Raw genomic sequence first — 57,671 nt, 5'->3', positions numbered from 1 at the left:
GCGCGATGGCGCTGGCTGGTTGCGCTCCAAATTTATTCCGCGCCCGCGGTGCTCGATGTTCAGTCTATCACAGCGATCCGGACGGGCCGCGGCGAAGCGAGTGGTGGGGCGGTGGACGGTCTCTGGGATTCGTCTCCGGCGGAGCGCCTGCCGCCTGCTAGTCTCGCGTTTCCGCTCCTATCGACTGACTCACGATGCGCTCGCGGAGCGCCGAGGGGGCGGACTCGTTGCAAGCGCGGCGAACCAATCGGCGTAGATTTTCCTCGAAGTGAAACAGGCGCAGACAGGGCGGACACGCGCCGAGGTGCCGCTGGACCTCCGTGATCTCCTCGCTCGTCAACTCTCGGTCGACAAATTGCTCGAGGAGCTGCAGCGCTTCGTCGCAGTTCATTGGGGGGAACCCTCCGTCGGGGGCGATACCCGGCGCGCGTAGTCGGCAAGCCACTTCCGCAAGATTCGCCTGCCGCGGAATAGCCGCGACATGACGGTGCCCTGCGGTACTTCGAGCATATCCGCAATTTCCTTGTATGAGAAGCCGGCGACATCCGAGAGGACGACGGCGAGGCGGAATGGCTCGGGGAGGGACTCGAGCGCGCGCCGAACGTCCACGTCCAGAATTCCGCTGAGGGCCTCGTCCTCCGCGCTCTCCGTTAGTGCGCTCACACCGTCCGTGAGCTGCGGATACAGCTCGGCCTCGACCATCTCGTCGAGGGACGCGTTTCCGCGCTCGTGACTGGTGTGTCGGAAGCGGCTGATGGCCGTGTTGCTGAGGATCTTGAAGAGCCACGCGCGGAGGTTCGATCCCCGGATGAACTGGTTGCGAAAGCGAAAGGCGCGGAGGTACGTCTCCTGGACGAGGTCTTCCGCGTCGGCCGTGTTGCGCATGAGGCGCAGCGCCGCCCGATAGAGGGCGTCGATGTACTCGAGCGCCTCATCGTCGGTGAAGCCGTGCTCGTCAGCGCCGGTGAAACGCGGCGGCTGGTGCGATTGAGAGATGGCGATGGTGAACCGTCCCCCCGCCTGGCGATCTGTGCCGGACCGCGCAGGCCGGCGAGCGGTTTGCGCAGGTGCCGGTCGGCATCGTGCCAGAAAATAGTAGCGTATTCGCCGATGTGAACGAGTAGAATGCGAGGCAGCGCACACGGAGGCGATGGGGTGGCAGAGGAGATTCCCCTCTTTCCGCTCAATACCGTGCTCTTTCCCGGCATGCCACTGCCGCTCCACATTTTCGAGCAGCGGTACCGAGAGATGATCGGCATGTGCTCTGAGCAGAACCGCCCCTTCGGCGTCGTCCTCATCAAGGAAGGCCTGGAGGTTGGGGAGCCGGCCGTGCCCTTCGACGTGGGCACGCTGGCCAAAATCATCGGCGTCGACCGGATGCAGGATGGGCGCATGAACATCGTGACCGTGGGCACGCGGCGATTTCGCATCCAGAGCTATTCGGCGCAGAAGCGGTCGTACATGGTGGGCGAAGTCGAGGTGCTGGAAGACGCGCAGAGCGATGCGACACCGAGCGAGTCGGTCGTGAGCGACGTTGGGGCGTTGGTGCAGCGGTACGTCGCGATGCTCCAGGCGGCTTCGGAGCAAGAGATCACCCCGCTCCAGCTCCCACCGACGGCTGAGGAGCTGTCATACCTGGTGGGGGCGGTGCTTCGAGTGGGCAACGAGGAGCGCCAGCGGCTGCTGGAGATGGACACGACGGTGAGTCGGCTCGAGCTGGAGCGCGAGCTTCTGCGCCGGGAGAGCCGAATCCTCGAGGAGCACCTCCAGCGGCGTGGGGGCAGCCTCGGCCCCTTCTCGCGAAACTGAAACGCCCCTGCGCCCGGCGCTGATCAGCGGAACAGCCTCCGCGGCTCCAGCGGTTCCGCCCTTACCCCACGCGCGTATGGGGATCGGGAAGGCTCTCTCCACCGAAGCACGTGGCCCGGGCCCGCTCGGCTGCATGCGCACAGTACTTCCGCTCCACGTCGAACCCGATCCCGAAACGGCCGAGCGACCGCGCGACTGCCGTCGTGGTGCCGGATCCATTGAAGGGGTCGAGCACGGTGTCGCCCTTGAATGAGTAGAGCTTGATGAGCCGCCGAGGCAGCTCGGGCGGAAACGCGGCGGGATGGCCGCCGGCGCGGCTGGGGGATTCGCCCGCAAAACGCCACGTGCCCAGCGACCACTCGAGAAACTCGTCGCGCCAGACGTCGCTCTCCTTTCCGCGCGCGTCCGGTCGCTTGCGTGTTTGCCAGGAGTAGACGAGGATCGCCTCCGTGGGGGTCGTGATCCAGGGGTCGCTGGCGCTCTTCCACGAGCCCCAGGCCGTTCGGCGGCTCACATTGCCCTCGTCCCAGAGGATCGTCGTGTTGTAGATGTAGCCCAGCGACGCGAAGATCTGGTGGTAGTCTGCAAGGAGGAAGCGTTTCTCCGTCGTAAGCTTGCGGCTTCCCTTGCCGCGACCGGTCCGCTCCCCGTTGGTGTCGACAGGGATGTTGATGGCGATTCGCGCCCCCGGCGCGAGGACCTGCCGCCACGCTTCGCCCCACCGGCGCACGTCCTCGAGATAATGCGAGTAGCTGAGCTGGTCGCTCCGCGCGCCGTAATCCTTGCCGAGATTGTAGGGTGGACTGGTCACGATGAGGTGCGCGGGTCGATGGATCAAGCTGGGGAGCGCCAGGCAGTCGGAGAGAAAAATCTCCGTGTGTTCATCGTGAAAGAAGCAAGCATCTGCCATCGCAGCAGGGATTGTAAGCCCGACAGTTCCGTAATGCGCGGGTGAACTCAGGCGCATCACCGACCGGAGAGGACCCGTGGCGCGCTCGATGCGTTGCACATCCGCCGATCTCGACGCATTTTTGGACGATGGAAAGCGCTACGAGATCATCGACGGAGCGCTGTTTGTGTCACAACAGCCCGGTTGGGATCATCAGCTCGTCTGCGTCGCGCTGGCGGTAGCGCTCGATACGTGATGCACGGACACGGGCCTCGGCGCGGTCAACGTTGCCCCCGGCCTGATCTTCGCCGAGGACGATGACGTCGCCCCAGACCTCGTCTACGTGACCGCCGAGCGGCTCCCGACGCTCCTTGACCGGACCGCAAGCTTCACGGCGCGCCCGACCTCGTGATCGAAGTCCTCTCCCCCGGAGCTGCGAACGAGCGCCGCGACCGCGAGGCCACGCCCGTGCTCTACGGGCGCAGCGGTGTGCGCGAGTACTGGATCATGGACTGGCGGCGGCGCCAGGTCCAGTGCTGCCGACGCGCGCAGGAGGGCCTGCACCCCGCCACCACCATGATCGAGGACGAGCTGCTCCAATCGCCGCTGTTGCCCGGGTTCCCCTGCCCTGTGCGCGTCCTGTTCGCGCGCGTTTCTCGCTGATTGTCGGCCGCCACCAGCGAAGAATGGGCCCGTCGCCCGGCTGGTGCCTTCAGGCAAACAGCCGGGCGAGCGCACCGGGCAGGTCCGCGAGTCGCTGGATTCTCGCGTCCGGCCGGAAGCTGTTCGGGTCGATGTCCTGATAGTCCGGCGTCCCTTCGACGAATACCGATCGGAGACCGGCCCGCTGCGCGCCCTGCACGTCCTCCAGCAATCGGTCACCGACGAAGACGGTCCCCGCTGGCCGCGCGCCCATCAGGCCGAGGGTGTGCGCGAACACCTGGGGGTCCGGTTTCCAGAGCCCGCATTCCGACGAGAACACGGTGGCGTCGAAGTGCCGCAGCAGGCCGAACCGCTCGAGGTCGCGGCGGTGGGCGTCGCCAGGCCAGACCGAGTTGGAGATCAGGCCGATCCGGACGCCGCGCGCCGCTAGCCAACGCAGCAGCTCCGCGGCGCCATCCTTCAGGGTCGCGCGCTCGGCGATCGGCTGGCAGTAGCTCATCACGGCCGCCTCGCGCGCATCGAGATCGAGCGCGAGCCCCATCGCCTCGCACATCTCGTCGATAAGCGCCACGAGGGTGGGCGGATCGAGCAGGGAATCGGTCGCCGAACGCCAGCGCCGGTCCATGGCCGCGATGAAGCGGGCGCGAAAACGATCGACGTTGACGCCAAGCCCGGCGGCGGTGAGGTGCGCATGGAGGGCGTGGACGCCCGGGAACTCCATCTCTGGCCACTTGGGCGCGCCGCCCAGATAGTCGATCAGCGTCCCGCCGAGATCGAAGACCACCGCCTCGAGCGCCTCGGGGACCGCCGGAGCGCGCCGCGCCGTGGATGCGATGGCATCGGATGCGAGGGCCAAACCAGGTTCGTCAGCCGGACACATGCCAAAAGCTTACCGAATCGCGAGCGGATGGAGGGGCGGCGCTGGCCAGCGGTGGCATCATTTCAGGAGGCGTTGCGGGGTGTCGGAAGCGGCCGTTAGACTGAGCGTGCGGAGGAGGCCTTGGCGGATCTCTTTGGCTTACGTCGCGGACGAACCGTTCGGGGCGTTGCGCCCACAGGGGCCCCGTACCTGGCGAAAGCGCTCGCGAGTCTTTCCTGCGCGCAGCTGGAGCTGGACCGCGGCTACCACGACAGCGCGGTCAATCGCGCGTACTACGCGTGCTACCAGGCAGCCGTCGCGGCGCTGGTCGCGGAGGACGTCGCGCCGGTCGTCGAGCGCTACTGGCCGCACGATGTCGTCCAGGTGAAGTTCCCCTCCGTCCTGGTCGATCAGCTCCATCGCTACCCGAATGGAATGCGGGGGACCCTGAAGGCGATCTTCGACGAGCGGCTGAAGGCCGATTACGAGCCGGACGCGGTCAGCGAGACGACGGCTCGGGAGGCGGTGCGGCGTGCGCAGTCCTTCGTCGGTCTCGTCTCGGCGCGGGTGGGAAGCCAGTGAGGGCCCGGAGAACCCGCGCCGAACGAGTCGCAGACACGATTCTCGCCGAGCTGATGGATGCGATCCTGGAGCGGTTCGCCGATGCGACGTTCGAGGTCCGCGTGAGCGAGGACGGGCGCATCTACCTCAGCGTGTACAGCTACGTCGACGACGACTTCGTGATTCAGGACCTGGTCGCCGAGCGCACCGTCGACGCAATGCTGCAGCATGATGTGCGGGTGCACGTGCTGCCGCGCCACTCATCCCAGCAGTTTCGGGACTAGCCCCCGCGCCCGAATCCACTCCGCTGTCCGTCCGGTGATGACGTGGTCGCGCATCTGGAGGTCACGCACCGTGGGCGAGCCGGTGAGGAACAGGACGGCGCGAAGCGTGTCCAGCAGCCCACGCACGTACTGGCGCAGCGCCTCGTATCCTTCGAGGGCGGCTGACAGCATGGGGCGGGCGATGGACGCGGCGTCGGCCCCCAGCGCCAGCGCCTTGGCGGCATCAAGGCCGGAGCGGATCCCGCCGGTCGCGATGATCGGGAGTCCGAGCCCAACGCATTCCAGAACCGAGGCGGCCGTCGGCGTGCCCCAGTCCGCCAGGGTCTTGCCCAAGTCCTCCGCCGATGACAGGCCGCGATCGGCGGCGCGCAGCGCCTCCACGAGGGCGAATGAGGTTCCGCCGGCTCCCCCCACATCGATCGCCGCGACACCTGCATCGCGGAGCGCCCGGGCCTGCGATCGCGTCACGCCCGCGCCGGTCTCCTTCGCGATCACCGGGACGCCGATCGTTCGCGCTACGCGTCGGACCGCGTCCAAACACCCGCGTGCGTCCGTGTCCCCCTCCGGTTGGACGACCTCCTGCAGATAGTTCAGATGGATCGCCAGGGCGTCCGCCTGAATCACGGCGACCAGACGCGCGATCTCGGAATCGGTCAGGGCCGGCTCGTCCCTTTGGGCGATGAGCTGCGGAGCGCCCACGTTCGCGATGAGGAATGCATCCGGCGCCGCCGCGCGCGCCACGGCGTAGGTCGGGATCAGCTCTGGCCTCCGGATCCCGGCGCGCTGGCTGCCAACGCCCATCGCGAGGCCAAATTCTTGCGCCGCCCGTGCCAGCGTGCGGTTGATCTCCTCGGCCCGCGGGTGCCCCCCGGTCATGGAGGCGATGACGATCGGGGCCTGTAGGTGGCGGCCGAACAGGTCGACGCCCAGATCCACGTCGGAGAGGTTGATCTCGGGCAGCGACTGATGGAGGAGCGTAACGTCGTCCCAACCGGGGGATATTGAGGCGGCCACCGGCCGATTTGCCGCGACGTCGATGTGATCCGCCTTGCGGGCCGGGATATCATCCACGGAGGATCACTCCTCTTTCAGAGGCACATTCTAGCTCAGCGGTCGCGCGTATCATTCGCGTCGATCCGCAACGGTGGTGCAGATGGGATCGCTGCGTTTTCTGACGGCCGGGGAGTCCCACGGGCCCGGCCTTTCCATCATCGTCGAAGGAATGCCGGCTGCCGTGCCGCTCACGGAGGAGCAGCTCGAGGTCGACCTGCGCCGTCGCCAGGGCGGATACGGGCGGGGCGGCCGCATGCTCATCGAGCAGGACTACGCGTACATCACGGCCGGTGTCACGAACGGGCTCACGACCGGCGCTCCCATCGCCCTGAGCATCGAGAACAAGGACTACGCCAACTGGAAGGGCAAGACGCTGCCGCCCATCACGGTCCCGCGGCCGGGGCACGCCGATCTGTCGGGCGCGCTGAAGTACCAGCACGACGATATGCGCCTCGTCCTGGAGCGCTCGAGCGCCCGGGAGACGACCGCCCGCGTGGCCGCGGCCGGAGTGGCGAAGGCGCTCTTGCGCGAGCTGGGCGTGCGCGTCGGGGGGCACGTCGTCTCCATCGGAGAGGTCGAGGCGCCGGTCCCCGACCTGCCATGGGACGAGTTGTTCCGCCGGGCGGAGGATTCCGAGGTGCGGTGCTACGATGCCGAGGCCACCGCGCGCATGGTCGAGCGCATCGACCGAGCGAAGGCGGACCGCGACACGCTGGGCGGGGTCGTGGAGGTCGTGGCGTGGGGGCTCGCACCCGGCGTCGGAAGCTTCGTGCACTGGGACCGCAAGCTGGACGGCCGCCTCGCGGGCGCCGTTATGAGCATCAACGCCATCAAGGGCGTCGAGATCGGCGACGGCTTCGCGTCCGCCCACCGACCCGGCACGCAGGTGCAGGACGCGATTCGGTGGGGGGAGGGGCGCCCCATTCGCGCCACCAACCGCGCCGGCGGGACCGAGGGCGGCGTGACGAACGGCGAGCCCATCGTCATTCGGGCCGCCATGAAGCCCATCTCGACGACGCTCACGCCGCAGCCATCCGTCGACGTCCGAACCGGCACCGAGACCGTGATGGAATACCAGCGGTCCGACATCTGCGCCGTCCCCGCGGCGGCGGTCGTCGTGGAGGCGATGGTGTCCCTCGTCCTCGCCGACGCGTACCTCGAGAAGTTCGGGGGGGACAACATCAAGGAGACGCGCTCGAATATGGAGCGGTTCCTCTCCTCGATCGGGTGGACCGCCCTCGTCTAGCCTGCGGCCCGCACGGCGGCGAGCGCGGGCATGACGCGGGTCGCGAAGAGCTCGAGCGACCGGATGACCTGATCGTGCGCGAGCGCCCCGAAGCTGAACATGCCCACCAGGCAATCGGGCTGGGCGCGCTCGATCATCGCGCGCGCCTGCCGTGTCACGGTCTCGGGGCTGCCGATGAGCGAGGTCCCCCAATCCACCATGCGCTCGCGGGTGAGCCCACCCGGAAAGTAGGCGAAGCGCGAGGTGAAGCGCGGAAGGTCGTCCAGGGGCACGGAATCGCCGATCCATCGGTTGTCCGCCGCGAGTTGCCAGAATCGCGCGATCTGCGGTCCTGCTTCGGCCCAGGCCTGCTCGTCCGTTTCCGCCACGTAGATATCGCGCACGAGGATCACGTCGCCGCCGCCGGGCGCGGCGCCCGGCTCCGCGCGCGCTGCTCGATACGTTTCGATGGCGCGAACGACGTTGTCCATCGGCTGGCGGGAGAGCGCCATGTTCCACCCCCGACGCGCCAGGATCCTCGGCGTTTCGGGCGAGGTGGCGCCGTAGTAGATGGGCGGGTGTGGCTCCTGTATCGGCCGGGGCCGACACGAGATGTCGGTGTATCGCCACGCGGTGCCTTCGTGGGAGAAGGTTTCCTCAGTCCACGCGCGCTGGAGAATCGCGATTCCCTCTTCGAATCGCGCCTGCGCCGTGTCGCGATCGAGGCCGTGCTTGATGTCGTCCCGGGGGACGCCTCGGCCGAGCCCCACGTTCAATCGCCCACCGGTCAGGATGTCGAGAATGGCGCATTCCTCCGCGAGCCGAATGGGATCGTGGAGTGGCAGGACGTTCACCAAGTTGCCGAGCCGGAGGCGCCGCGTGCGCGCGGCGAGCGTGGCGACGATCAGATTCGGAGAGGAGAGGAGCCCGTAGTCGGAGTGGTGGTGCTCCGCGAACCACGCGTCGTCGAAGCCCAGCTCTTCGGTGAGGACGATCTGGTCGAGCAGCTCGTGGAAGCTTCGGGGCTCGGTCGTATTGGGACGCGCGCTGTTGTAGCTGAAGGTGCCGAAGCGCATGGCTTCCCTCCGGGCGCGGTCACCAACTCACCCCGATGAGCGGGGCGGGCAGCGAGCGAGTACGGGCGCGCCCGATTCTAGCACGCCATCTCGACGATTCAGATCGGGGCGCGAGCCCGCTCGGGCATGCCCGCGCCGCTGGCGGCAAGGAGCTTTGGACCCAGCACGAGGATGATCACGCTCCCCAGAAGCACCGGAAGGAACGCGAAAGAGGGAACGTGCGTGGCATCCCAGAGCGCGCCGGCTGCCAGGTTCGTGACGAAGGCGGTCGAGTAGCCGATGGTGAATCCGCCCGCCGAGAGGCGCGCGATGTCCATCGCGGGGGCGAGGACGGCCGGGAGCGCGAAGCAGACGACGAGGACCGCAGCGGACAGGAAGCCGAGGACGGCGGCCGCGCCGACGAGCAACACTGGCTGGCCCGACACGAGGGCCGGAAGGCACGCGGTGGCAGCGACACCGGTGAGGATGGCAGTCCATCGGTGCGAGAGGACGTGCCACGGGACCAGGCCGACGGTCAATGAGGCGGGAACCTGCGCCATGTTGATGGCGGTGAGGGCGGGAACCAGCAGATCCGCCTGACCGCCTCCGTGGAGGTAGTCCGGCAGGAACGTATTCGCGCCGAAATAGATCAGGCTTGCCGACGACTGGAGCAGGCCGAGCTGCCACACCCGCCCGTTTCGCCAATCGGGCCAGCCGCCACCACGGGTGACGACAGCTTCGCCCTCTGCGTGTCGGGTTGTCGCGACGATGAGCGCCAGCGTGGCAAAGACCGGCGTCGACCAGAGGGCGAGCGCCACCTCCCAGCTTCCGCCGGCCAAGGGCAGGATAAGGGGTACGGTGAGCGATGCGCCGAGCAGCTCTCCCACCAGGAGGCCGCTCGACCACACGCCCGTCATTCGCATGACCTGGCGCGGGAACCACAGGCGGACGAGGACGGCCATGCTGGGCTGGCTGATGGCGACGCCCGCGCCCATGCAGAACGTCATGGCAAAGAGGAATGGAGTGGAGGGGCCAGCGCCGCGCAACGCGGCGCCCAGCGCGATCGTCGCGAGGCCGCCGATTAGCGCGCGGCGCGCTCCGATCCGGGCGACGAGGTAGGCGCCCGGCGCGGCGGCGATGCCCAGCAGGAGCACCGGCACGCTCGAGAGCGCCGCGACGGCTTTCTCGTCGAGGGCGAACTGGGCATGGATCAGGGGAAGCAATGGCGGGACGGCCAGCAGCGTGACGCGCAGGTCCATCCCCGACAGCCAGAGAAGGACGAGGCGCCACCACGGCCGCGCGATCGTCGATTCCACCCGTTACGGCGACGGGGGCGTCGGCGGGCTCAGCACAAACGGCTGGACCCGAGGATCCGGCATTCGGGCTCGGTCGAACGCTTTCAGGCGCCGAAGCCAGGCCCCGGGCGCTCGATCCGCTCGACCGTCTTGTTCTCGACGGAGTCGCCCGGGATGTCTCTGCCCTCTGGCGTGAGCCGACCGCGAGCCGCCCCCGGAATCGACGCTCCGACGCGCACCATGACCAGATTCCCCTCGCCCGTGCTCTTGAACCAGTAGTTGGCGCCCTTGGGCAGCATCACGCCCTCGTACCGCCGCACGACCCGTGGGTTGTCATCCGATTCGAGGAAGAAGGTGGCCTCCCCTTCGAGGACGATGAAGGAGTGGTCCTCGGTGGGGTGGTTGTGCATCGCGTTCTCGCCGCCCTCGGCGTAGACCTTCACCGTCACGGTCATCAGATCGGTCCGGGCCCGCACGTCTGTCGTGCGCCCCTGCTCGAGGTACGGAGTCCGCAGGTCGTACACCTCGGCCGCTTGCTTCGTCTCGATCGCCATCCTCTTCCTCCTTCCCGACGACACCCGATGGCGTCACAGGTCAATCGTCGATGGCCGGCCTGTCCGCATGGCTGGGAACGAGATTATAGGGCTGCGCGGGCGCGGCTCGACCCGCCCGTCACCTCCCCAGCATCGGCCCCGTCAGCGCTGAGGCCGGCGTAACGGTTTCCAGCCCATTCGGGTCCACGGCGCGGACCTGGACGAAGTAGGTTGCGCCCGGCGTGAGCCCGGTGAGGATCGCGTTGGTCACCAGCTGGCCCATGCTCTGGGACACCGTGCGCGCGACGCTGAAGTTCAGCGGCTGCGTCGACAGCGTATCGTAGATCCGATACGACTGGGCGGCTGGGGTGGCGACCCAAGTTAGCGAAACGATGCCGTTGGGGGGCGCGACAATGGTGAGGGTCTGCGAGTACCCGCTGGGGATGTATGGCGCCGAGTAGATCGGAGCCGTGCCCAGCGGCCTGCCTTGTTGGATCGATGGACCGCTGTAGCTCGCATTGGGCGCATAGGGATTGTAGAAGGGGCTGGGTGGCGACGCCTGCGGCGGGGCCTGCTGCGGGGGCGCGGCTTGCTGCGTGCTGGGCGGGGGGAGGTAGGGCGGGGGCGCCATCGAGGCAGGTGCGCCGCCGTATGGCGCGATGCCGTAGGAAGCCGGCGGGGCCGATGCGGTACTGAGGGCGACCACGTGCCAGCCGGCGCCGAATCCCACGATCCCGTTTCCGTTCACGTCGCCAGGCTGAGCATCGCCGGAGAAGTAGTAGAGGGGCCATCCTTCCATGGTGACCTGCCAGCTCCCATCGCCACGATCAATGACACCTACGGTCCCGGGCACGTCGCCGGGCACGACGAGGTCGCCCTCCACAACGTACGGGGGCCATGCGTCCGCGCAGGCGTCGAAGCAGTTGCTGACGCCGGGGGCGTCGCCTGCCCAGGCGTAGAGCGTCCAGCCGCTCCCGTCCGTGAGGAGGGTCCCGCCCATGCCGTCGGGCGCCGCCATGACGGTCGGTCCTCCTTGCGCCCTCGCTCCTTCCGCAACGAAGCTCGCTGTGAGCAGAAGCCCCCCGAGCGCCGCGATGGAGGCGCAATGCCAAAAGCCTCGCCTGAGGTTGACGGGTAGCATGCCCTTCTCCTTTCTTCCCGTCCGCGCTCTCGTAGACGCCGCTAGCGGGCCGGATGGACACGGTCATTCTGAGCCGGCGGGCGAAGCATGCCCGGACGAATGCCTGCCACAATGGATCCTTCGCTTGGCTCAGGATGACGGGCCATGCCGCTAGGGCGACATCGCGCGGACGGTGTTCACGAGGGTAGCTTCTCTCATCATATCCCGCGCTTGTGAATGGGCGATATCAGCGCTCCAGGTGGTAGGGCACGTCCATGACCGCGGTGTTCGGGCGGAAGAAGAGCGCGGTCTTGAGACGGAGCGCCGATTGGTTGTGCAGGGGGTACTCCCAAAAGTGCCGAGGAACGTACTCCGACAGCACGACGAGAACGGTGCCGGTGCCGGGCCGCTGGCGAACGGCGTCGACGAAGGCGAGGAGGGGAGTGACGAGCGATCGATACGGGGAGTCGAGGACGAGGAGCGGGACATCTTTAATGGTCTCCTCCCAGCGACGCTGCAGCTCCTGGCCCTCCTCGGGATCATCCGTGACGTGCACCGCCGTGATGGTGGGCGAAAGGGAGCGCGCCACGGCGATCGTGTGGGCGGTGGCGCGGTCGAGGCCTGCAACGGGGACGATGACCGCGGGCTTGGTGGGCTCGGCGATGGCCGCCAGCTCCTCCTCACCCCCGTCTTCGATGGCGAGCTGCTCGGCGACCGCCGAGTAATGACGATTGACCGCGCGCATGATCATGACGAGGATCGGCACCAGCACGAGGACGATCCACGCCCCGTGCGCGAATTTGGCGCTGGCGATCACGATCGCCACGATCCCCGTCGCCGTCGCCCCGATCCCATTGATGATCATGCTCCGATGCCATCCGGGCTCGCGGCGCGTCCACCATCGTCGAACCATGCTCGCCTGGGACAGGGTAAACGCCGTGAACACGCCCACCGCGTAGAGCGGGATCAGGGCGTGCGTCTCGGCGCCGAAGTGGACCACGACTGCGATGGAGACGAGGCCGAGGGCCAGGATACCGGTGCTGAAGGCGAGCCGGTCGCCGCGGAACTGGAACTGGTGCGGCAGGAAGTGGTCCCGCGCCAGGAAATACGAGAGCCGCGGGAAGTCGGAGAAGCTCGTGTTGGCAGCCAGCACCAGGATGGCCATCGTGGCAGCCTGCGTCACATAGTAGAGCGGGGTATCCCCGAACACCGCGCGGGCGATCTGCGACACGACGGTCTCGTCCTCGAGCGGAACGATCTGGAGCGCGCGGGCCAGAGCGGAGATACCGAGAAACAGGACCCCGAGGATGATGGCCATCCACGAAAGCGTGGTCCGCGCGTTGACCCACTCCGGCGGCTTGAACGCGGGCACGCCGTCGGAGATCGCCTCCGTTCCCGTGAGGGCTGCGCACCCGGAGGCGAAGGCGCGGAGCACCAGGAACACGGTGAGCGGCTCGCTGGCCACGACTTCCCGGGCCGGGACAGGTGGCAAGTCGCCGATCGCCAGGCGCGCGATGCCGGCGACCAGCATCAGGACAATGGAGCCGATGAAGAGGTACGTCGGAGCCGCGAAGATCGTGCCCGACTCGCGAACGCCCCGCAGGTTGATGAGCGTGATGAGGATAACGAAGCCGACGGCGAGTTCGACCGTGTAGGGGAGCAAAGGGGGGATAGCCGATGTCACCGCCGCCACGCCGGCGGAGATGCTGACGGCGACGGTGAGCACGTAGTCGATCAAGAGCGCCGACGCCGCCACCAGGGAGGGCCACGTCCCCAGATTGTCCTTGGTGACGATGTAGCTCCCGCCCCCCTGGGGATACGCGCGAATGGTCTGGCGATAAGAGAAGGCCACGATGGCCAGCAGCGTCGCGATGGCGATGGAGATGGGGATCGTGAGGCTGAGCGCGCCGGTGCCCGCGAGGACGAGCACGAGAAGGATCTCCTCCGTCGCGTATGCCGACGAGGACAGCGCGTCGGAGGAGAAGACCGCGAGCGCTTTGACTTTGGTGAGACGTTCGTGGGCGAGCTGGGCTGTGGCGAGCGGCTCGCCGAGGAGAATCTGCTTGGTGTAGGCGAGGAACCGCCCGATCGGGTGTCGCGGGCGAAAGACCTCGCGCGTCGCTTCCAGGTGCCCTCGACCGCGCCGCCGAATGCCGGTCGAGGTTCGGACGATGCGTACGTATTGCTCGCCAGATCGTCTCCCGCGCACGAACTGGCGGTACTCGATGTCCGCTTCCGGTTGGTGGGTCGCGTCCGCCCGGCCGGTGCCGTCAGCACGAACCCGGCCGTTTGTTTCCCGCCGCGCGTCCGTGCGTTCCTGGTCCTGCAATTGCTCCTCGGCTTCCGCTTCGCTCCCCGGTCCGGATTGTACAGGAGCCTACCAGCGCACCTGGACCTGGCGCTTTCCTCGATGGGCGTAGCCAACGGTGACGATGCCCCCATCGAACGCGTAGGTTCCGGCGGTGGCCATGGCGGCAGCCGGGTCGGCGACACGCGTCGCGGGGGCGCCGTCGATGAACACGGTGGAGGGCTCAGGCGCCGCGATCTGCGCGAAGCCGGGCACGTCACTCGGCCCCTGCACGGCGATGGAGATGATGCCGGCGGATTGGTCCGAAACCTCGATGGTCGCCGAGCTATCGGTTCGCAGGAGCCCGGCATCTGGGCGAAGGACGAAGTAGCGGAAACTTCGTCCGGGCATGTCAACCGCGAAGCTTCCCTGGACACTCTGCCCCTGCCCGGTGGACGCGTCGAGCGCCGTGTACTGACCATTGACGAGCCCAAGCTGGTCCAGTGAAAGCGAGATGGATTGATCTGTCATCGCGCGGTTGACGACCCCCAAATACGTCACGCCGTCGCGGGTCGTGGCGAACGCGGGCGGGAAGACGCCCTGCATGTATCGCGTCACTCCGGACGACGGATCGACCTCTCGGAGGTCGGCACGAAAGGCGGCAACGGTGGCTGGATCGAGGCGGTCCAGGTTGAGATCCACAATCGCGGGAACACCGAGCGCGGCAGAAGCCTGAATCCACCAGTGGGCGTCGGGCCGCGTCGGCTCGCCCATCGCCGCGCCGACGTACGTCCGCTGGTTCAGGGCGACCATGTTGAAGAGGGCATAGTCGAGCTTCTGAAGAAATCCCGGGAACGGGTACGGCGCGTCGATCTGATCGCTCTCATCGGCATAGAAGAAGATCTGGGCGTCGGGGTCGGCGGCGAGGGGATTCAGCCAGCCGCCCGAGATAAAGGCGTTCGGATTCACCGTATCGGCGGCGGTGCGCACGAGTCGGTAAATGTCGAGGGTCGGGAGCAGGGGATGCGGAGGTCCGGTGGGCGAATCGCGCTCAGTGCGGGGGATGAGCTGGCCCTCCGCGTCCGCAAGGCCGTCGACGAGGATGCCATCCGCGCGGTGGACGGCCAGGATGTCCCGAACGACGCCCCCGACGTAGTCCTGCACCGCGGGGTTTTTGTAGTCCAGCAGGTACCGATGCACGGGGCTCGGCACGGTCTGAAACGGAATCATCCAGTCGGGATGCTGGTGGATCAGGCCGGTGAGCGCGAGCCACTCGCCGCCGTTCGCCGTGCTGTCGTGGACGAATCCGGTGCCGAGATAGAGGATGAGGTCCATGCCCAGGGAGTGCACGGCGTCCGCGACTGCGCCGATGCCGTTCGGGAACTTGGCTGTGTCAACGTTGCCCAGCTCGGCGTCCTCTCGGCCGTACTGGACGTACCAGCCGGCGTCGAGGAGCATTTGCCAGCGTCCGAGGTCGCCGAATCGGTTCGCCAGGAGGCGAGCCTGCCGGACGAAGCCGTCGGCGTCCACGCCCGGGCCGTAGGCGTACCAGCTTCCCCACTGGAACCGCGCGCCGGGCGGGAGCGGCTCCTGGGGATAACGCGCTGCGGCGATCGATCGGAGGAGCTGGAAGGTGCCAGCGCCGAGGGGCCCGCTGGTCAGCTCGATGGTGAGGGGCGGCGGAGACGCCGCATCAGGACCGAAGTCATCGAGCTGCGCCGTTAATTGAAGTCCAACGGAGGCCGCGCGGCGACCCTGCGCCCGTTCCATCGAGAGCCACAGGGGCGACGGCACGTAGTCCATGAGGGCGAAGAGTACGCCTCGCTGGTCCCCATCGCTCCAGAGGAGCGCTGGCTCCGTTGCCTCGACGGGTGCGCGCCGAACGCGACCATCCGGGAAGATCGAGCCCTGATAGAGATGGGACCGATCCGTGAGATACCGGGCGTCGTCGCCGAGGACGACCGAACCGGTCGTCGGATCCAGATACTGCACCGCGCGCAGGCGAACGCCCTCTGAGGACAAGCCGAGGCGCAGGGCCCGGCCCGTGTCGAACACGGTGAGCGCCACGTCGAGAGCGCCCCCGGTCCCGACCCGGAATCGCGCCCGAACCTGCGCGCCCCCTCCTTGGTATGGGTCGTCGATGCGGATGGTGGTCGGCTGCCCGACGGAGTCGGGCTGGAGGGTCGTCAATGCGAACGTCGAGCCGTCCTCCAGCACGATGCGCGGGGATACGTCGAGCAAGACTGGGAGGGAAGCGTCTCGATCGAGCACGGTAAGTCGGCCGTTTTGCTGGCCGCCGTAACCCAGAGCGACGCCGATCTGCTGGTTCGCCAGGAGCGCGGACGAGGAGCCGCCGTCGATCGCGGCCTGGGCGCCCGAGCCGGCCGGGAGTCGCTGGCTCAAGAGGGAGCGAACGGCTGCCGTGCGATCGCGGAGGCGCGCTTCCTCATCGGCCTCGGACCTGGCGTCGCGCCCCCGCTGCTCCTGGATCGCGCGCGCGACGTCCGACGGGGTCGATGTGTCGAGCTGGGCATCGATCACGCCGAGCTGGGGATCGGCCCAGAGGGCGTAGTCGCCGAGGGACCCGTCGCCGGCATCGTCCACGACGAGGCGCAGCTGGCGCACCCCCTCGATGTCGACGTCGATGCTCTCGGCCTCCGTGCCGGCCCGCACCACGGCGCTGGCGTAGAGCAGGAGGTCGTCTCCGTACACCGAGAAGCGAACGCTGCCCTCGCCGGCTGAATCGTCCGTCACCCCGATGCTCGACCTGAACCGTACGGTGTGGGGATCGAGCTCATAGACGATGTCCGACAACGGGTAGGTGGCGATGCCGCGATCGAACGTCTGCCCGGCGACGGACATCGCGTCGTAGGTGAAAGACGAGTCAAGGATCGGGCCGTCGCGGTCGGCCAGCACCTGCCAACCGGTCGTGGCGGAGCGCCAGGGGATGTCGCCGAGGGGCACGTATCGGTCGGGTGGGATCGACCGATGAGGCGGGAGCGGGAGGGCCGGCGGAGCGGGTTGGGGTCGCGGAGACACATCGATAACCCGACTCGCCGCGACGATGAGGGCGAGCCCGATGACGAGGGGAGGGATCAAGAAGACCAGCGGCTGTCGAACGACGGAGAACGACGACTCACGGCGTGTTTGTCTGCTCCCGTTGTTCAGCATCAGGGACGGTGGCGGAGTCGCCTCACGTCTCACGGAGGTCGTGGGGCGAGCCGGCGCGGAAGATCGATTGGGAGGCTGGGTCGCTCGGCAAGGACAGCGCATAGCCCGGAGCCGGCTGGCGGACGGCTCGTGGCTTGAGCGAACGGATGGCCGAGCCCGCGCGTCGGCGGAGGCGCTCGATGTCAGGAACCACAAACAAAGCCAGGACGCAAATTCCGGTGAGGAGTGTACCGGCAAACCCGAACGCGACGGAGATCGGACGGTAGGTGAAGGTCACCACGTGCGAGCCAGAGGGGACGAGAACGCCGCGAAACATGTAGTCCGCCCGAAGAATCGCCGTGGGCTTGCCGTCGATCTCCGCGACCCATCCGGGGAAGTATGGATCGGTGAGGAGGAGGATCGACGAGTGCGTCGCGTCCGCATTGACGACCACCCGATCGCTGGCGTAGGAGACGATGCGCGCGTGACCGGGGGGCGTCTCGCTGGCGCCCGGCGGCCGGTGGGGGATCGCGGACCCGCCTGCGCCGCAGGCGGCCTCACCGCCGCATTCGAGGATCGCGCTTCGCGCAAGCTCAACTGTGCCATCGCGCATCCAGGCGAGCACGTCGCGGCCGGGCGGCGCGATCAAGCCGTCGTCCACGAGGAATGCGCGGTCCATCACCTGGCTGTTCTCGAAGACCTGGATCTGTTGGTCCCGATAGACGAGGTGGTATTTGCGCTTGTCTCTGGCCTGCGTGACGTCACCGGTTTTTGGATCAACGAGCCCCACGCCGTACACCTCGAGCGCCCCCACGCCGTCGAGATGGTCCACGGTGACGCTTGTCACGGCCATAGGCGGGTTGATCGGAATGCGAGTGAAGTAGAGCTGCTCGCCGAAGGCATCGCCGTCCGGGTTGAAACGCTGGTACTGAAACGCGACGGTCGCGCGCGCGTGGGCAAAGGTCCGCGTATTACCGGGCACGTCCATGGCGCCGTCGGAAACGTCGCGCCCCGCGACGAAGGGAAACTCGCGGACGTCGCCTTCGGCGTTCCGGACCCTGATCTTGGCGATGGTCTTGCCATTCGGAACGTCCGCGGCGTCCCACATGGCCGAAACGACATCGAGCTCGCGCGCGGAGGCCGCGCCGCCATCCGGGACGAGGGAGCCGTCCGCCCCCTCGTCTTTCCCGCTCAGGAGCGGCCGCTGAGGATGGAAGCTGACGCCGGCGTAGCTGGGGAAGAGCTGTTGGCGAACGCGCTTCACGACGTAGCGAACGTTCCAGAGGTCGAGGAGCTGATTGTCGGTGTACTGCACCGCCGCCACGTAGGCCGCGTGGCGGTCCGGCTCGAGCGACGAGTAGCCGTTCGCCTCCTGGAGGCCCGCCGCGAGGAGCCGATTGGGCTCCACCTGGGTGCGCTTGTCCTCGGTGGTCGGCGGCGTATAGACGCGGTACTGCTCGCCCACCGGCTGGTACAGCACGGCGGGGAGGCGCGGGCGAAGACTGGCGATCGGCGCGAATGGGTGAGCTGTGAGCCCGAGGGCGCAAAGGTCGACGAACGTCAGGCAGGTGGCAAGGGCGGCGCAGGCGATGCGCAAGCGCCGCGCCCGTTCCGTTCCCGAGAGCAGCCAGAGCCCGACGATCGCCACCGCTGCGCTCGCCAGCAAGAGCTGGCTAGCCGTCGTCACCGTCCCGGGGAAGAGCGCGTGCGCCGCGAGGTCGCGCACGCGCTGGGCGGTGAGCTCGGCGTCATCGACGTTAGCGGGGATGCCAGGGAGGTGCAGGTACTGGTCGATGGGGGAGGGGGCGTTAAGGTTGATGTCGGCAATCCGCTCGCTGGCGATGGCGAGCCCTTTTGCGATGCCCAGCACGACCGCGAGGCCGGCAGCCGCGCCAACGGCGGCGCGGGTGTATCGAAAGCGCCGAGGACCAGCGGTGTCGCACTCGGCGAGCCAATCTGCCCCGTAGCCGGCCAACACGGCGACGGCCAGACAGAAGAGCAGCGTAAATCGGCCCGGCGATTGGAGCGACTCGAAGCCCGGAAGATCGTGCAACGCGTCCCAGAGGCGCACGGGCGCGTAGGCGCCGAGCGCCAGGGCCAGCGACACCGCGGCCACGGCGGCGAAGAACCATCGGTGCCGCCCGGATCGCGCGGTCACGCCGATGACTGCCAGGATCATCGGCATCATCCCAACGTAGACGGTGGTCTCCCACTTTACCCAGGGCCCCCAGAAGCCGCCTTTCGCCGTGTCGAAGAGGCCCGGAAGGAGAAGCGTGAGGAGGCCGCCGGGCCAGATGCTGTTGACCGAAGCGCGCGACTCGCTGAGCCCGCTGCCGCGGTACGTCTGCTGGGCCAGCTCGTCGAGGGGGAGAAGCTGGATCGCTCCGAGCCCGATCCCGATAGTCCCGACGATGGCCAGGATCGTGGCCGCGGCGATGAGCCCGCGAAGAAGGCCGCGCCGGCGATCGCTCCCCTGCCAGCCGACGACGAGCCCGCGGTAGCCGAGGTACACCCCGATGGCGACGGCGCTCATCATCGTCACATGGATGTGGAGGGCGAGGGCCTGAATGCCGACGACGGCGCCGACCAGCACGGCATATCGATAGCGCGCGGCCCCGCCAGTCTGGAGCGCGCGCTCGAGTAACGCCAGCTCGAGGGGAAGCCAGACCATCCCCTCGAACATATTGGTGTGGATGATCTGCTCGGCCGCAAAGCTGCTGTAGGCGTAGGTAATGCCGGTGATCACCGCGCCGACGGGGCGCGCGCCCAGAGCGCGCGCGAAAAGATATGCGAAGCCGCTGGCCATGAAGCTGTGGACGATTCGCAAAACGACGATGCTGGTCTCCGGAGCGAGCAGCCGATAGGCGATCAGGTGGAGCGGGTACAGCATGCCTGCCTCGCCGTCGGCGAAGAGCGGGTAGCCTCCGAATACGGAGGGCGTCCAGAGCGCGAGCGTGCCGTGGGCCAGCGCCTGGGTGGTGGCGACGACCAGCGGGAAGTAGAAGACTTTGACGTCGTCTTCCATTGGAATCAGGCCATACCGCCAGGCGGGGAGATGAAAGAGGAGCGCGGCGCCGAGGAAGATGAGCGCCGCGACAACACCGGAGCTTGACGCGCGCAGCCAGCGGACGATGAGGCGGCCTCCGAAGCGACGAGGTGCAGCACCAACGGCGAAGGCGAGCGCCGTCCTCCTTACTATGCGCGAATCGTGAGCTGTGCGCGAATCGCGCAGAGACGGCGGACCAGCGCGCGGCGAATGTAAGAATAACCTAAGAGGCGCGTTCGCCGCCGCTGGCGCGGAGCGCCGCTCCGCGCCTTTGCGGTATCATGTTGTGGCTCAGTCCACAGGTGGTTCTTCCACGTCCGTCCGCGGTTGACTGCGCCGGCTGGACGAGGCCCCTGCACCGACGCAGGGAGCGATCGTGTTTCGGAGCGCCGATGGAAAGCATCACGCACGACATTCTCGTGATTGGGGGCGGACTGGCGGGGCTTCGGGCGGCGATCACCGCCGCCAGCGAGGGCCTGAGCGTCGGACTTGTCTCCAAGGTGTACCCGATGCGCAGCCACACGGTTTCGGCGGAGGGCGGAGCCGCCGCGGTGGTCCGCGACGATACGGGCGATAGCCTGCAGCTCCACTTCGAGGACACCGTCAAGGGAAGCGACTTCATCGCCGACCAGAACGTCGTCGAGTACTTCGTTCACGAGGCGCCCAACGAGCTGATCCAAATGGAGCACTGGGGATGCCCCTGGAGCCGCGAACCGGACGGGTCGGTGAGCGTGCGCGCTTTCGGCGGGATGAGCGTCAACCGCACCCTCTTCGCAGCCGATAAGTCTGGGTTCCATCTCCTCCACGCGATCTTCCAGACGACGCTCCGGTTCGACCGGATCCATCGCTACGACGAGCACTTCGTCACGAAGCTGCTGGTGGACGACGGCGTGTGTCGCGGCGTCGTGGCGTTCGACATGCGGACGGGAGAATTTCGGCACTTCTCGGCGAAGGCCACGATTCTGGCGACCGGCGGCTGCGGTCGGCTCTGGGCCTTTACCACGAACGCCTTCATCAACACCGGCGACGGACTCGGGCTAGCCTACCGCGCGGGTGCGCCGCTCTCAGACATGGAATTTCCCCAGTACCACCCGACGGGGCTCCCGGGCACCGGGATTCTGATCACCGAGGCGGCGCGCGGCGAGGGCGGCTACTTGATCAACAAGGATGGCGACCGCTTCCTCCGGAACTCGGCGGTGGCCAGCCGAATGGAGCTGGGGCCGCGCGACATGATCTCCCGCGCCATGATGGATGAGTTCGCTGCTGGAAGGGGGATTCACGGACATTTCGGCGAGTACCTCCTTCTCGATCTGCGGCACCTTGGCGAGGCGAAAATCAACCAGAAGCTGCCCTTCGTCCGGGAGCTAGCGGAGAACTACGTGGGCATCGACCCGGTCCGCGAGCCCATCCCGGTCCGTCCCGTCGTGCACTACATGATGGGCGGGGTGCGAACCAACCTCGACGGCGAGACGTCGATCCCTGGGCTGTACGCGTGCGGCGAGTGCGCGCAGGAGGGATTGAACGGCGCCAATCGGCTCGGGTCGAACTCCCTCACGGAGTGCCTCGTCTTCGGCCACCGGACCGCGCGGGCCGCGACGCAGTACGCGAAGGCGCTCACGACCCCGCCCAGCCCCGCCCTCGACGCCCAGGCCGATGACGCCGAGCGCGACGTGATCGCGCGGTTCATCGACCGTTCGGACGGCAACGAGCGCGTCGGGCTCATTCGATCGGACCTCCAGCAAGCGATGGAGCGCAACGTGGGCGTGTACAGAACGAAGGAGGGTCTGATGCAGGCTGCCGAAGACGTTCGCGCGCTCCAGGAGCGATTCCGTCACGTGCGACTCGACGACACGAGCAAGGTATTCAACACGGAGTTGACCGCGGCCTTGGAGCTGGAGAACCTGCTGGACATCGCGGAGACGGTTGTCGCGCCGGCGATCCTCCGGGAGGAGTCGCGCGGCTCCCAGGCGCGGCGGGACTTCCCCAAGCGAGACGACGAAAGGTTCCTCGCCCACAGCATGGTCTTCCGTACGCCCGATGGGCCGCGTGTCGAGTGGCAGGAGGCCGTGTTGGAATGGCCGGGAGCGGTCCTGCACGAGCTGGCGCCGAAAGAGCGCGTCTACTGAGCCGTCGGCGCAGGGGTCTCTGGTCACCGAAGGCGGTGAGCGACGCGATGCCACGCGTCCACGACGGAGGTTGAATGGCTACGCAAACACGCACAGTGAAGTTGACCGTCACGCGCTATCGCCCCGGTCAGGATCGGGACCCGATCACACAGTCGTACGACGTTCCGTACAACGAGGACTGGGTGGTGCTGGACGCCCTTCAGTACATCAAGGACCAAGAGGACGGGACCCTTTCGTTCCGCTGGTCGTGCCACATGGGCATCTGCGGGAGCTGTGGGATGATGATCAATGGGACCCCCCGGCTGACCTGCGCCGCGTTCCTGCGGGAGTACTACCCGGGTGAGATCCGCGTCGAACCGTTGGCGAACTTCCCCATCATTCGCGATCTCGTTGTGGACATCGACGATTTCATGCACAAGCTCGAAGAGATCAAGCCGTACATCATTCGGCCGGACGTTGACTCCGCGCCGGTCGGCAAGGGGAACGAGTTCCGCCAGGCGCCCGAGCAGATCGACGACTACCGGCAGTTCGGCATGTGCATCAACTGCATGTTGTGCTATGCGGCCTGTCCGGTGTACGGCATGGAGCCGCGCTTTCTCGGGCCGGCCGCCATCGCCCTGGCGCACCGATACAACATGGACTCGCGCGACCAGGGGCGCGATCAACGAATGGGGTACGTCGGCAGCTCCGAGGGGATCTGGGAGTGCACCTTCGTGGGTGAGTGCACGGTGGTGTGTCCGAAGCACGTGGACCCGGCGGCGGCCATCCAGCGGACCAAGCTCGCGACCACGAACGACTTCTTCAGGTCGATCTTGATGCCGTGGGGGAACCGCTGATGCACGGGGAGTCATCGGTTCGGCGCCCGGCCGGCTATCCGTGGCACATGCCGGCGGGGTGGTGGCTCAAGAATGGCGACTATATCAGGTACATGATCCGCGAGGTGACCGCCGTATTCGCCGCGCTGTGGGTCGTGGCTTTTCTCGTTCAGCTCGCCGGGAACGGCCGGAACCCGGCCGCGTGGGCGGCCACCTTCCGCTCTCCGGGATGGCTGGTCTTCAGCATCATCGCGCTCGCGTTTGTCCTCTACCATGCCTGGACGGCCTTCACGGCCACGGGAACGCTCGTACACCTGCGCATGGGAAAGCAGGTCGTCCCGTCTGGTCAGCTCAACGGCGTGATGTTCGTAGGGTGGGCGGTCGCGACCATCGTGATCGGCGCCATCCTCTTGATGGGGTAGGCGGATGCGATACAAGATCGACACGATCGAGCCCTTCTGGTGGGGACTCTTCATGGCGGGCGCCGGCGTCATCGGCATGCTCCTCCCGATCCACATCCTGATCCAGGGGATCGCCGCGCCGCTGGGACTCGTGAACCCGGAGGTGCTCGCGCGCCACGTCGTCGCCCTCCTCGGAAACCCCATCGTGAAGCTGTATCTCTTTGTGCTGATCTCGCTGCCGCTCTATCATTGGGCCCATCGGTTCCGCTACTTCGTCTTCGATCTCGGGCTGCGTGGCGGTCGCATGGGGATCGCGGTCCTCTGCTACGGCGCCGCTGTCGTCGGCACGATCCTGGCCGCGCTGACGCTCATCAAGCTCTGACGCGCATCCGCGCGCTATGATGGCCGGGACTGCAGCGGAGATGACGCGGTGAGCCAGCCATCACATTACACGGCCCGGGACCCGGAGATCCTTGGCGGGATGCTTGTCCTTGTCGGTGCACGGGTTCCCGTCCAGACTCTTCTGAACTACCCGAAATCCGGGCAGTCCCTCGACGAGTTCCTGATTGATTTCCCAACCGTCCCCCGAGAGCAGGCCATGGGTGGGTTGTCGGAAGCGGAGGAAGCTCTGCTTTCCCGTGCGCATTCTGCCTAATGAGTGCCTGCCACAAGGGCTGAGCGAAACCGGAAGAGACACTTCGCGTTTCGGCGTCCCAGGGCGAGTACTGACGACCAAATCCGTTGACAATGCTCCGGGGCTCTCCGCGTGGAGCGACAGGATGAACGACTTGGACATTCTCGAGCGGAACAAGGCGATCGTGCGGGAGTACTTCGCGCGGCTCGATGTGCGGGACCCGCGGCTCATCGACGACCTCTTTATCGCCGATTGCGTGGTGCATCGGCCGGAGCTTGCCCAACCGATCCGGGGCCGGGAGGCGCTGCGCGCAGGCTTCCTCCGGAACGCTGGCGTCTACGCCGAGTTCCACTCGGCCATCGAGGACCTCATTGCTGAGGCGGATCGGGTCGTGGCGCGTATCATGCACCGCGTCGTGCACCGCGCGGACTGGGACACGCGCATCGGGCGGGTCGCGGCGGCTGGAAAGTCAGTGAGCTGGAGCGCCATCGCGATTTTCCGCTTCGAGGACGGGCGGATCGCGGAGGAGTGGGTCAGCCGCGATGAGCTGGGCATGCTCCTTCAGATCGGTCCGGTCCAGCCTCTTCGATCCTCCGTCTAGCGCTTGCCGAAGAGGCGCGCACCGTGTCCGTCCTATAATGGGCGCGAATTTCGGTCCGGTTGGCTGGGAGGCGATCGTGTATCCATACGAAGGGATGATTGCGGAAACGGTCTGCTATCCGGGGTACGACGGCGACGTGATCGAGTCGTACGTCGCGCGCCCGCTGGGCCCGAGCCCAGTCGGCGGAGTCGTCGTCATTCACCACGCGCCCGGTTGGGACTCCTGGACCAAGGAGGTGGCGCGTAAGTTGGCGCACAACGGCTTCGCGGCGGTCGCGCCCCATTTGTATTGTCGATTCGGCCCGGGGAGCTGGGACGACGTCACGGCCGCGGCGCGGGCGGCTGGCGGCGTATCGGACGACCAGGTGATCGGGGACGTCAAGGGCTCGATGGAGTACCTGCGAACCCTCGTCAACCATAACGGCCGGATCGGCGTCATCGGCTTCTGCTCGGGTGGGCGCCACAGCTACCTGGTGGCATGCACGGTACCGGGCATCGACGCGGCGGTCGACTGCTGGGGCGGCCGCGTGGTCGCGGACCGACCCGGCGACATCAACCCAAAGCAGCCGGTCCAGGTGCTCGACCTCACGAAAAATCTGAGCTGTCCGCTGCTCGGGATCTTTGGGAACGACGATCCGAACCCATCTCCCGCGCACGTGAACCGCACCGAAGACGAGTTGATGAAGTACAACAAAAACTACGAGTTTCACCGGTATGATGGCGCGGGACACGGGTTTTTCGCCGCGGACCGCTCGGGCTACCGGCCGGAACAGGCGGTTGATGGGTGGAGCAAGGTGTTGGCCTTCTACCGTCGGTATCTGACTGCTGAATCAGAAGCGCCGGCGGCGGTCGGCGCCGCCGCACGCTGAGGAGAGGAACCGATGTGCACCTATATCGTCGAGCATGCCGATCTCGCCGGGAGCGCCAAGGGCCAGCTTGGCTGGTTTCCGCTCAATCGCGCCCACGTGGCCTTCGATCATCCCGTCTCGGCGCCGTTGGACCACGCGCTGCTCATCGACTTCGTCAACGAGGCGCAGGGCCCAGGTGCGCGCGTCGCGGTTGAGCTGAGCGCGGAATCGGCCCGCGATCTGGCCTTCGCGATCTTGACCGCGCTCAAGGCCGCCGAGGCCGAGAACGTCGTCGAGCCGGGCCTGGTGGGGGCGGTCCCGCAACCCTGAAGATCAGCTTTCATCACGCCGGCCTGCTGCGAAACACACCAGCGACGCCGAGCAGGACCAGGCCCGCGCCGGCGGCCGTCCAGCCTGACACCGCTTCCCCGAGCAGGAGCGCACCCAGGACGACGGCGCCCACGGGGTTGACGTAGCTGTACGTCATCACGACGCTCGTGGGGAGGAGCCTGAGGGCGCGCAGATACGACGTGAACGTCACCAAGGAGCCGAACACGACGAGGTACCCCCACCCAAGCCACGCCTCCATCGTCGGATTGGGCATCGGCTCCCGTGCCACGAGGGCGAGCCCGACGAAGAGGACCCCGCCGATCAGATGCTGGTGCGCGGCGGTCGCGATGGACGACATCGGCACGCTCCGCCGCGCCTGGAGCACGGACCCCGAGGCCCACGTCGCCGGAGCCAGCAAGAGGGCGAGGAGCGCGTAGACGTCGGCTGAGGAGCCGCCGGAGAGGACCGGGGCGGCCAGGGTCGCCACGCCGGCGAAGCCGACCACGAGCGCGGCGGCGAGCAGGGGCGTCGGAGGTCGCCGATTCAGGAGGGCCGTGATCAGCGATGCCCAGATCGGGGTCGTGGCGATCAACAGGGCCGCGTACCCCGCGCCGGCGCGCTGCTCGGCCCACACCACGAGGCCGTTTCCGCCGCCCCAGAGCAGCACGCCCGACACGGTGAGGGCGGCAAGTTCCCGCCCGGTCGGCCGGATGCGGTCCCGCTGCGCCGCGGCCCACCCGAGGAGGACGACGCCGGCAACGAGAAGCCGCGCGGCGATCAGGCTGAAGGGCGGGAATCCTGACCCCTCGCGCACCGCGAAGCGAATCGCCACGTACGTGCCGCTCCATCCGAGATACACGACGGCGAGGTTGACGAGCCCGGCGAGGTCGAGCCCGTGCGAGCCAATCTGCGCCGCCGAGCGTGCCGTCACGTCGTTCGCCGCCGGCCCCACCGGCGCGGGTTGTTGCGCGCCGTCGGCGCCGTGCACCGCGCGCTCAGTCGGGGTCCTTCCAGTTAAGGAATGCCTGCAGCGCCTTCAGGGCAAGCGCCAGCGTAATGACTGCGAGGATGAGGATCATTCCGGCAAATCTCCAGCGCGTTCCGGGGAGGTGCGGCTGGGAGAACGGCAGGAGGGCGACGATCACCAGGAGCGCGGTGGTGAACGACGCCGCGACGCCCCACACGATCGTCGGCGCGATGCTCCCGCGCGCCGGCGGCGCGGGATGCCCGCGCTCGACGGCGCGGGGAAGCGGAGGGATTGGTCGTGGTGACGAGCGTCGTCTGCGACGTGCCACGGGTTCGCGTCCTTCGCATCGAGCTACTCCAAGATGGTACACGGACGTCCCGCTAGCCAAGGAGCGGCGTGCGCTACACTACCGGCACCGCTACCCGTCGGGACCCGAACCGCCAAGGAGGAAAGGGCAGATGCTGTCGAAGGAAGAAAACGAGCTGATCACTCGGGCCGGGCCTGGCACTCCGATGGGAAATCTCATGCGACGGTATTGGATCCCGGCCCTGCTCACCGAGGAGATCCCAACGCCGGACTCGCCGCCGGTCCAAGTCCGGATCCTGGGCGAGGAGCTGGTGGCGTTTCGCGACACGAACGGCCGCATCGGTCTGCTGGACGAGCATTGTCACCACCGCGGCACGTCGCTGTTTTACGGCCGGAATGAAGAGTGCGGGCTCCGCTGCGTCTACCACGGGTGGAAGTACGATGTCGAGGGCCACGTCGTCGATACGCCCGCCGAGCCGGCCGGCAGCCGCTTCAAGGAGAAGCTCCGCCACCCCGCCTACCCGACTCACGAGGTGGCCGGGATCATCTTTGCATATCTGGGCCCGCGCGAGCGGATGCCGCTGTTCCCCAACTACGATTGGACCCAGGTTCCGACTGACCACACGTACGTGACCAAGGCGTACCAGTCGTGCAACTATCTGCAGGGGCTCGAGGGGGAGTGCGATTCCTCGCACCTCTCGTTCCTCCACCGGACCTTTAGCCGCGATGGCGACCAAAGCCTGTACCAGAGTGACTCGGCGCCGGCCTATGAGACCGAGGAAGCCGATTTCGGCATGCGACTCATCGCGACGCGAAAGGCGGGTCCCGGCAAGCGCTACGTCCGCGTTTCGGCTCAGATCATGCCGGTCGGGGTGGCGGTCCCGGTTGGCACCCGGGACGCGTCGGGAAACCTCGACGGGTACGAAGTGCACTTCTACACGCCGATCGACGACACGCACAGTTGGCGGTTCGACTTTGGCTTTCGTCGAAGTCGCGTTGTCACCGACGCCGACGTCCATCGTCGCCTGGTGATCGGTCCGGACTATCGACGGATTCCCAACGCGGACAACCACTACCTTCAGGACCGCGAGATGCAGCGCGCCGTCAATTTCACCGGGATGACCGACTTCCTCACGCACGACTCCTGCGCGACCGAGTCGATGGGGCCTCTCTTCGATCGAAGCCGGGAGCACCTAGGGGCGAGCGACAAAGGAGTGATCGCCGTGCGCCGGTACCTCCTGGATGCCATCAAGGCGTTGCAGGACGGAAGAGAGCCGCCGCACCTCGTCCGGGACTTCGAGCGGAACGACTTCCGCCACGCCAACGCGACCTACGGTGTCATCGAGGACGATGGGTCGGATTGGCACGGGCACTTCCCGCACATGGCCTTGACCGCCGAAGATCTGACGGCGGAGCGTGGGCTCGCGGAGCAGCGGGCCGGATAGACGGCCTGCCCGCGGGCCTTCCGCCGGTCCGTCATCGCGGCCGGGTCAGTCGGACTGGCGGGCGCGGGCGTCCGCTCGATCAGCGGTGAGCCGCGCGATCGATTGCCGGAGCACAGCGATTCGCACGGGCTTGCTCACGATCTCGTCGACCGATGAGGGCCGATCACCACTCGCCCGCATGAGGTCGCCGAACCCCGTGAGCAGAATAATCGGGATGTTGGGGTGGGTCTGTTTCATCGCCCCGGCCATCTGATCGCCGGTCATCTCCGGCATCCCTCGGTCGGTGATGACCAGGTCGAACGCGGATTCGCTGAAGAGCTGCATCGCGTCCGCCGCGTTGGACGCCGTCTCAACCGTGTGACCGTCGCTGGCCAGGTACTGGGCGACAACCTCGCGAACCATCTGCTCGTCGTCCACGACAAGCACGCGGAGCTGGTTCTGTTGCAGGCCGGGGGCGGTGTCATCATCCGCGGCTCCCGCGCCACGAGGCACGGGAAACTCGAGGCTGAATCGCGTGCCGACACCCTCCTCGCTTTCGATTTCGACATTTCCTTCGTGTCGCTGCACGATGCCATAGACCATTGGCAGACCAAGACCTGTGCCCTGCTCGCCCTTGGTCGAGAAGAATGGCTCGAGACAGCGTTGCCGCACCTCCTCGCTCATCCCCACTCCGGTGTCCGCGACATCGAGGAACACCGAGCCGCCATCATGGCGCGTGCGCAGCGTGATCGTCCCGCTCTCCGATATGGCGTCGACGGCGTTGAAGATGAGATTCGCCACTGCTTCGCGCAGCTCCGCTCCGCTGGCCAGGATGGGAGGCACGTTCGCGAGGTCCGTGACGACGCGAATGGTGACGCCCTTCGCCTGCGCCTGGTCCTTCCAGCGCGGCTGGGTCAGCGATACCGCCTGTTCGACAATCACGTTGAGACTGACGGGGGCGAAGACCTCATCGTCTTTCCGCTCCCGGTAAAACTCGCGCAACCTGCCGACGATCTTGGCGGCATCCTGGGCGCCGGTCTGCACGAGCTTGAGATACTCGCGGACCTTGTCGTGATCGTCGAGGCCGTCGGGGCGATCGAGGAGCAGCTCGGTGAACCCCAGGGCCGGCACCAGCGCGTTGTTGAGGTCGTGGGCGATGCCGCTGGCCATCTGACCGAGCGCGCTCAACCGCTCTTGCTGGACCACGCGCCGCTGCGTTTCGTGCAGCTCGTCGTACGCGTCCTGGAGCTGGCTGTACAGCTCCGCGTTCTTGATGGCTACGGCCAGGTGGGACGCGATGGCGCCGAGGAATTCCACCCGGTCCGGCGTTGCCGCGTTGACTTCTTCGAATCCCACGCTGAGGATTCCCCAGAGCCGTCCATTGATCTCCACCGGGACAGAGACCAGCGACAGCACCGATTGCTCGGCAAATCGCCGCACGCGATCTTGATCCGACTGGCGCGTATCCTCGATGACGATAGGGCTTCGGCCTCGGATCTCACCCACCTCCGAGGGCGCCTGGACCACGACCCGCTCCTCCGCGCCGTCGGGCTCACCGACAACGGCGCCGCCGTCGCGCTCCCAGAACGCGACCACGTGGAACGATTCCGAGAAGGGGTCATGCTGGGCAATGCTGCACGAGCGGCACTCGGTCAGCGCGGAGACGTGGTGCAGGATGATGCCGAAGAGGCTCTTCAGATCGAGCGTGCTTCCCACGGCCCGGGAGAACTCGTTGATGGCTGCGAGGCGGCTCGCGATCGAACGGTAGCGCGCTTCAGCCTCGCGCGCCTCCAGATACAGGCCGGTGTGCTCCAGCGCGGCGGCGCCGGTCGTCGTGAGGATGCTCAGGGCTTTGACTTGACCCAGGGTGAACGCGCGGCGCTGCAGCGCGTTCACGTTGAGAATGCCCACGAGCTTGCCGCCCACCATCATCGGCATCGAGATGGCCCACCGAATCTCCGGTCGCGGGTGTGCGGAGGTGAAGCGCGGATCCTTCACTTCCCCGGTCAATGTCAGCGGCTCCAGGTGCTGGGCGACCCACCCGGCGATGCCGCGATCGAAGGGCACGCGTTGGCCAAGGATGTGGTCGCGCTGGGCGCCGCGGACGGCCGCAACGTAGAGCTCGCGGCCATCGCGCGTCGGCAGCATGATGGACACCTCGTCTGCCTCGCACTGCTGCACCGCGGCGTCCGCGACTTTGTTGAGGATCGAGTTCAGGTCGAGCGTCATGGCGACGGCCTTGCTGAGCTCGTGAATGGCGAGGGTTTCGCGGAGCTGGACGTTTTCGAGGCGAAGCCGACGCACGTCCATGCATCGGCTGAGCAGCGGAAGGAGTGAGCTGATTTTGAAAGGCTTCAGCAGATAGTCGAAGGCGCCGCTCTTCATCGCCTCGACCGCGGTCTGGACTGATCCCTGGCCGGTCATGATGACCGGCACGATGAGCGGGTCCAGCTCGAGGGCCCGTCGAAGCAGCTCGATGCCGTCCATCTCCGGCATGCTGAGATCGGACAACAGGAGGTCGAAGTCTTGCTCCGTCAGCGCGTCCAAGGCCTCCTTGGGTGACGTGTAGCCCACCGCCTCGTAGTTCTGGGCGGAGAGCATCTCGCACAGGGTCGACATCAGCTCAGTTTCGTCGTCGACGACCAGGACGCGCCCCAATGCTGGCTGTCCTACCACTCGGCCCACCTCACAATCCGCGTAGCGGACGCGATCGAATCCGTCCGCCGCCCGCGCAGCGTCGGCGGAGATGTCGGTCTGCTCCGTTATGCTGGTCCATAGTTGCCGCGACCGCCTCCATTCGGGCCCGTCTCCGGGGCGGGAAGTTTTACGCGAATCGTCGTGCCGACGCCGACTTCGCTGGCGATCTCGAGCTTCCCGGCATGCTCCTGCACGATCCGCCGACAGATGGCGAGCCCGAGGCCGGTGCCCTTCCCTTCGGGCTTGGTCGTGAAGAACGGCTCCGTCACCCGTGCCAGATCGGCCGGCGAGATCCCAGACCCTGTGTCCGCGATCTCGATGACGACGGTCGGACGGCCTTCCTGACCGCCGTTGTCGGTGCGGCGGTCAGGAGCGAGCTGGACGGCGGCTGAATCTTCGCGATAGACGCGAATGGTCAGCGTTCCTCCGGACTCCATCGCATCGCACGCATTCGTGATGAGGTTCAAGAGCACCTGACGGAGCTGTTGACGATCGGCGAGGATCGTGAGGGGGCCCGACGCATACTCCGTAACCGGCGTTACGCGGCGGTTACGGACGTACCCTTGGACCAGCTCGAGGGAGTTCGCGATCTCCGATGGGAGATCGATGGTGCTGATCTGCCGCTCGGTATGCCGGCTGAATTCCAGGAGCCGCGCGACGAGCCGAGCCATGCGTTCGACTTCGGCGTCGACGATCTCGAGGGAGCGCCGCCGCTGGTCATCCTCGGCGGTCGAAGCCAGCATGGATTCGATGCGCAGGCTCACGGTCGCGAGCGGGTTGTTCAGCTCGTGGGCCACGCTCGCCGCGAGCTCTCCCATCGTCGCCAATTTGGCCGTTTGCCAGAGCTGCTGCGAGGTCGCTTTCAGCTCCTCCGTCTTGGACTCGAGCTCGGCGGTCCGAGCCGCCACGCGATCTTCCAGCTCGACGGTGAGCTGGACCAGCTCGGCGTTCGTCTTGGCCAGCTCCTCGGCCTGGCGCGCGATCTCGTCGCCGCGCTGGGTGAGCTGGTCGTGCAACGCCTTCAGACGGAGGAGCGATCGGGCGCGGGCCAGCAGCTCCGCACGATCGATCGGCTTGGTGAGGAAATCGTCGGCGCCGGCCTCGAGGGCCAAGATGCGATCTCCCCGCTCCTGGAGGGAGGTCAGCATGATCACGGGGATGCGCCGCGTCGCATCGGCAGCCTTCAGCGCCCGGCAGAAGGCGACGCCATCCATCTCGGGCATGATCACGTCGGTGAGGACGAGGTCCGGCGGGGCGGCGCGGGCGCGGGCGAGGGCGCTGCGGCCATCGGTGACCAGCTCGATCTCGTACCCAGCCTCTTCGAGGAGTGCGCGAAGGTTCTCCGCTTCGGTGCGGCTGTCCTCCGCTACGAGCACACGCTGGGTCTCGCGCTGGTCATGTTGGAGGAGCTTGTCGTACACGGCTTTGAGGCGAAGGAGCGACCGAACGCGCGCCACCAGCTCGTCGGGGTCCACCGGCTTGCTCAGAAAATCGTCGGCGCCGTTCTCGAGGGCTCGAATCCGATCGTGCTGGGCCTGAAGCGAGGTCAGCATCACGACCGGGATGACCCGCGTGCCCTCGTCGGCCTTCATCGCCTGGCACAGCTCGTGGCCATCCATCTCAGGCATCATGATGTCGGAGAGCACCAAATCTGGCGGCGATTCTTTGATTCGCTCCAACGCCACCCGGCCATTTTCGGCGACGACAACCTGGTAGCCCTCGTCCTCGAGGACGAGGCGAACCAGCTCCGCCTGGGTCTGGCTGTCTTCGACGACGAGGATGCGCTCGGTCATGGGCGGCTGCCCGGACGCTCGAGGGCGTCGGACGGTGGGACGGGCGCGTCGTAGCCGGGCCTCTGTCTGGCGACACGTCCCAGGAGGACGCTGATGTCCTCGGGCGACAGCACGTATTGGGCAGCGCCGAGCCGAACGGCCTCCGCGGGCATTCCGTAGACGACGCAGCTCTCTCGGTCCTGGGTAATCGTCAGTGCGCCGACTCGACGCATGGCCAGGAGGCCAGCCGCGCCGTCGCGGCCCATGCCGGTGAGGAGCACGCCGACGGCCGAAGGTCCGTACGCCAGGGCGGCGGAACGAAACAGCTCAGTCGCCGATGGATAGAACCCGTCGTCCGACGGCCCATTGCTCAGTCGAATGCGGCCCGGGCCGGCGCCCACGTGGCAATCGGCCGGCGCGAGGTACACGGTGCCGCCTCGGAGCGGCTCTCCCGACTCCGCGATCTTCACCCTCATCGGCGTGCATTGGCCCAGCCAGTCGGCCAGCCCATCGACAAAGCCCGGCGTAATGTGCTGCGCGACGATGATCGGGATGTCAAAGGCCGATGGGAGTGCGCCCAGGATGCGCGACAGGGCATTGGGGCCGCCCGTCGATGCGCCGATCGCGATGAGGCGGGTGCGCCGGCTCGGGAGCAGGATCGCGTGCGCCTGTTCCGACCGACCATCGACGGCTGTTGGGTCGTTGCCGCTCGTCAGAGCGGGGCCGGTTGCGCCGCCGGTTGAGCCGTTTCGCCGCGGCCAGCGATGGACGACGCGCACCTCGGCCATGAGTCGGAGAGTCTGGAGCAGCTTCTGCGCCGACTCGTCCGCCAACGGGTCCCCTGGGCCGGCCGGTTTCTCGACGACGGTGAGGGCGCCGGCTTCCAACGCCTGGAAGGTCATCGCCACCTCGGCCGCGTTGAAGCTCGCACTGATGAGCACGATGGGCGTTGCCGCGCGCTCCATGATCTGGCGCGTGGCCTCGTAGCCGCCCATGCGCGGCATGTGGACGTCCATGAGCACGACGTCTGGCCTCAGGCTGAGGACCTGCTGGACTCCCTCAGAGCCATCGCGCGCCGTGCCGACCAGGCGAAGCTCGGGATCGCCATCCAGGATCGATGTCAGATACTCTCTGGTCGTCGGCGAGTCTTCCACGAGGACGACGCGGATCATCGGCGAGCCACCCCCCCGGACCCGCCGACGCTCGGGGAATCAACGAGCCGACGGATGATCTCCAAAAGGTTCGACTGCTCCATGTCTGATTTCACGACGTAGGCGTTGGCGCCGGCTTCGATTCCTCGCTCCTTGTCCTCGCGCGAATCGAGGGCCGTGACGAGAACGACCGGGAGCGACTCGAGGGCGGGATCGCGCCGCACCCGGGCCGTCAGCTCGAAGCCGTTCATGCGCGGCATGTCCACGTCGGAGACGAGGAGATCGCATCGTTCGCTCTTCAGCGTCGTCCACGCATCCATGCCGTCCACCGCGACCCGCACCCGGTAGCCGGCGGCTTCGAGAATGTTCCGCATCAAGGACCGCGTCGTGATGGAGTCGTCCGCGGCCAGGATCAACGGCGGCGGCGATTCGTCTTCCGATGCTCGCCGAGGTTCCATCGACGGCTTCGAGCGAACGGACCGAATCAGATCGCCTGGTCGGAGGTTCAAGACCAGCTCGCCACTTCCAAGCAGCCCCGCGCTTTGGACGTGTCGCACCCGCGCCATCGGCGGCCGCATCTCCTTGACGAGAACGTCTCGGTCGCCCTCGATCGCATCGACGAGCACGACGGCCGATTGATCGGCGACCTTCAAGAGAACGGCGAGCTGGGCCGTCGTCTCAAACTCGTCGCGAAACGAAGGGGTGGCTTGGCCGTTGGCGCGCCCCGAGCGGCCGTTCGCCGTGCCGCCCGGCAGGCTCAGGAGCTGCGCGAGCGCGGCCACAGGAACGACGTCCCGATTGCTCAAGACCATCACGTCGCGGCCCTCGGCGCGCTGGATGGTCTGCTCATCGGCACGGATTATCCGCTGCACGGCGTCCAGGGGGATGAGGAACGAGGACCCGCCGGCCCGAACGAGGAGTCCGCGTAAGGTCGCCACGTTCGCCGGCAGCGCCAGCCGAATGCTGGTCCCCACGCCGACCTGGCTCTCGACGCGGACGGAGCCGCCCAGGGCTTCGACGCGCTCGCGGACGATGGCCAGTCCGAGCCCATGGCCGGAGATCTGGGTGATGACGCTGCTCGTGCTGAGGCCCGACAGGAACAGGAGGTCGACCGCAGCGTCGTCGGCGAGCGCCTCCGCGGACTCCGCCTTCAGGAAGCCTCCGCGAACCGCCGCGGCGCGGACTTTGGCCGGATCGATCCCCGCCCCATCGTCGCGGACAGAGAACTCGACGCGACCATCGGATCCGATGCCCACGCTCAAGTCGATACGGCCCCGATCGCTCTTCCCCGCGCGCTGACGCGCCGGTGGCGCTTCGATGCCGTGGTCGACGGCATTTCGGACGAGGTGGATGAGGGGGTCCTTCACCGCCTCGAGGATCTGCAGGTCAACTTCGATCTCGGATCCCTGGATCGCAAGATCCACGACCTTGCCCTGCTCCGCGCAGAGGTCGACCACCATCCCGGGAAAGACGTTCAGAATCACCGATGCCGGCGCTAGACGGAGCTGGCGCGTTTCACGATGCAGCGCATCGACGGCGTGCACCACGTCCCGTTCGTCGGCGCGCAAGTCGCTCACGAGCTGCTGCACGAGGGAGACGGCCGCCGCGATATCCGCCGCGTTGCCATCGCGCTGGCATTGGGTGAGCACCTCGGCCAACACCTCCGCGCTCCTCCGGCGCTCCGCGGCCCGCAGCTTGTGGAGGAGAAATTCCTCGCTCTGGAAAAAGAGGGCGTCGAGCTTGGACCGGGCGACGCGCAGCGTGTCCGGAGTGATGGCCGGGCGCGCGGCCGATGCCTCAGCCTGCGCCTCCGGCATCGGTGGGACGGCCGACGAGGCGTCGGCGCCATCGGGGCCGGGCTGACCTCCGCGCGGGACAGCGTCGAGTCTGGCCACGAGGGGTTCCAGGAAGGCGGCGTCGTCTCCGGCGAGGAGGTGGCTGACGCCGCGCACGCCTTCGGTGAGAAGCGAGATAAGGCTGGGTGAAAGCTGCACCTCGTCGCGGGTGAGGCCCCGAAGGATCGTCTCTATCGACTGGCAGAGCGACTCGATCTGGCGCATACCCACCGAGCGGGCCGCGCCCTTGAGGGTGTGCGCCGACCGAAAAGTCGACTCGACGAGCTGGCGCCCCGCCTCGCCCGACGCTCCTTGCGCCATCGAATTGAGGTTCGCCATCAGAACGTGGCTCAGTTCCTCTGCTTCGGCCTTGAACGTGGCCATCAGGCGCTCTCGGAGCTGCGCATCTCTCCCCGTCATGGTTCTAGCCTCGTGCTCCCCCTCGTTTCCCGATCAACCGGAGCGTCCCGCCGCGACCGTCCCGTCGCCGCCCGCGTCGGCGGCATCGGTGCGGGCCGCGACCCTGGATCGGGCGCCACCGATGCCACGGGCCGCCGCGTACGCGCGGCCGTTGGTGGACGGCTCCCGCGCGACGAGATCGCGGAGCCCGCGGGCAAGCTCATTTAGGTCGGCCGCGGCCCGCTCCACCTGTCGCGTCGAGGCCATGTTCTGGGAGGACGCCTGCTGGATGTTCTGCATGGCAAGGGACACCTGGTCGATGCCGACGACGCCCTGCTGGACCGACGCGACAATTTGCTGGGCGGCCTGGGCAGACTCGTTCAGGCCGTCGGCGAGCACGCGAATGGCATCGCCGGCGCGGTTGGCCACGGCCTCGGCGTCCTCGGAGGCCTTCACGCCCTGTTCCGCGGCCAGGACGGCCGCCTGGGTGGCCCGCTGAATCTCATTCAAGATCCCGCGGACCTGGGCGGCGGCTTGCTTCGATTGCTCGGCAAGCGCTTTTACTTCGGAGGCGACGACGCCAAAGCCCGCCCCGGCCTCGCCGGCCTTGGCGGCTTCGATGGCCGCGTTGACCGCGAGCAGGTTCGATTGCTCGGCCAGGTCGTTCACCGTGGCCATGATCTCGCCGATTGCCTGGCTCTGGTCGCTCACGGCCAGGATCCGCTGCGCGAGGCCCTCCATTCGGCCCTTCAGCTCCTGCATGCCCTGGCTGGTCTCGCTGACCGCGCGCTGGCCCTCCTGCGAAATATGGACCGTCTTCTGCGCGGTCTCCGCAACGGCCTGAGCCTTCTGCAGCGAGACCTGCGACGTCTGCTTCACTTCCTCCACCGTCGTGGTCGTCTCCTGAACCGCCGCCCCTTCCTCTGCCGCGCCGCTCGCCTGTTGGGTCGTCGCGGCGAGGATCTCCGTGGAGGCGGATGCGAGGGTGTTCACTGTCGCCCGCAGCGGCGCGGTGATGGACCGCGTTAGGGCCCACGCGATGGCCAACCCGGCGACGAAGGCGACGATGCCGACGAACAGCATGAGCCAGAATGCGCGAGATGCGTTGTCCGTGGCGGCATTGCTGGACTCGGTGAGGCGCGCCAGGGCGCCGCTGTTGAGGCGATCGACCTGCTGGCTGAGCTGGGCGCGGACCGGAATTACATCGGTCGTCGCGATGCGAACCGCAGTCGCGTCGTCGCCGGCCGCCTTCGCGTCCACGGCTCGCTGCATGGACTTCTGCCACTCGTCCGTCGTGGTCAATACGTCGTTCCAGGAAGACTTCAGCTCAGGCGAGGGGCTCTGGTCGCGGAGCTCAACTGTCGTCTTTCTCGTGCTGTCCATGGCAGTGCGCCACGCGGCCAGCGAATCGCTGCTCGGGGCGATCAGGTATTCGAGGAAGTCGGCGAGCGCGGAGTTGAGGCTCTCCCGCCGCGTCAAGGTTCCGCTCAGCTCCTGGCCCTGCTCGTGCAATGCCGCGCTCAGCGCGTCCGTCGTGCGCGGCAGCGAGAAGATTCCCACGCCCGCCACGATGGCCAGAAGTAGCAGAATGACCGCGTAGCCGGCGGTTATGCGCTGACCGACAGTCCAGTTCACGGCGTCCTCCCTCTCATAGTGATTCGTCCACGACCACTCGCGGATCGCGCGCAATGGCGTCGGGGTCCAGCATGACCACCACCTCGTCGCCGACCCGCGTCACGGCGGACGGTCGCTGCGCATCGTCGCTGGAGGCCGGGGCCTCGACGATCCCGTGCGGGACGACGCCGACGACCTCGTCCGCAAGGAGGCCATAGGGGCCGTCGCTCGCGCGGACGACGACGCCGAACCCGTGGTCGCCGCTCCGAATCTCTCCGAAGAACGAGCGAACGTCCACGATCGGGATCACGTTGCCGCGGTGAAGCGCAATACCGACAATCGCGTCGGGCGCGCCCGGGACCTGCGTGATCGATGGGATGCGAATGACGGCCTCGACCGCGCCAACGTCCACCGCGAATCGTTGGGCGCCGAGGGTGAAGAGGAGAACCCGGCCGCGCTCAAGTCGGACCGGACCGGTCTCGATGGGCCGGGCCAGGGCGCGCGCGCGCTCCAGCAGCACCTCGGCGACCGACGCGCCGGCCGGCAGGGCGCCGCCCACTTCCGCTCGGCCCATCGCACGAGCCAGGGGCTCGGTCGGGTCTGGCATCCCAGAGGCGTCAATCATGCATCCAGCACCCTTCCCCGCGGCTGCGCAGGATCGGTCGCCGATCCTGCGTCGAGAAGCTCGTGGGCGATCTCGACGATTCGGCCTGCCGTAAGGCCTTCGCTGCCCTCCACCGGAGCATCCGGGTGCTGCGCTTCGAGGATGCCGATCGCCGCGCGCAACGAACGCCGTCCCTCGGCGTGGAGCCCGTGTCGAATCAGGAGCGTGCCCAGGGCGAAGTGGGCGGCGGCGGCCCGCGGAGCGAGAAAGATCGCCCGCTGCAATGCTTCGCGGGCCGCGCCGATGTCTCCTGTCTCGCGCGCGATATCTGCCATGAGCAGGTGCGCCGCGAGGAACAGCGGGTCCGCTGCCAGCGCCGCCGCGCACGCGACGCGCGCGGCGGCCAGGTCCCCCCCGTCGGCCGCTGCCCGCGCGCGCTCCATCAACCGAACGACGGCGTTGTCCGGACCATCGTCGGTCCGGGGCTCCGCCGTCGTGTCGGTCGCCGGGTCGACGTGATCGGGAAGGGCTGCGTCCGCCGACTCCGAAGCGGGGGCGGCGAGGGCTGCGTCCGCCGACTCCGAAGCGGGGGCGGCGAGGGCCACATCGGCTGCGACCGGCGGATGATCGTCACGGAGCTCGAAGGGTCCGGGCGTCGGCGCAGGGTACCAGATCGGTGGCGGATCGAGGGTCGATGAGGCGGCCGGTCCGCCGATCAGCTGCTGTGGCGCGGCGGATTGCTCCCCGGACGAGGCCCAGGTCTCGGAGGACTTGCGGTAGAAGACGGCGCCGGGAAATGATGCGCTCACGAGCGGATGGAACAGCTCGATTGACGTCTCGGCAGGACTAACCGCCAGAAAGCCGTTCGGAGCCAGGGCACGGCCCAGTCGGCGCGCCGCCGCCTCGCGCGCATCGCGGGTGAAGTACATCAGGACGTTCTTGCAGAAGATCAAGTCGAGGCCGGTGGCGTCCGGGTTGTCGCTGGGATAGCGGTCGGCGGCAAGGTTGAGCCGGGTGAAGGTCACCATCTCGCGAATGCGCGGGTCCACCTCGAACAACTGGTCCCCCCGCTCGCGGAAGTACGTCCATATGATGGCGTCTGGCGTGTCGCGGAGGGACCAGGAGCGATACAGCCCTTCGCGCGCGGTCTCGAGGGCGCGCGGATTGATGTCCGAAGCCAGGATTGAAATGGACCAGCGATCTCGATCCGGCAGCAGGCGGTCGAGAACGATCGCCAACGAATATGGCTCCTCACCGCTGGCGCAGCCGGCGCTCCAAACGCGGATGAATTGGGCCCCAGCGCCGCGGCGCTCTGCGATCAAGGCGGGCAGGATGCTGCGCTCCAGCGCGTCGAAACAGGCGCGGTCGCGAAAGAAATAGGTCTCGCCGATGGTCAGCCACGGCATCAGCTCGCCGAACACCGGGCTGTCGTCCGGCAGTCCTGCGAGCTGGAGCACGCCGAGGTCCGGCGATCCGGCGTGGAGCACCTTCTGGAGTCCGCGGCGTAGGTCCTCCATTCGGCTGTCCGGAACATCGAGGCCGAAGCGTGCGGCAATGATCTGCCGGGCCCGCTCCAGCGCTTCAGGCGTGACCCGCATCGCCCATCCCTTCAATGGCGGCCTGGATCTCTCGTTCTTCGGACTTCGAGAGGAATCGTTCGACGTCGTGGATGAAGAGGAGCTCGTCACCGATGGGGAGAATCCCTTCGACGTGCTCGATGCCCGGCACGATGTCTCGCGTTGGGGTGACCTGAAGCTGCGCCGCGCTTTCGACGCGCGTCACCGCGTCGACGGGAATCGCCACGGTGCGCGCCGACGTTCTGGCGATGAGAAGCTGTGCGTCGACCCCGTACGCGCGCGGAGCGAGCCCGAGCCGGCGGCGGAGGTCGAGAACCGGTACGATCTGTCCGTGCACGTTGACGACGCCGAGGCACACGTGCGGCGCGCGCGGCAACGGGGAGACGGCGACCATGCGCTCCACCCGAATGACAGAGTCGAGGGACACCGCATACGACTGGGTGTCGAGCCTGAATACGACGACGCGAATGGCGCTCGCCGCTGCGCCTGCCATGGCCACCATCACGCGCCTCGGGCCTATCATGCTACGGCCAATTCTATTAGATATCTAGAACTGTTTCGATTGTGTGCTCTTGTTCACACCAGTGCCGAGTCTGGCGGAATTCCAGCCGGCCGCGATCGGGGAGGGCGCCGTGCTTTCGCGTGAGGAAAACGAACGGCTAACGCGCGTTTCCGCGGGGACCCCAATGGGGGAGCTGTTCCGGCGGTTCTGGTTGCCGGTCCTCCTCTCCTCGGAGCTTCCGGAGCCCGACTGCACGCCCGTGCGGGTCACGCTGCTGGGTGAGCCCCTCGTTGCCTTTCGCGACACGCGGGGTTTCGTCGGCCTGCTCGGTGTCCACTGTCCGCACCGTGGTGCGAGCCTCTTCTTCGGGCGCAACGAGGAGGGAGGCCTGCGCTGTGTGTATCACGGCTGGAAATTTAACACCGAGGGCCGTTGCGTCGACATGCCAAACGAGCCGCCCGCAAGCAGCTTCAAGGATCGAGTCCGACACCTGGCCTATCCGTGCGTCGAGCGCGGGGGGATCCTCTGGACCTACATGGGCCCCGCAGACCGCGTCCCGCACCTGCCGGAGCTGGAGTGGACGCTCGTTCCGGAAAGCCACCGATACGTGCACAAGCGGTTCCAGGCGTCGAGCTATCTGCAAAACGTGGAAGGCGAGGTTGATTCGAGCCACGTGTCTTTCCTCCACCGTTCGCTTCGGCCTGACTACGACGGGGCGACGGTGTCGGGCCAGCGGCTTCTGAGCCGAGCGCGCCACTTTGCGCCGACGTTCGACGTCCGGGAAACGGACTACGGACTGGTGATCGGCGCCCGGCGAAACTGGGACGATGGGCAGTACTACTGGCGCGTCACGCAGTTCCTCATGCCTTCCTACACGATGATCCCCAGCGAGCCTGGATCCCCGATCAGCTTCACCGCGGCGATCCCCATCGATGACACACACATGTGGGGCTACACGGTGACGTGGCGACCGGACCGCCCGCTCACGTCCGAAGACGTCGCGCGAATCGAATCCTGGACGGGGATCTACGCCGAAGTGGACCCTCGTACGTTCTTCCCGGTCGCCAACATGGCGAACGACTACCTGATCGATCGCGAGAAGCAGCGGCACGATTCCTTCACCGGCATCCGGGGAATTCGGGAGCAGGACTTGGCCGTCCAGGAAGACCAGCACGGACCGATCGCAGACCGCACGATGGAGCACCTCGGCTCGAGCGACACGGCGATCATCTCGATGCGGAGGCTCCTCCTCCGGTCGATCGCCGACCTCGAGCGCGGCGTCGAGCCCATCGCCGCCGCGAGGGGTGGGGCCTACCGCGTGCGCTCGGCCGCGTTCCTGGCATCGCGAGACGCGGCGTTCGACGAGCTGCCGCTGACGCTCTGATACAATCGCCCCATTCGTCGGGAGGAGGAGTCGATGAGTGCGGGCACACCGGATCAGGGCGCCGATCTGGCCGCCTTTGCGCGGGCCCGTGAGGGGCTCGAGCAGGCGTATCAGCAGGTCCCTGACGAGGCGCTGACGTACGTGCCGGAGGGGGAGGACTACACGCTCGGCGGGCTGGCGGTCCACGTCACCGACGTGCTGCTCCACTACGTTCACGTGCTCGATCTCATGAAAGGCGCGAACTATGGCGAGGTGCGGGCGCTCGACGCTGCGGACGACGCCAAGCGGCAACGAGATGCGATGGTGCGCGACGGCTTCGGGAGCGCCGAGCGCCCGGGCGTCTTTCGGGATATGCGCGCCGCGCACGATGCCCTCGCGGCGCGCGTGCGCGCCATGGGGTCGGAGGAATACGTCCGCCCATCGAACGTGCTATACGGAGCGGACGCCACGGAGCCGTATGCCACGCGCGCGGCGGACGTGCTGGGCTGGGTGACGGACCACTACAACGAGCACATCGACCAGGTGGGTCAGCTCGTCGAGCGGTGGAAGCAGTCGCGGACGTGATCGGGCCGACAGACAGGGGTAAGATACCCACGTGAGCGCCGGCCGCGTGGCCGGCCCTCGAGACGAACCAGCGACACCCGAGTGAGGAGGTCTCCGGTGAAGATCATCGACGGCGATGGCCACGTATTCGAGGACTCTGACGGGCTCCGGAAGTATCTGCCGTCCCCCTTCAAGGACGGCCGATCGCTCGAGCGCTGGTTCCCCCCGCTCGATCACTTCCACGCCTTCATTGGCGAGACGCCGCCCGGTTCGTTCCGACGGGAAACTGGACCGAAGGAATGGATCGAATTCATGGAGGATGTGGGCATCGACACGGCCGTGCTCTACACGACGAGCGGACTCGCGGTCGGGAAGGTCTTTCATCTGGATTGGGCCATCGCCCTCTGTCGCGCCTACAACGACTGGCTCCACGAGGAGTACCTGCAGCGAAGCCCGCGATTCCGCGGCATGGCGCTCATACCCATGCAGGACCCGGACGCAGCGGCGGAGGAGCTGCGCCGCGCGGTGACGCAGCTCGGATTCTGCGGGGCAATGCTTCCGTCGACCGGGCTGGCCAGCCACCTGGGTGCCAAGCAGTATTGGCCCGTTTACCAGGAGGCGGACCGGCTCGGGTGCGCCCTCGGGGTGCACGGCGGCGCCCACAGCGGCCTCGGCTTCGATCAGATGAACGTTTACACGCCAGTGGGCGGCATGGGTCACCCCTTGGCGCTCCTCATCAACTTCTCTGGCATCCTCTTCAACGGATTGCTGGACCGCTACCCGAACGTCAAGTGGGGATTCCTCGAAGGCGGCGTCGCCTGGCTCGAGGTGGCCATCGAGCGATTCGATCGAGCCCACGAGACCCACATCCAGTGGAACCCGCGGGGCGAGCTGGCGCCGGCGCCGGATGAAGTCGTGAGCGAATACATCCGCAAGCACGTACAGGCGGGACGGCTCTTCATCGGGTGCGAGGGCGACGAGCCCACGCTGGCCCACGCGTCGGCCCAGGTGGGGAGCGAGGCGTTCGTCTATTCGTCCGACTTTCCCCACGAAGTCAACAACGCCATCTGCAAGGAAGAGATCCAGGAGATGCTGGAGTGCGAGGAGCTGACGGCGCAGGACAAGGAGAACATCCTGCACGCCAACGCCGAGCGCTTCTACGGGCTGGGCGCCGGGTCGGCCAAGGCAGCGGCCGCCGCGGCCGCTGCTGGGGGCTGAACCAGCCCGAGCAGGATCGCGAATGTCGCTCCGTCCGCTCGAAGAAGGAGGAGTGGCGGCTCAGCGCGAACCGCCAGCCTGCCCACCGGGCATCCGGCGGAGGGCGTGCGCCCACAGCACGGTTGATTCCTACAGGTGGAGCAGGGCGCGCGAGTTGCGCTCCATCGCGCGGGTGATCTGTGACGGGTCGGGTTGCTCGTTGATGACCGGGAGCGCCTTGGCGAGGGGTCCGAGACCGCCGCAGTAGTCGGACCCGAATACGACTCGGTCTGCGCCCAGCGTGTCGAGGAGAAACCGCAGCGTGCGCGGCTGCGCGCTGGCGCAGTCGACGGAGAAGTGCCGCAGGAGCACATCGGCGTAGCGCTCCTCGCCGCCTGGTCCCTTGTGCTTCCACCACAGCTTGCTGAGGAGCAGCGGGATGCCCCCGCCGGAGCTTCTGATCACGACCTGGAGGTGCGGGTAGCGGTCGAACAGGCCGGCCGCGATCATGCGGACCACGCAGTCCGAGACCGCGGCGTCGGCCGACGCGCTGACGACGACGCCCTGCCCGGCGTCTTCCAGGCGCTCCAACGTCGGGTCCTTGGCGGCGGCTGCGGCACCGCCGTGGAGGAAGACCGGCAAGCCGACCTCGCTGATGGCGCGGAAGACGGGCTCGACGGCTGGGTCGCCCATGACGTCGCCTCGGCCGTACATCATGACGGCGCGGAATCCGGCCGCTGCCATACGGCGAATTTCGGCTGCCGACTCGATTGGATTGACCCACGTGAACGCAATGCTTCCAGCCAGGCGGTCGCGGTGCGAGGACGTGCGCTCGGCGATGAGGTCGTTGGACTGCCGGACGATGGCGATCGCGTCGGCCGGCGGCAGTCGGTCCGCATTGACGCCGGCGCCCTGAGACACGATCTGAAAGTCGATCCCGACGGCGTCCATCTCCGCCACGCGGCGGGAGAAATCCGGCGAGTCAAACGGGTCGGGGCGCGGTGGCCGCGCCCCGCGGCGCTCGAAGGCTGAGCCCAGCTCCGGGGGCGTGTGATGCGCGTGCCAGTCGATCAGCATCGGGTTGCGCCTCCCGCGTGCCCAGGATCCTCGGCCGATTGGCGCTGATCGCCGTCCGAGAGCCTCAGTCTAGCACGGCCCGCCCGGTCGCGAATATGGTCGGCTACAATCGGTGCATCCTTGCGGAACCCATGCTGGGGGCTGGACTATGGCTCGCTGTTTCGCGCAGCAGATCGACCACTACGTCACCGCGATGCAGGACATCAACCGCGCAGAGACGTTTTACTGCGGGGTGCTCGGCGGCAAGGTGAAACGCAAGCGGCTGGACTACGGGCGGGAGCCGGAAGCCGACCCCCACGGCACGCGCCCGCCCTCGATGTTCGTGCAGCTCGGAACCATCGAGCTGGGGCTGTTCGGCGACGAGCTGTGGGGGCTCCCGTACCGAAAGCTGAACCGCGGCATCCCACGGTGGGCATATGAGGTCGCGACGGAGGATTTTCCCAAGCTTCTCGACCGGTTGCGGCGCGCCGGGGTGCCGTTCGACGGTCCGCAGGGCGACGACGGGGACGACGCGAGCCACGTGTGGCTGCACGACCCGGAGGGGAATTTCGTCGAGTTCGTGGACCGGGGGACGCCCAAGCGGCGCCCCCAAGACGAAGTCGAAATCGTTCGGCTCGACCGGGTCGACTACGAATCCACCGACCTCTCACGGACGGCGGACTTCTACGTCGGAGCCATGGGGTTCGAAGTGACCCATCGCGGGCGGTCACCGGAGGGAAATCCGTGCCTGGACCTTCGGCTCCCCACCTCTGGCCAGCTCTTTCGCTTCCAGCGCGTCGAGCGCCCATCAATCCAGACCTGGGCGCGCTTTCGTGGGAACCACCTCGCCTTCTACGTGCCTCACGAGGACTTCGCGGCGGCATGCGCGCAGCTCGACGAGTATGGCGTCATCAACCACGACGAGCGGGGCGACGCGACGCACGGTGATCTGCGAATCGTGCGGCGGGAGAACGAAGGGGACGGCGGCGGAGAGGGAACGTACTTCCTCGACCCAAATGGCTACAACCTGCAATACATCGCCCACGCCGGCACCCACTTCGATGAGGCACCGGCGAGCGGCGGCCGCGGGCGGCCCGGTCGATAGCGGAATGCCGAACCTTGGAGAACCCATCGAAGCGATATCCGCGTGAGGGGGGACGAGCGCGTGGCGCAAACGGTAGACCGCGCCCGGGTGACCCGGCTGCGAGCGGCGCTGAGCGAGCGAAACATCGAGAGCGAGTACTACGAGACCGGCGCGGAGGCGCTCGCGCGGTTGAAGGAGCTGGTGCCGCTGGGCTCTGAGGTGCAGACCGGCAGCTCGACGACGCTCGATCAGATCGGTTTCACGAGCTGGCTCAAGGGGCTCCACGAGACTGGCAAGCTGCGCTATTTTCGCGCGGAAACGCAGCAGCACGCAGACCCAGCCGTCCGTACGGCGAACCGCCGACGAGCGACGCTGGCCGAATATTTCCTCGGCAGCGTCAACGCCCTGACCGAAGACGGCGTGGCGGTCGTGTGCGACGCGTCGGGCACGCGCCTGGGCGGGTATATCTTCGGCGCTCAGCGGGTGATTTGGGTGGTCGGGGTCAACAAGATCGTGCCGACGCTCGAGGACGCCATGCGCCGCATTCGCGAGGTGGCCCTACCCGGTGAGGACGCGCGCGTGAAGGCGCTGGGCGAGGCGGGAAGCGCTATCAATAAGGTCGGCATCTTCTACGGCGAAAGCGCGATCGGACGGATCCGGATGCTCCTCATCGGCGAGCCCCTGGGGTTCTGAGCAGCGTCCTGCGAGCCGCGCGGCTATCCGGCGGAGGCTTCGAGCCCGGGCGCGGCGTGCATCTCGCGCAGCGGCGAGCACACAATCCAGACCGACGAGGAGGCCATGCCGATGGCCGCGACGACGAGCGTCGCGCGCAGGCCCAGGCTTTCCGCCAATATGCCGCCGAGCAGCGAGCCCAGCGGCGCGGCGCCGAAGACAAGGAACCGGATCGTGGCGTTCACTCGGCCGTGGAGGGAGGCCGGCGTACACGCCTGCCGCAAGCTGAGCTGGTTGATTCCGTAGACGAGCCCACCCAGCCCGCACGCGAACTGGCCGACTCCAAGGAGGGCGAGCTGCATCGGCCGCGGTCCGACGGCGAGGGGGGCGAAGAGGCCGGCGATCCCCTCGGCCGTCGCTGCCACGGCGATCGCCGGCCCAACGCCGAGCTTCCGAGCCACGGGTCCGGCGAGGAACGCGCCGACGAGGCCGCCGACGCCTCCGATCGCCATGACGAGCCCGATCACCCCCGCCGGCAGGGCAAGGTCCTGGGTGAGGAAGAGCAGGTAGATGGCCGGAAAGCTCGCGAACAGGTTGAACGTGCAGTTGCGCGCCGTGATGGAGCGAAGTGTCCGGTCTGCCCAGACCGTATGCACTCCGGCGCGAACCTCCGCCCAGGCGCATGGCCGCTCCTGGCTCCGGACCAGGCGGAGCTCCGGCCGCCGGATGGAACGGAGGAAGATCGCCGAGACCAGGAACGAGGCGGCGTCGCCGAAGATCACGACCGGAGCCGCGAAGAGCTGCAGCAGATACCCTGCCACGCCGGGGCCGATGATCGACGCCAGCGACCGGCTGAGATGCAGCTTCCCGTTCCCGTCCGTCAGCTCGGCCCGCCGGATCAGCGACGAGAGAAATGCGATGTGCGCTACGTCGAAGACGAGCGTCATGCTGGCGAGGAGGAAAGCCACGACGTAGAGATGCTCGATCCGCAGGGAGCCGAAGGCCGCGGCGACGGGGACGTAGGCGAGCGTCACGCCTCGCCCGACGTCAGAGAGGATGAGGATGGGTCGCCGCCGAACGCGGTCGATCCAAACGCCGGCGAAGAGCGCGATGAGGAGGAACGGCGCATTCTGGGCCACGCCCAGCAGCCCGAGCTGCATCGGGGTGGCCCGCAATGCCAGCACTGCGGTCATCGGCAGTGCCAGGCTGGTGAGCTGAGAACCGAAGAGGGAGACGGTCTGTCCGGCCCAGAGCTTAACGAAGTCGGGACGGCGCCACAGTGCGGAGAAGTGCAAGGGACTCCAGCGAAATCGGGGGACGGGTCGTTACAAATACAGCAAATTATTGCCGCTGGAAATATACAAACACGGCCGATCGAATCACAAGGTGGCCCTTCGGTCGGTTTAAGTTATGAGGCAACAACGGGTGGCGCTGCGCGTGGCCCCCGCCTGCGGCAATGGGACGATTCCGTATGATTCCCCTGAGCGACCTACCCCGCGTTGCAGGAGGCGCCCATGGCGCAGGTGATCGACTATCGCTCGCTGGTCGGCTCGAACCCCGACAAGATGTTCAAATCCACCCTATTCGAGAGCCCGCGGATGCTCCTCGGGCTGAACTGTCTCGAACCGGGCCAGAGCGACCGCGTCCACACGCATGCAGACCAGGACAAGTTCTATTTCGTCGTCGAAGGCGAGGGCGAGTTTGAGGTGGGGGGCGAGACGGTCCATGCGGGACCGGGCCACACGGTGCTTGCCCCCGCCGGCGTGACCCACGGCGTCAAGAACGCCGGTCTCCAGCGCCTCGTAATCTTGATGGGCCTCACGCCCTGGCCCGGGCCCTAACGGGATGGTTCGCGAAAGTCGTTCGTCCTGAGCTTGTGGAAGGAAGGACGGGCGATGAATTGGTCATCCTGGGGGCGTAGCCCGAAGGATCTCGCCTCAGAGAGATGCTTCGCTGCGCTCAGCATGACGGGCGTTCGCGAGTCGCGATCGAGTAACGGACGGGCGGTGATTTCGTCATCCTGGGGGCATAGCCCGAAGGATCTCGCCTCAGGGAGATGCTTCGCTGCGCTCAGCCCGAGGATAAACGGGGTAGACTATGGGGCCGGAGGCCGCCAGAGGTCTCTGTCCAGGGGCAATCGCGCCGGGGCCTTGACTGAGCCGTCCGGCCAGCCCAACCCGGGGAGTGGGACTGCGTGATTGAAGGTGTGCGCCGCGTCCAGGAGCTGATGGAGCGCGAGAACTACGTGACCGACCGGGCGATTGCCACGACCGTCTACCTCGCGATGGAGCTGCGGAAGCCGGTGCTCATCGAAGGGCCCGCCGGTGTGGGGAAGACGGAGGTTGCGAAGGTGCTCGCCCACGCCCTCGGCACACGGCTCATTCGTCTGCAATGCTACGAGGGCCTGGACGTGAATACCGCCCTCTACGAATGGAACTTCCCAAAGCAGATGCTGCGCATGCGGATCGAAGAGGCGGGGGAGCTATCCACCGACGAGAAGGAGCGGCTCATCTTCAGCGAGTCGTTTCTTTTCAAGCGGCCGCTCCTGCAGGCGATCACGGAGCCCGAGCGGCCGCCGGTGCTGCTGATCGACGAGATCGACCGTGCCGACGAGGAGTTCGAGGCCTTTCTTCTCGAGGTGCTGTCGGATTTTCAGGTGACCATCCCCGAGCTGGGCACCATCGAGGCGGCGCATCGGCCATACGTGGCTCTGACGTCGAATCGGACCCGCGAGCTAAGCGATGCGCTCAAGCGACGGTGCCTTTACCTCTGGATCGACTACCCGACGTTTGAAAAGGAATCGCAGATTATTCAGAGCAAGGTGCCGGGCATCACTCGCGATCTGGCCCACCAGGTCGCCGCGTTCATGCAGGTCGCCCGCCAGCTCAAGCTCTCCAAGATTCCCGGCGTGGCCGAGACGCTCGACTGGGCCGTGAGCCTCATGGCCCTGCACCAGGATCACCTGGAGCCGGAGGCCGTGTCGGAGACCCTCGGCTGCATCCTGAAAGACCGGGACGACATCGTCCGCTACGCGGGCCCTCGGGTGGAACGGCTGGTTCGCGCCATCGGTGAGATTGCCGACGAACAGCTCGCGGATGCGGCGCCGGACCTGCTCGCCCGCGTCGAGGCATGACGCGACCGCTGTCATGCTGAGCGAAGCATCTCCGGGGGCGAGATCCTTCGGGCAGCGCCCTCGAGATGACCGTCCCCCCGTTCGCCCTGGGGCCTTCGGCGTCGCACAGGCCAGGCCTGCCGAAGGGCGGGCCGCCGCCGTGAACTGCGGGCCGGGGCGCGGCGTGCGCACCACCGCCCGGTGTCATGCTGAGCGAAGCGAAGCATCTCCGGGGGCGAGATCCTTCGGGCTACGCCCCCAGGATGACCGTCCCCCCGTTCGCCCTGGGGCCAGCCGAGGACGAACGGGCGAGAAACGCGGACTCGGAACCAGTGCCGCGACAGGAGGGCGAAATGGAGGCTGAGGGCCATCGAGGAGCGCGCGCGGACCCGTCACGCGCATCCCGGGCGAACCTCGCGCACAACGTGATCGACTTCGCGCGCTTTTTGCGTGCAAACGACCTCATGGTCAGCCCGGCCGAAGTGCACGACGCGGTGCGCGCCATCCGCGTGATCGATCTCGGCGATCGCGGCGAGTTCTATCTTGCTCTGCGGTCGGTGCTGCTGTGGAACCCGGACCAGCGGCCGCTATTCGACGAGCTGTTCGAGCGCTTCTGGGGCGGCTGGTCGGACGAGGAATCGCTCGTTCGAGAGGAGCGGGCCCCCACCATCGCAGTGGCCCGAGAAGAGGGCGCCGAAAGTCAGCCGAGCGGCGATTCGTACAGCGCGATGGAAGCGGTGATCGAGAAGGACTTCTCCGACTTCAAACCGGACGAGCTGGGCGCGGTGGCCCGCGCGTGCGTCACCATCGCCCGGCGTGTCGCGACGCGGAAGAGTCGACGTTACCGGATCACGACGCGAGGCACGCGAGTCGATCCCCGTCGGACCATTCGACGCAACGTGCAGTTTGGGGGCACGGTCATCGAGCTGGCGCGCATGGAGCGGAAGATCCGAAAGCCGCGCATCGTGGTCATCTGCGACGTGAGCCGGAGCATGGAGCAGTACAGCGTCTTTCTGCTGCAGTTCATGCACTCCATGCAGAACGTCATCGGCCGCATCGAGTCCTTCGTGTTCAGCACGTCGCTGCATCACGTCTCGAGTTACTTCAAGCACGCCGACATTCAGACGGCGCTCGGCGAGATCGCGGCGGACATCCCCGATTGGTCGGGCGGGACGCGAATCGGCGAGAGCCTGCGGACCTTCAACGAGAGCTTCGCGCGACGGATGGTGGACCCGCGGACGGTGGTCATGATCCTCAGCGACGGATTGGATACCGGGCAGACGGATCTTCTCGCCGAGCAGATGGCGATCCTGCAGAAGCGCGCGGCGCGCTTGATCTGGCTCAATCCGCTCCTGGGGCGAGAAGGGTACCAGCCGGTCGCGCGCGGGATGGTCGCCGCGTTGCCATACGTCGACATCTTTGCTGCCGCGCACAATCTGGCCAGCCTACAGAAGCTGGCCAACAGCCTGGCCGCGCCGCGCGGTCCACGCTCAATCGCGACCCAGCGCCTCGCCGGCTGATCCGGCGCTCGCCGTTCGCCGACGATACAATGAGCTGAGGGAGCTTGCGATGACCGTATCGTAATGGCCCTCGACCAGGTCCGCGAGCACGGTTGGCAGCTCCCGCCCGCGGTGAGGCCCTATGGCGATCCAACGGCCGATACACGGAGGTAACGTATGGACGAGGTTCTGGAGCGCCTGACGGAGTGGCATGCGGCCGGCAAAGACGCGGCGCTGGCAACCGTTGTGAAGACGTCTGGCTCGACGCCCAGGCGCGAGGGCGCGAAGCTGCTCGTCGGATCCGAGGGTCAGCTCGTCGGGTCGGTCAGCGGTGGCTGCGTGGAGACCGACGTCGCGATGCACGCCCTCGAGGTGCTGAAAGCGGGCAAGCCACGACTCGTGAGCTACGGCATCAGCGACGAGTTCGGCATCTCGGTCGGCCTCTCATGCGGGGGGACGATTGAAGTGCTCATCGAGCCCCTGCCGGCGGAGCGGAGGCCGTGACCTCCGCGTACGACGAGATCGCCGAGCTGGTTCGACAGGAGACTCCGGTCGGCGTTGCGACGGTCCTGCGTCCCGAGACGCGCCTGGGTCGGCGCGTAGTCCTAACCGGCGGCGAGCTGCGGGGCTCCCTAGGCGATGCCGCCCTCGACGCGGCGGCGCTCGACCAGGGCGCGCGGCTCCTGCGATCCGGCCAGTCGAAGGCCTTCACCGCGCGGGATTCTGCCGGCGACGAGGCGGAGATCTTTTTCGACGCCTACCCAGCGCCGCCGACCCTCCACATCTTTGGGGGTGTCCACGTCGGGATCCCCCTCATGAAGTTCGCGAAGATCCTCGGCTTTCGGGTCAACGTCATCGACCCTCGGGGCGTCTTCGCCACGCGGGAGCGCTTTTCCGAAGCGGACGATCTGGCCATCGAGCATCCGGAGGACTACCTGGCCCGCGCGCAGCTCCACGAGAACAGCTACGTGGTGGTGCTGACGCACGATCCCAAGCAGGATGAGCCGATCCTCGAGCGGGTGCTGCAGACGCGCGTGAGCTACATCGGCGCCATCGGCAGCCGCAAGACGAACCAGGAGCGCGTGCAGCGGCTCCTCGCCCGCGGCGTCGACCGCGAGCGGCTCGCGGCGGTGCACTCTCCGATCGGGCTCGACATCGGGTCCCAGGCGCCGGAGGAGATCGCGCTCGCCATCATGGCGGAAGTGGTCGCGGCGCGATACGGGAAGGCCGGGACGCCCCTCCGCGACACCGCCGGCGCGTTCGCGCCCGCCGCCAGCCGGTAAGCGTGCTCTTCCTCAACAACGACGACGTCCAACGGGTGCTTACCGTCGAGGACACGCTCCGCGTCCTGGAAGATGGGCACCGGGAGCTGGCGAGGCACGAGCTGGTCGCGCGGCCGCGCGTCGACATCTATACCGAGACGGACGACCCGGCGCGATTCCATCGCTGGGGAACGATGGAGGGCTCGAGCAAGGGGCTCCATCGCCACGTGATTCGGATGAAGTCGGACATCATTAGCTGGCGGGACATCGGCGACGGACGGCGCGTGGAGGACAAGTACTGCACCCAGCCGGGCCTCTTCTGCGGGCTCCTCTTCCTCTTCGACACCAACACCGGCGAGCCGCTGGCCATCATCAACGACGGATACCTCCAGCATCTGCGGGTTGGCGGACTCGCGGCGCTGGGGGCGAAGTACCTAGCGAAATCCGATGCCAGCGTGGTGGGGATGCTGGGGTCTGGCGGCATGGCTCACAGTCACCTCCTCGCCTTCGCCGCCGTGCGATCCATCAAGCGCGTGCAGGTCTACTCGCCGACGGCTGCGCATCGCGAGGCGTATGCCCGGGAGATGTCGGAGGCGCTCGACCTGGACGTGATTCCCTGCGGGAGCGCCGAGGAGGCGGCTCGCGGCGCCGAGATTCTCGCGAGCTGCACCAGCTCGGTGACGCCAACGGTGTTGGCGTCGATGGTGGAGCCTGGCATGCACCTGACCCAGGTGATGGGGGAGATCCATCGGGACGCGCTCGCGCGGATCGACGTGGCCATCGGCGGCGACCCGACGAGCCAGGTGGTGCAAGGCGTGCCCATCGACGACTCTCGCGGCTTCACCACGTACCTGGCCGGGAGCCGTGTCGCGCTCGAGGAGGCGATGGGACCCGGCAGCAGGCGCGACGATCTAACGTCGGGCGGCGAGTCCCGCCGAGAACGGACGGCGTCCCAGCGGGCGCGGGTCGTCCCGCTGGTGGACCTCATCGCAGGCACGGCCAGCGGACGGCAGAGCGCGCGTGAGGTGAGCGCGTCCGGCGGCGTGATCGGCGGCGGCGGCGGCAAACAGGGGCTGCAGTTCGTGACGGTGTCGTCGCTCGTCTACGACCGTGCGAAGGCCGCGGGCCTCGGCCGCGAGGTCCCCACCGAGTGGTTCCTGCAGGACATCCGGAACTGATTCGTCCCCTGCTGGGCTAAAGGCGCCGCGACGGGCCCGGTCGAAGACATTGTGCGGCATTTCGGAGCGGAATCCGGGGGCCCTTGCAGCGGGCGACGTGCCGAACGCTGGCGATCTCTCTTATGCTGATCGAAGCGTAAGGAACAGAGGGCGCTGCCGTCCATGGTGTTCGAAGTGTTACCGTCATACAATGCAGCGCTGCAGGATGCGTGGGGTAGCTGATGAGTCTTCTAGAAGAGCCTACCGTCTATCCGACCGCCGCGGCACGTCTCGTCGCCTGACCTGAACGGAGGCAACATCTTGCTCGGTGCCGGCAACGTCCGTCTCATCGAAATCCTGCTCGTTGAGGACAACTCCGGCGATGTGCGCCTCACCATGGAAGCCTTCCGCGAAGGGAAGCTGGCCAACAATTTGACCGTCGTCAGCGACGGCGAGCAAGCGCTCGCCTACCTCGAAAGGAAAGGCGCCTACAGCGACGCCACGCGCCCCGATCTCATTCTCCTTGACCTGAACCTGCCCAAGGTGAGCGGCCAGGAGGTGCTGGCGAAGATCGGCCAGGACCCGTTGCTCGCGAGCGTTCCCGTCGTCGTGCTGACCGCCTCGCGCGACGAGCACGACGTCCTGCGATCCCTCCGGCTCGGCGCTGCCGCGTACATGACGAAGCCCGTGGACGCGGCGCAGCTCATCCAGCTCGTCGAGGAGATCCACGCGTTTCGCCTCGGCATCGTCACGTCCGACCTGGCCGAAGCCCGGTAGTTGGTGTTCAGCGCCTGCGACGGGTACGACGCGTTCGCGCCCGTTTACCATCGGCACTGGCGCCGCTTTAGCTTCTTCGCGCCTCAGGTGCTCGACGCGCTCGCCTTGAAGGACTTGCCGCCTGGCGCCCACGTCCTGGACCTGTGCTGCGGCACCGGTCAGCTTGCACGGCATCTCGTCGAACGCGGGTTTCGCGTCACCGGGCTCGATGGATCGAGCGCCATGCTGGCATACGCGCGCCAAATCGCGCCAAGCGCCGCGTTCATCCACGCGGATGCGCGCGACTTCACCCTGGAAACCCCGGCAGACGCCGTGGTTTCGACGTCCGACAGCATGAACCACATCATCGATCTCGACGGCCTGGCCTCGGCCTTCTCCTGCGTGCGCCGAAGTCTGGCGCCCGGTGGACCCTTCGTGTTCGACCTGAACACCGAGGAGAAGTACCTCCGCCACTGGACCGGCTCCTTCGGCATCGCGGACGAGGACCAGGCTTGCATCGTGGAGGTGGAATACGACCGGGCGAGCCGGATCGCTCGGTTTCGCGCGACCGTCTTCATGCGCGGGAAGGGGTGGGAGCGCAAGGACATCGTGATCGACGAGCGGTGCCACTCGGAATTGGAGGTTCGCGACGCGCTGTCGGCGGCCGGCTTTCGCGACGTCGCGTTTCTCGATTGGCGGCGAGATCTGGACCCGAACGGCGAGCCAGCGAAGCTCTTCGTCGTGGGCCGCGCGTGACGGGCTTCGCCTCGGCCGCGGGCCCGTCGCTTGCCGTGACCGCCGAGGCGTGTCAGCCCACGCCGGACGCCGGTGTGTGGCGAATGACGTGGCGCGTCCGCAACGACGACGTCGAACCGGTGTCGGTCCTGGCGGCGTGGCTGCCGCACGGCCGCTTCCGAAGCCCGCGCCGCGACCTCGACCCGCCGGCGACGATCGCCCCCGCAGGCGACGAGACGCTCGATTTCTTCGTGGCCTGCCGCGAGGACGCGGGAACGGTGGTCGAGAACGCGTTCGTCATCCTCAACCTCCGATGGCGCAGCGCAGACTGGCGTGTCTTCGCGCGCCTTCGCGTGAGTTTCCGGGAGGATGGCGCGCCGGACGCTGAGACGGTGCTCGTTACGACGCAACCGGTCGGATTCTCCCAGTCGTGACCCGCGAGTGAGGGAACCGGCAGGATGGCGACGAGTACAATATGACTATGGACCCAGGGGGAACGACATGAACGAAGAAGATCGGTACGTCATGTCGCGCATGCGCGGCTGATACCGAAACTGAAGCGGTGACTTCGAGGAGACCACGGGAATGGTCTCGAGCGTTTTGCATACGACCGCTTCGGATCTGGCGGCGAAGCTCGCCGTGTTCGCCCGCGAGTACGCCGACGATCCCGAGTACCAGGAGCTCCGCAAGGAGTTCCCCCTCGACTGGCCCATGTAAATCACCTCACTGGAGTCGAACCCGATGAAGCGTTGGTGGCCCGTAGGCGCCTCCCTGATCGCCGGCGTGCTGGTGATCGGGGCGGTGGGAATTCTGACGAACGCCGGAGAGCGCTCGGCGATGGCCCAGCAAGGCGACGTGTCCGAGCTGGCGCGACGCGCGATCGGCGGACCGGGCGGCGCCCAAAGCGTCACATTGCTCCCCGGCCAGCTTGCGTCAAACGCTCCGCTCGACCTTCCCCTCCCGCCCGGTGCGAACGTCGTCGGCACCATCGTCCGAGACCTGGGGAATGGGATCATGACCTGGGACGTGATCATGGACGTGTCGTCGGCGCCAGCCGACGCCGGCGGATTCTTCGACCAAAACCTCCCGTCGCGGGGATGGCGGCCGCCGTCGAATTTTGGTGACCAGGGGCCGCCCCAGGGGCTCTTCTGCCAGAGCGATCAGGGGCCGTGGGTGGGCGTGCTCGCGGTGCCCGTGAGCGACTCGTCCAGCGACGTTCGCGTGCACATCGAGTCTGGCGACGCGGGCCTCTGCGCCGGACCGCCGCCGCCACCGCAGCAACAGCCGTAACCTCTGCCGGATCGATTCGGCGAAACGGGGCCCGGAGCGGAACCCTCCGGGCCCCGCGCTGTTTGCGCCGAAAACGTTCACAAGTGCGATCGAACCGTTCGCCTGAGCGCTCGGACATGCGTCTGTCAAGTCGAGCGACGCGAGGGATCTCGTCGCGAGCGGTCAGTCGCTCAACCCCTCGTCGGCCTCGGAACGATTTGATCCGTCCGGTCCCCCGGCCGAAGCGCTCGTCGCGAGGTGTTGTCGAGGATTCGTCACTGTCGCCTCAGGCCCCGGCGCTGCTCCCGGTGGCCACGAAGCGGTGATTGTCGATGCCCACGAGCCCGAACGCGGGCACGCTGACGGTCCGTGAGGGATCATGGGTCGTGCGCCCGATAGCCGTCGCGCGCTTCCCATGCTCGGCCGCGACGCGGATCACTGCCCCCGCGTCGCTCGGGGGGACGATGAGGCAGAAGCCGATCCCCATGTTGAAAACGCTGAACATCTCCGCCCAGTCGACCCGGCCGCGCTCCCTGATGAGCCGAAAGATGGGAGGCACCTCAGGAAGATCGTCGATCACGTAGCCGCAATCGCACGTCAGGCGACGGAGGTTCAGGAACCCGTCGCTGGTGATGTGGGCCAGCCCGCGCACCTGGAGGCCGGCCGCCAGCATCTCGACGACCTCCTGGACGTAGATGTGGGTGGGGCGGAGCAGCTCGTCCCCGACGCAGCCCTCGAGTCCGGGCGCTGAAGCGCGAACGTCGAGACGGTCGTTGCCCGAGAGGAGGACGCGCCGGGCGAGGGTGAGCCCGTTGCTGTGGACCCCGTTGCTCTCGATGCCGACGACGACGTCCCCGGGCTCGACCTGGCGGCCGGTGATAATGCGATCGAGGGCGACGGTGCCGATGGCCGTACCGGCGAGGTCGAAGGCGTTGTGGCCGGCCTCGCCGGCGATGATCTCCGGGAGCTGAGCGATCTCTCCGCCGGAGATCGAGATCTTCGCGCGGCGGGCGCCCTCCTCGAGGCCGACGGCGATCTCGTCGAGGAGGGCGGGGTCCATGCGCTGGATGGCGATGTAGTCGACCATCGATATGGGCTCGGCCCCCACGCAGATCAGGTCGTTCACGTTCATCGCGACGCAGTCGATGCCCACGGTGTCGTACCGGTCCATCATCTGGGCGACGAGCACCTTCGTCCCCACGCCGTCGGTCGAGATCGCCATGCCCAGGCGGTCGTCGATGCGGACGACGTTCGCGTACTGGCCGAAGTCCAGCTCGACCTGGCCCGCGCCCCGGCGTGTCCACGTCCGGCGAAGGCGCGCGGTGAGGCGCTGGAGGCCGGCCTCTTCCCCCTCGGTATCGACGCCGGCCGCTGAGTAGGTTGGGTGAGGGCCGCCCGTCATGGGGCTTCGCGACCGAACGATCGGTCGACGCATGCCTGGGCGGTGGCGGCACGGGCCCGCCCCCCCATCCCGACCTTCCCCCGCAAGGGGGGAAGGAGCGGACGGCGCCTCT

At 67.4% G+C, this 57,671-nt stretch carries 56 protein-coding genes; 31 read left to right on the top strand and 25 right to left on the bottom strand.

Translation table 11 applies throughout. The features are described from left to right. Nucleotides 1-157: 157 nt before the first annotated feature. The gene (gene rsrA / locus VFC51_18945) at nt 158-391 is read right to left on the bottom strand and encodes a mycothiol system anti-sigma-R factor (protein HZT09105.1); all 234 of its coding nucleotides are present in this window, start codon (nt 389-391) and stop codon (nt 158-160) included. Then, nucleotides 388-996 carry a sigma-70 family RNA polymerase sigma factor gene (locus tag VFC51_18940; protein ID HZT09104.1) on the bottom strand — a complete coding sequence of 203 codons (609 nt, stop codon included), beginning with the start codon at nt 994-996 and terminating at the stop codon, nt 388-390. Before VFC51_18940 ends, rsrA begins: the two co-directional genes overlap by 4 nt. 159 nt (nt 997-1,155) lie before the next feature. Between VFC51_18940 and VFC51_18935 the strand changes: the two genes are divergently transcribed. Continuing rightward, nucleotides 1,156-1,809 (top strand): LON peptidase substrate-binding domain-containing protein, encoded by a 654-nt coding sequence (locus VFC51_18935; GenBank protein ID HZT09103.1) that lies wholly within the window; start codon nt 1,156-1,158, stop codon nt 1,807-1,809. 61 nt (nt 1,810-1,870) lie between these two features. Here VFC51_18935 and VFC51_18930 read toward each other — a convergent pair whose 3' ends face one another. Beyond that, the gene (locus VFC51_18930; GenBank protein HZT09102.1) at nt 1,871-2,647 is read right to left on the bottom strand and encodes a site-specific DNA-methyltransferase; all 777 of its coding nucleotides are present in this window, start codon (nt 2,645-2,647) and stop codon (nt 1,871-1,873) included. 148 nt (nt 2,648-2,795) lie between these two features. On the opposite strand from VFC51_18930, the gene VFC51_18925 reads away from it, so the two are divergent. Together VFC51_18925 and VFC51_18920 are read left to right on the top strand one after the other, a co-directional pair. Further along, a complete protein-coding gene (locus VFC51_18925; GenBank protein HZT09101.1) occupies nt 2,796-2,954 on the top strand; it encodes a hypothetical protein in 159 nt (52 codons plus the stop codon). Between the two features lie 152 nt (nt 2,955-3,106). Further along, nucleotides 3,107-3,361, top strand: a complete 255-nt coding sequence (locus VFC51_18920) for a Uma2 family endonuclease (GenBank protein ID HZT09100.1) — start codon at nt 3,107-3,109, stop codon at nt 3,359-3,361. A 49-nt stretch (nt 3,362-3,410) separates the two neighbouring features. On the opposite strand, the gene VFC51_18915 is transcribed toward VFC51_18920, so the two are convergent. Continuing rightward, complete coding sequence (locus VFC51_18915) at nt 3,411-4,217, bottom strand: HAD family hydrolase (protein ID HZT09099.1); 807 nt, start codon at nt 4,215-4,217, stop codon at nt 3,411-3,413. A 144-nt stretch (nt 4,218-4,361) separates the two neighbouring features. On the opposite strand from VFC51_18915, the gene VFC51_18910 reads away from it, so the two are divergent. Further along, the gene (locus VFC51_18910; GenBank protein ID HZT09098.1) at nt 4,362-4,802 is read left to right on the top strand and encodes a HEPN domain-containing protein; all 441 of its coding nucleotides are present in this window, start codon (nt 4,362-4,364) and stop codon (nt 4,800-4,802) included. Beyond that, on the top strand, nt 4,799-5,065 hold the full coding sequence (locus VFC51_18905) for a hypothetical protein (GenBank protein ID HZT09097.1): 267 nt from the start codon (nt 4,799-4,801) through the stop codon (nt 5,063-5,065). Before VFC51_18910 ends, VFC51_18905 begins: the two co-directional genes overlap by 4 nt. On the opposite strand, the gene fni is transcribed toward VFC51_18905, so the two are convergent. Further along, nucleotides 5,042-6,136, bottom strand: coding sequence for a type 2 isopentenyl-diphosphate Delta-isomerase (fni, locus tag VFC51_18900; protein HZT09096.1), 1,095 nt, complete (start codon nt 6,134-6,136; stop codon nt 5,042-5,044). The genes VFC51_18905 and fni overlap by 24 nt on opposite strands. Nucleotides 6,137-6,218: 82 nt before the next feature. On the opposite strand from fni, the gene aroC reads away from it, so the two are divergent. Continuing rightward, nucleotides 6,219-7,364 carry a chorismate synthase gene (gene aroC, locus VFC51_18895; protein ID HZT09095.1) on the top strand — a complete coding sequence of 382 codons (1,146 nt, stop codon included), beginning with the start codon at nt 6,219-6,221 and terminating at the stop codon, nt 7,362-7,364. On the opposite strand, the gene VFC51_18890 is transcribed toward aroC, so the two are convergent. The 7 genes from VFC51_18890 to VFC51_18860 all read right to left on the bottom strand — a co-directional run bounded on the left by VFC51_18890 (nt 7,361) and on the right by VFC51_18860 (nt 19,808). After that, nucleotides 7,361-8,419, bottom strand: a complete 1,059-nt coding sequence (locus VFC51_18890; protein ID HZT09094.1) for an LLM class flavin-dependent oxidoreductase — start codon at nt 8,417-8,419, stop codon at nt 7,361-7,363. The two genes, aroC and VFC51_18890, sit on opposite strands and share 4 nt — an antisense overlap. A gap of 98 nt (nt 8,420-8,517) precedes the next feature. Continuing rightward, a complete protein-coding gene (locus VFC51_18885; protein HZT09093.1) occupies nt 8,518-9,714 on the bottom strand; it encodes an MFS transporter in 1,197 nt (398 codons plus the stop codon). A gap of 83 nt (nt 9,715-9,797) precedes the next feature. Then, nucleotides 9,798-10,247: a cupin domain-containing protein gene (locus VFC51_18880; GenBank protein ID HZT09092.1), complete on the bottom strand. Its 450-nt coding sequence runs from the start codon at nt 10,245-10,247 to the stop codon at nt 9,798-9,800. A 118-nt stretch (nt 10,248-10,365) separates the two neighbouring features. Beyond that, complete coding sequence (locus VFC51_18875; GenBank protein HZT09091.1) at nt 10,366-11,244, bottom strand: hypothetical protein; 879 nt, start codon at nt 11,242-11,244, stop codon at nt 10,366-10,368. A 349-nt stretch (nt 11,245-11,593) separates the two neighbouring features. Next, nucleotides 11,594-13,675 (bottom strand): APC family permease, encoded by a 2,082-nt coding sequence (locus VFC51_18870; GenBank protein ID HZT09090.1) that lies wholly within the window; start codon nt 13,673-13,675, stop codon nt 11,594-11,596. 48 nt (nt 13,676-13,723) lie between these two features. After that, a complete protein-coding gene (locus tag VFC51_18865) occupies nt 13,724-16,837 on the bottom strand; it encodes an NPCBM/NEW2 domain-containing protein (GenBank protein ID HZT09089.1) in 3,114 nt (1,037 codons plus the stop codon). Continuing rightward, nucleotides 16,827-19,808, bottom strand: coding sequence for a YfhO family protein (locus tag VFC51_18860; protein ID HZT09088.1), 2,982 nt, complete (start codon nt 19,806-19,808; stop codon nt 16,827-16,829). Before VFC51_18860 ends, VFC51_18865 begins: the two co-directional genes overlap by 11 nt. Before the next feature lie 413 nt (nt 19,809-20,221). Between VFC51_18860 and VFC51_18855 the strand changes: the two genes are divergently transcribed. The 8 genes from VFC51_18855 (at nt 20,222) to VFC51_18820 (ending at nt 25,583) form a co-directional block, all read left to right on the top strand. Beyond that, a complete protein-coding gene (locus tag VFC51_18855) occupies nt 20,222-21,955 on the top strand; it encodes an FAD-binding protein (protein ID HZT09087.1) in 1,734 nt (577 codons plus the stop codon). A gap of 74 nt (nt 21,956-22,029) precedes the next feature. After that, nucleotides 22,030-22,791, top strand: a complete 762-nt coding sequence (locus VFC51_18850; protein ID HZT09086.1) for a succinate dehydrogenase/fumarate reductase iron-sulfur subunit — start codon at nt 22,030-22,032, stop codon at nt 22,789-22,791. Continuing rightward, nucleotides 22,791-23,192 carry a hypothetical protein gene (locus VFC51_18845; GenBank protein HZT09085.1) on the top strand — a complete coding sequence of 134 codons (402 nt, stop codon included), beginning with the start codon at nt 22,791-22,793 and terminating at the stop codon, nt 23,190-23,192. The genes VFC51_18850 and VFC51_18845 overlap by 1 nt, the downstream gene beginning before the upstream one ends. Nucleotides 23,193-23,196: 4 nt before the next feature. Beyond that, a complete protein-coding gene (gene frdD, locus VFC51_18840) occupies nt 23,197-23,553 on the top strand; it encodes a fumarate reductase subunit FrdD (GenBank protein ID HZT09084.1) in 357 nt (118 codons plus the stop codon). Nucleotides 23,554-23,601: 48 nt separating this feature from the next. After that, nucleotides 23,602-23,826, top strand: coding sequence for a DUF433 domain-containing protein (locus VFC51_18835; GenBank protein ID HZT09083.1), 225 nt, complete (start codon nt 23,602-23,604; stop codon nt 23,824-23,826). A 124-nt stretch (nt 23,827-23,950) separates the two neighbouring features. Next, entirely contained in the window at nt 23,951-24,406 is a 456-nt protein-coding gene (locus tag VFC51_18830; GenBank protein ID HZT09082.1) for an ester cyclase, read from the top strand. 76 nt (nt 24,407-24,482) lie between these two features. Further along, nucleotides 24,483-25,274: a dienelactone hydrolase family protein gene (locus VFC51_18825; GenBank protein ID HZT09081.1), complete on the top strand. Its 792-nt coding sequence runs from the start codon at nt 24,483-24,485 to the stop codon at nt 25,272-25,274. 12 nt (nt 25,275-25,286) lie between these two features. After that, complete coding sequence (locus tag VFC51_18820) at nt 25,287-25,583, top strand: DUF6295 family protein (protein ID HZT09080.1); 297 nt, start codon at nt 25,287-25,289, stop codon at nt 25,581-25,583. Nucleotides 25,584-25,596: 13 nt separating this feature from the next. On the opposite strand, the gene VFC51_18815 is transcribed toward VFC51_18820, so the two are convergent. Together VFC51_18815 and VFC51_18810 are read right to left on the bottom strand one after the other, a co-directional pair. Then, nucleotides 25,597-26,514, bottom strand: coding sequence for an EamA family transporter (locus tag VFC51_18815; protein HZT09079.1), 918 nt, complete (start codon nt 26,512-26,514; stop codon nt 25,597-25,599). Nucleotides 26,515-26,578: 64 nt separating this feature from the next. Next, on the bottom strand, nt 26,579-26,878 hold the full coding sequence (locus tag VFC51_18810; GenBank protein ID HZT09078.1) for a hypothetical protein: 300 nt from the start codon (nt 26,876-26,878) through the stop codon (nt 26,579-26,581). Nucleotides 26,879-27,008: 130 nt separating this feature from the next. Here VFC51_18810 and VFC51_18805 point away from each other — a divergent pair, with 130 nt between their 5' ends. Beyond that, nucleotides 27,009-28,301 carry a Rieske 2Fe-2S domain-containing protein gene (locus VFC51_18805; GenBank protein HZT09077.1) on the top strand — a complete coding sequence of 431 codons (1,293 nt, stop codon included), beginning with the start codon at nt 27,009-27,011 and terminating at the stop codon, nt 28,299-28,301. A 45-nt stretch (nt 28,302-28,346) separates the two neighbouring features. On the opposite strand, the gene VFC51_18800 is transcribed toward VFC51_18805, so the two are convergent. The 8 genes from VFC51_18800 to VFC51_18765 form a co-directional block, all read right to left on the bottom strand. Next, entirely contained in the window at nt 28,347-30,956 is a 2,610-nt protein-coding gene (locus VFC51_18800) for a response regulator (GenBank protein ID HZT09076.1), read from the bottom strand. A gap of 86 nt (nt 30,957-31,042) precedes the next feature. Beyond that, nucleotides 31,043-32,770 carry a response regulator gene (locus VFC51_18795; protein ID HZT09075.1) on the bottom strand — a complete coding sequence of 576 codons (1,728 nt, stop codon included), beginning with the start codon at nt 32,768-32,770 and terminating at the stop codon, nt 31,043-31,045. Next, nucleotides 32,767-33,921 (bottom strand): chemotaxis-specific protein-glutamate methyltransferase CheB, encoded by a 1,155-nt coding sequence (cheB, locus tag VFC51_18790; protein ID HZT09074.1) that lies wholly within the window; start codon nt 33,919-33,921, stop codon nt 32,767-32,769. The genes VFC51_18795 and cheB overlap by 4 nt, the downstream gene beginning before the upstream one ends. Next, on the bottom strand, nt 33,918-36,155 hold the full coding sequence (locus VFC51_18785) for a response regulator (GenBank protein ID HZT09073.1): 2,238 nt from the start codon (nt 36,153-36,155) through the stop codon (nt 33,918-33,920). Before VFC51_18785 ends, cheB begins: the two co-directional genes overlap by 4 nt. 33 nt (nt 36,156-36,188) lie before the next feature. Next, nucleotides 36,189-37,769 carry a methyl-accepting chemotaxis protein gene (locus tag VFC51_18780; protein HZT09072.1) on the bottom strand — a complete coding sequence of 527 codons (1,581 nt, stop codon included), beginning with the start codon at nt 37,767-37,769 and terminating at the stop codon, nt 36,189-36,191. A 13-nt stretch (nt 37,770-37,782) separates the two neighbouring features. Next, nucleotides 37,783-38,373, bottom strand: a complete 591-nt coding sequence (locus tag VFC51_18775) for a chemotaxis protein CheW (protein ID HZT09071.1) — start codon at nt 38,371-38,373, stop codon at nt 37,783-37,785. Beyond that, complete coding sequence (locus VFC51_18770) at nt 38,370-39,950, bottom strand: protein-glutamate O-methyltransferase CheR (GenBank protein HZT09070.1); 1,581 nt, start codon at nt 39,948-39,950, stop codon at nt 38,370-38,372. Before VFC51_18770 ends, VFC51_18775 begins: the two co-directional genes overlap by 4 nt. After that, the gene (locus VFC51_18765; protein HZT09069.1) at nt 39,934-40,431 is read right to left on the bottom strand and encodes a chemotaxis protein CheW; all 498 of its coding nucleotides are present in this window, start codon (nt 40,429-40,431) and stop codon (nt 39,934-39,936) included. Before VFC51_18765 ends, VFC51_18770 begins: the two co-directional genes overlap by 17 nt. Before the next feature lie 130 nt (nt 40,432-40,561). On the opposite strand from VFC51_18765, the gene VFC51_18760 reads away from it, so the two are divergent. From VFC51_18760 to VFC51_18750, 3 genes are all read left to right on the top strand, one after another. Further along, the gene (locus VFC51_18760) at nt 40,562-41,815 is read left to right on the top strand and encodes a Rieske 2Fe-2S domain-containing protein (protein HZT09068.1); all 1,254 of its coding nucleotides are present in this window, start codon (nt 40,562-40,564) and stop codon (nt 41,813-41,815) included. Nucleotides 41,816-41,848: 33 nt separating this feature from the next. Beyond that, complete coding sequence (locus VFC51_18755; GenBank protein HZT09067.1) at nt 41,849-42,379, top strand: DinB family protein; 531 nt, start codon at nt 41,849-41,851, stop codon at nt 42,377-42,379. Between the two features lie 96 nt (nt 42,380-42,475). Next, nucleotides 42,476-43,576, top strand: coding sequence for an amidohydrolase family protein (locus VFC51_18750; GenBank protein HZT09066.1), 1,101 nt, complete (start codon nt 42,476-42,478; stop codon nt 43,574-43,576). Between the two features lie 129 nt (nt 43,577-43,705). Here VFC51_18750 and VFC51_18745 read toward each other — a convergent pair whose 3' ends face one another. Further along, entirely contained in the window at nt 43,706-44,632 is a 927-nt protein-coding gene (locus tag VFC51_18745) for an amidohydrolase family protein (GenBank protein HZT09065.1), read from the bottom strand. Nucleotides 44,633-44,780: 148 nt separating this feature from the next. On the opposite strand from VFC51_18745, the gene VFC51_18740 reads away from it, so the two are divergent. Both VFC51_18740 and VFC51_18735 read left to right on the top strand, forming a co-directional pair. Further along, complete coding sequence (locus VFC51_18740; GenBank protein ID HZT09064.1) at nt 44,781-45,716, top strand: VOC family protein; 936 nt, start codon at nt 44,781-44,783, stop codon at nt 45,714-45,716. Nucleotides 45,717-45,776: 60 nt separating this feature from the next. Next, entirely contained in the window at nt 45,777-46,388 is a 612-nt protein-coding gene (locus VFC51_18735; GenBank protein ID HZT09063.1) for a lactate utilization protein, read from the top strand. Between the two features lie 23 nt (nt 46,389-46,411). On the opposite strand, the gene VFC51_18730 is transcribed toward VFC51_18735, so the two are convergent. Further along, nucleotides 46,412-47,662 (bottom strand): MFS transporter, encoded by a 1,251-nt coding sequence (locus VFC51_18730; protein ID HZT09062.1) that lies wholly within the window; start codon nt 47,660-47,662, stop codon nt 46,412-46,414. A 219-nt stretch (nt 47,663-47,881) separates the two neighbouring features. Between VFC51_18730 and VFC51_18725 the strand changes: the two genes are divergently transcribed. The 11 genes from VFC51_18725 to VFC51_18675 all read left to right on the top strand — a co-directional run bounded on the left by VFC51_18725 (nt 47,882) and on the right by VFC51_18675 (nt 56,178). Further along, nucleotides 47,882-48,208 (top strand): cupin domain-containing protein, encoded by a 327-nt coding sequence (locus tag VFC51_18725; protein HZT09061.1) that lies wholly within the window; start codon nt 47,882-47,884, stop codon nt 48,206-48,208. Between the two features lie 386 nt (nt 48,209-48,594). Then, a complete protein-coding gene (locus VFC51_18720; GenBank protein HZT09060.1) occupies nt 48,595-49,500 on the top strand; it encodes a MoxR family ATPase in 906 nt (301 codons plus the stop codon). 332 nt (nt 49,501-49,832) lie between these two features. After that, a complete protein-coding gene (locus VFC51_18715; protein HZT09059.1) occupies nt 49,833-50,999 on the top strand; it encodes a VWA domain-containing protein in 1,167 nt (388 codons plus the stop codon). 156 nt (nt 51,000-51,155) lie between these two features. Next, entirely contained in the window at nt 51,156-51,482 is a 327-nt protein-coding gene (locus VFC51_18710; protein HZT09058.1) for an XdhC family protein, read from the top strand. Beyond that, complete coding sequence (locus VFC51_18705; protein ID HZT09057.1) at nt 51,479-52,261, top strand: XdhC family protein; 783 nt, start codon at nt 51,479-51,481, stop codon at nt 52,259-52,261. Before VFC51_18710 ends, VFC51_18705 begins: the two co-directional genes overlap by 4 nt. A 2-nt stretch (nt 52,262-52,263) precedes the next feature. Beyond that, entirely contained in the window at nt 52,264-53,418 is a 1,155-nt protein-coding gene (locus VFC51_18700; GenBank protein ID HZT09056.1) for an ornithine cyclodeaminase family protein, read from the top strand. 300 nt (nt 53,419-53,718) lie between these two features. Continuing rightward, nucleotides 53,719-54,174, top strand: a complete 456-nt coding sequence (locus VFC51_18695; GenBank protein HZT09055.1) for a response regulator — start codon at nt 53,719-53,721, stop codon at nt 54,172-54,174. A gap of 3 nt (nt 54,175-54,177) precedes the next feature. After that, nucleotides 54,178-54,909, top strand: coding sequence for a class I SAM-dependent methyltransferase (locus VFC51_18690; protein HZT09054.1), 732 nt, complete (start codon nt 54,178-54,180; stop codon nt 54,907-54,909). Continuing rightward, nucleotides 54,906-55,322, top strand: a complete 417-nt coding sequence (locus VFC51_18685; protein HZT09053.1) for a hypothetical protein — start codon at nt 54,906-54,908, stop codon at nt 55,320-55,322. The genes VFC51_18690 and VFC51_18685 overlap by 4 nt, the downstream gene beginning before the upstream one ends. 151 nt (nt 55,323-55,473) lie before the next feature. After that, nucleotides 55,474-55,605, top strand: coding sequence for a hypothetical protein (locus VFC51_18680; GenBank protein HZT09052.1), 132 nt, complete (start codon nt 55,474-55,476; stop codon nt 55,603-55,605). A gap of 24 nt (nt 55,606-55,629) precedes the next feature. Then, a complete protein-coding gene (locus VFC51_18675) occupies nt 55,630-56,178 on the top strand; it encodes a hypothetical protein (GenBank protein ID HZT09051.1) in 549 nt (182 codons plus the stop codon). A gap of 265 nt (nt 56,179-56,443) precedes the next feature. Here the strand turns inward: VFC51_18675 and purM are convergent, their stop codons facing one another. Continuing rightward, nucleotides 56,444-57,559 carry a phosphoribosylformylglycinamidine cyclo-ligase gene (purM, locus tag VFC51_18670; protein ID HZT09050.1) on the bottom strand — a complete coding sequence of 372 codons (1,116 nt, stop codon included), beginning with the start codon at nt 57,557-57,559 and terminating at the stop codon, nt 56,444-56,446. Nucleotides 57,560-57,671: the final 112 nt, after the last annotated feature.

This window comes from Chloroflexota bacterium (assembly GCA_035652535.1).
Taxonomy (GTDB): Bacteria; Chloroflexota; UBA6077; order UBA6077; family SHYK01; genus DASRDP01.
This window is presented reverse-complemented; position numbering and strand designations above follow the sequence as displayed.

Coding starts and splice junctions, on each gene's coding strand:
- VFC51_18725 (HZT09061.1), top strand. CDS start 47,882: ATGGCGCAGGTGATCGACTATCGCTCGCTGGTCGGCTCGAACCCCGAC.
- VFC51_18795 (HZT09075.1), bottom strand. CDS start 32,770: ATGACCGAGCGCATCCTCGTCGTCGAAGACAGCCAGACCCAGGCGGAG.
- VFC51_18715 (HZT09059.1), top strand. CDS start 49,833: ATGGAGGCTGAGGGCCATCGAGGAGCGCGCGCGGACCCGTCACGCGCA.
- VFC51_18820 (HZT09080.1), top strand. CDS start 25,287: ATGTGCACCTATATCGTCGAGCATGCCGATCTCGCCGGGAGCGCCAAG.
- VFC51_18880 (HZT09092.1), bottom strand. CDS start 10,247: ATGGCGATCGAGACGAAGCAAGCGGCCGAGGTGTACGACCTGCGGACT.
- VFC51_18710 (HZT09058.1), top strand. CDS start 51,156: ATGGACGAGGTTCTGGAGCGCCTGACGGAGTGGCATGCGGCCGGCAAA.
- VFC51_18785 (HZT09073.1), bottom strand. CDS start 36,155: ATGACGGGGAGAGATGCGCAGCTCCGAGAGCGCCTGATGGCCACGTTC.
- VFC51_18845 (HZT09085.1), top strand. CDS start 22,791: ATGCACGGGGAGTCATCGGTTCGGCGCCCGGCCGGCTATCCGTGGCAC.
- frdD (HZT09084.1), top strand. CDS start 23,197: ATGCGATACAAGATCGACACGATCGAGCCCTTCTGGTGGGGACTCTTC.
- rsrA (HZT09105.1), bottom strand. CDS start 391: ATGAACTGCGACGAAGCGCTGCAGCTCCTCGAGCAATTTGTCGACCGA.
- VFC51_18765 (HZT09069.1), bottom strand. CDS start 40,431: ATGGTGGCCATGGCAGGCGCAGCGGCGAGCGCCATTCGCGTCGTCGTA.
- VFC51_18675 (HZT09051.1), top strand. CDS start 55,630: ATGAAGCGTTGGTGGCCCGTAGGCGCCTCCCTGATCGCCGGCGTGCTG.
- VFC51_18680 (HZT09052.1), top strand. CDS start 55,474: ATGGTCTCGAGCGTTTTGCATACGACCGCTTCGGATCTGGCGGCGAAG.
- VFC51_18720 (HZT09060.1), top strand. CDS start 48,595: ATGGAGCGCGAGAACTACGTGACCGACCGGGCGATTGCCACGACCGTC.
- VFC51_18770 (HZT09070.1), bottom strand. CDS start 39,950: ATGCGGGTCACGCCTGAAGCGCTGGAGCGGGCCCGGCAGATCATTGCC.
- VFC51_18755 (HZT09067.1), top strand. CDS start 41,849: ATGAGTGCGGGCACACCGGATCAGGGCGCCGATCTGGCCGCCTTTGCG.
- VFC51_18745 (HZT09065.1), bottom strand. CDS start 44,632: ATGCTGATCGACTGGCACGCGCATCACACGCCCCCGGAGCTGGGCTCA.
- VFC51_18855 (HZT09087.1), top strand. CDS start 20,222: ATGGAAAGCATCACGCACGACATTCTCGTGATTGGGGGCGGACTGGCG.
- VFC51_18740 (HZT09064.1), top strand. CDS start 44,781: ATGGCTCGCTGTTTCGCGCAGCAGATCGACCACTACGTCACCGCGATG.
- VFC51_18860 (HZT09088.1), bottom strand. CDS start 19,808: ATGGAAGACGACGTCAAAGTCTTCTACTTCCCGCTGGTCGTCGCCACC.
- VFC51_18775 (HZT09071.1), bottom strand. CDS start 38,373: ATGATTGACGCCTCTGGGATGCCAGACCCGACCGAGCCCCTGGCTCGT.
- purM (HZT09050.1), bottom strand. CDS start 57,559: ATGACGGGCGGCCCTCACCCAACCTACTCAGCGGCCGGCGTCGATACC.
- VFC51_18830 (HZT09082.1), top strand. CDS start 23,951: ATGAACGACTTGGACATTCTCGAGCGGAACAAGGCGATCGTGCGGGAG.
- VFC51_18890 (HZT09094.1), bottom strand. CDS start 8,419: ATGCGCTTCGGCACCTTCAGCTACAACAGCGCGCGTCCCAATACGACC.
- VFC51_18850 (HZT09086.1), top strand. CDS start 22,030: ATGGCTACGCAAACACGCACAGTGAAGTTGACCGTCACGCGCTATCGC.
- VFC51_18805 (HZT09077.1), top strand. CDS start 27,009: ATGCTGTCGAAGGAAGAAAACGAGCTGATCACTCGGGCCGGGCCTGGC.
- VFC51_18875 (HZT09091.1), bottom strand. CDS start 11,244: ATGGCGGCGCCCGACGGCATGGGCGGGACCCTCCTCACGGACGGGAGC.
- aroC (HZT09095.1), top strand. CDS start 6,219: ATGGGATCGCTGCGTTTTCTGACGGCCGGGGAGTCCCACGGGCCCGGC.
- cheB (HZT09074.1), bottom strand. CDS start 33,921: ATGATCCGCGTCGTCCTCGTGGAAGACTCGCCGACGACCAGAGAGTAT.